Raw genomic sequence first — 46926 nt, 5'->3', positions numbered from 1 at the left:
TCGAAGGGGCACGCCAGCAGCTCCGCGACTGGCTGGCCGTGGAGGTCGTCCCGAGATACCGCCGTGCCGCCGAGGAGCAGCTCGCGCACCTGGACGAACTGCCCCCGAAGCCGTAACACCTTGGCAGGCTGTTCCTTACCAACGTCCAGCAGCAAGCTAAAACTTATTAACCTTGAAACTCGCCTTCACCTGGTAGTTGCATCCAGCGGCCAGATTCTACGACTTCATTTTCATCTCTCGGAATAGGCGTCTCGCGGTAGCGTGGCTGAGTTAGATCGAATTCACGGAGCTGGCCCGTCTCCGCATGACGCCATCCTTCAACACCGCGAGTGCATCCCTCAACGTCAATAGGTTTAACGTATTGCAATACAAAACCAACCGTCAGAAGATTTCTCATTCAAACCTCTTACACGGACAGCAACGTGCAGTCCTGCTCTCACCTTGTTTCGGGACGAGCCGCTGATGGCCTAGAAGTTCATCAGGACCTCAGAAAACCCAGCAACTTCAAGCACTTAGGCCGGAAACTTCACTTCAGCAAGTGCTCTTGCCGCTCTGCAACGCACTCGACTCTCCTGCTTGGAAAACATTCGCTCAGCCAAGTCAGGAGTTCTCAAGCATCCGGCTGACGCGACTCCTTCGCTCAGCACCGAATTTCATGAGCAAATCCGCACGCTTTGCCTAACATGAATACACCTCATTCTGAGGTGGCGGGACGGCGAAGTTCCAAGACAGGAACGTAACAACTGCCCTGCCAATCGAATGCGTTGTCGCCACACGGAGGCAGGGGCGCTTCACGAGGAAGCAACCAGCAGCCGCCATTAATCTCCTTCTCATACCGCTGCCCGCACGGGGGCCGACGCTGCCCTGGAAAGGGCTTCTTCGGCATCCCAAGCCCTACCCCACCCCGGGTAGAAGCCAGCAGTCCTCTATCGCCGATGGGAGGAAGCGCCGCCTCCGCGAGCCCCACTCTGTCCCCTTCGTCTGTCCGCACGTCTCCTGGCCCGCCCCTCATCGACAGCCGTCCTCCCCACCACCCCGCGCTCACGGCCAACCCCACTCCAGCCGCCCAGGCCAAGCCCCGTTTCCAGGGGAACTTCAGACGCGGTGACTTGGGCTGTGCCTTGGGTGGGAGAGGTGCCAGCCCCATCCCCGAGACAATGGGCTGATCCGCATGAGGCCCGGCACGCTTCTCCGCGTGCTCCAGCCCTTCCGCCACCTCGGCCGTGCGGCCCCGGGCATGCGGCTCGTCGCTCAACAGCTGGCGGATCCACTCCACCAACTCCGGAGCCAGTGAGCCCCACGTCTCTGGCGCCACCCAACCGGGCGAGACGAACTCGAAGCCTTCCTCCGTTGCATTCAGCTCCACCGGAGGCGGATACCGGCCCGCCACGAGGCGGTACGCCGTGATGCCCAGCGCGTACAAGTCATCCGTCGGCAGGGCCTCGTAGCGCGCCGTGGGTTGGTGGCGGTTCTCCCACTGGAAGCGCAGCGACTCGGGGCTGTAGTACTCGGGCGTCCCGGGCGGTGGAGGCTGACGGGTGAGCACCGGCGCCCTCCGGTAGTTGCACGAGCCGAAGTCCATCAACACCGCGTGGCCGTCCCCGGTCCGCACCCGGATGTTCTCGCCCTTCACGTCCCGGTGAACCCCCTCCTCCGCGTGCGTGGCCTCCAGCGCACGGGCCACCTGGGCCAGCACCCTCAACACCTGGCGCGAGGTGCGTGGCTGCTGCGCGGCCCACTCGTACAGGGACACACCTTCCACCCACTCCATCACCAGGTACGGGAACACACCCCCGCCCGGCATCTCCCATCCGCCCCGCTCGTGCAGCCGAGGCACGGACGGGTGACGGATGCGCGAGAGCAGCTCGGCCTCTCGCTCGAAACGGGGGTCCCGGTGGTGCAGCGCCAGCTTCAAGGCCATGGCCCCCGGCGGCCCCGCCACCGGCTCGACCTTGTAGACGGCGCCATAGGAGCCCTGGCCCTGAAGGCTCACCACGCGCCAGGAGCCGATCCGGGTGTCAGGAGGAAGATGGTCGTGGTTCACACCTCTTAATTAACCCACTGAAATCATTGATGAAAATGGTTATTAAAGGCTGCTTTCCTTGGGATGAGCGCTATTTAAGCCAAGGCTCTTTGACTTAAATAGCGCCCGCTCGAATGCTGCGGGGGATGACTGACACCTCATCCGCGCCCTCGAGGATGGGCCAGTTCGTGGAGACCACCGCCGCTGGGGAGCGTGTGCGGGCGTTCGTCCCGCCGCCCCTGCCTCCCGTCCCGCCCATCGACGTCTTGGGGCTGCTGAACCGGCTCAGCCTCGCCGAGCGGGCGCTGGGCCGCCTCGATGGAATCACCATGCTCCTGCCGCGCCAGGAGCTGTTCCTTTACATGTACGTGCGCAAGGAGGCGGTGCTCTCCTCACAGATTGAAGGAACGCAGTCGACGCTCTCCGACTTGCTCCGGTTCGAGACCGAGGCGCAGGAGGGTCAGCCCATCGACGACATCCGGGAGGTCTCCAACTACGTCGACGCCATGATGTACGGGCTCGAGCGGCTCAAGGAGTTGCCACTCTCGCTCCGGCTCATCCGCGAGATGCACGCGCGGCTGCTGCAAAGCGGACGCGGGGGCACGAAGGATCCGGGTGAATTCCGCCGTTCGCAGAACTGGATCGGCGGCACCCGGCCTGGAAATGCCCTGTACGTTCCGCCCCCCGTGACAGAGCTCGACGGATGCCTCAGCGCTCTGGAGAACTTCCTGCACGAAGAGCAGTCCCGGCTGCCCGCCCTCATCAAAGCGGGACTTCTGCACGTGCAGTTCGAGAGCATCCACCCGTTCCTCGACGGCAACGGGCGCATCGGCCGCCTCCTCGTGACGCTCTATCTGTGCGTCCAGGATGTGCTCCGCAAGCCGTTGCTCTACCTGAGTCTCTACCTCAAGACGCACCGGGCCGATTACTACCGGCTGCTTCAGGAGGTCCGCGAGCGAGGTGCCTGGGAGGCCTGGCTCGAATTCTTTCTCAAGGGCATTGAGGAGACGGCGAACCAGGCGTTCGAGGCAGCCACACGCATCGTCGAGCTCTTCAAGCGCGACCGGGAGCGCATCACAGCGGACAGCGAGCGAGCCAATTCCGCGCTCCGTGTGCACGAGCTGTTGCAGACGCACCCGTACCTCACGTCGAACCAGCTCGTCGATTGGACCGGACTGACGGCCCCCACGGTGAACGCGGCGCTTGCGGACCTGGAGCGTCTCGGCATCGTGGAGGAAGTGACCGGACGCAAGAGAGGCCGCGTCTTCGCTTACCGCAGCTTCCTCGCCATCCTGAACGAAGGGACAACGCCTTTGCAGGGGATGCCGTAGGGACTCGGAAGGGTGGAGCCCCTTCCGGAGGAGTAATCCCCTGCCCCACATGCAGGCAGGGGCGCGCGGCGCAGGGTTCACCCTGAAACGGGCAGATTATTTGCACCGGGCCCGGACTTAACGCAGGTTGATAAACTGGTACCCGAGCCCACACCTCCAGCATGGCGGTGCGGAGCGCACGCCTGAAGACCACGAGAAGACCATGAGCGAGCAGAAGTTCACCGCGAGCCCGGCGATCCCCGACCTGACCCTGATGGACTGGATCGCCATGCAGGCCCTCTCGGCCCGCATCAGCTCCGGCAAGGAGACGCCCGAGGAGGCCTCCAACGAGGCCGCCGTGACCTGGGCCTACAAGCTGGCCGAGGCCATCATCAAGAAGAAGGCCGAGCGCGAGGCCGCCGGCACCCGCGTACGCACCGAGGGCTTCTACCCCCTTGAGGAGTAAGAGCCTGTTCCGGGAGAGCGTTCCGGGAGGTCCTCGCTTGGCGAGCAGTCCGCCAGCGCCGGAACCTACTGAGGAAGAATCATCGCTAGGCCCCCGCCCCGTGCACAGGGGACGCCCTCTCAAGGACACAGGTGGTCAGAGACCGGAGGATGTGACCAAGCAAAAGGGAGGGAGTGACTAGTCCTCGTCCTCCTCCCAATTGTCGTCATCATCGAACTCGTCGTCGTCGTCGTCGTCGTCGTCTTCATCGAACTCGTCGTCGTCGTCCTCGTCCTCCTCCCAATCGTCATCCTCATCGAACTCCTCTTCGTCGGAGTCGATTTCATCCCCGTCCATGTCACGGGCGGCATAGCAGTCTTCGGCCCAGTGTCCGGAGCGGCCGCATCGAAAGCAGGCGTTCCGGTCCTCCTGGTGGATGCGGTCGTGAATGGTGTCCTTCAGTACGACCAAGTTCTGGGCACGGTTGTCCCTCTTATCGCCATTGATGTGATGGACATGTTCACCAGGATTTGGCTCGCGGCCGATTTTCTTCTCGGCAACCCGGCGATGGGTGAGAACCCAGCGGCCTTCCTCTTCGTCGAAGAACTGCGCGTAGCCACTGGAGTTGACTCGGGTCTTGAGTTTGCCAGCCATGGCTGTCCTCTCAGCGAAGCGCCTCTGTATGCTCCCTGAGTGAGGCTCGCTTCTGCAAGGACGTGGAACGCCTAATCCAAATTCACACCTTTAACTCCGCGCCCCGCCGCGCCCTCCCCTCACGGCGACCAGTGCGCGCGGCGGCTCACCCAGGACTCTCCTCCCCGCCCGTCCCTCACCACCGCCCAGAAGCGCACGTCCTGCGCGGTGTCCGCTTCCTCGGGCGGCTCCCACTCCGTGCGGTGCCGCCCCGGCGCGTCTCCCAGGCCCATGCCGCCCGTCTCCTCCGGCGTGAACTCGCCCAGCGTCGTATGCCACGACACCCGCCACGCCTCCCGGAGCGCCACAGACTCCTGCCGCAGCCCCGGCACCACATAGTCCTCCTGCAGCCCCGCCAGGTCCGCCACCTTCACCACGAAGGGCCCCGGCCCCTTCAGCTCCGGCACCGCGTCCGCCGCCCACGCCGCCTCCTCCATCAGGAGCCCCGGCAGCACCGGCAGCACGTTGGCCGCCATGCCCGGCACCCGCGGGCAGTTGAACACCATCAGCTTCTGCGCGTACACCTCCTCCTCCCCCGCCCTCGCGTGCAGCACCAGCGGCATCCGCAGCCCGCCAAACCCCTTGTACGGGTCCTTCTCCCGCACCCGATCCAGCAGCCGCGTGCCGTCCGCCACCGTCAGGTCCCCCAGCCGCACCCGCAGCGCCAGCTCCCGCTCGTTCGTGCTCCCTTCCGTCAGCGGCACCCGGTCCGCCGCCTCCTCGCACGTCTCGTCCTCCGGATCCGCGCACGCCCACAGCGTGTAGTGGATGGCGCGGCCCTCGCCCACCGGATCCACCAGCAGCGCCCGGAACGTCACCTCCTCGGCGAACGCCGCGCGCGCCTCGGCCGTGTCCTCGCACGTGGGCGCCATCAGCTCCGGCCGCTCCGTGGCCAGCCCCAGCACCCGGAAGTCATGCACCCGCGAGGGCTTGTCCTCCACGTCCACGCACCCCACCGCCCCCAGGCACAGCACGAGCGCCGCGTTTCGCATCAGGGCCTTCATCTCAGAAGCTTCCTTTCACACCCAGCACGGGGAGCAGCGGAATGCCTGGCACCTCGTACTCCTCGCGGTACCGGTAGTCGTTGAAGACGAACTCGGCGTTCTTCGAGTTGGCCAGGTTCTGCACGTCCAGGTACGCCGTGAGCGTCCACCGGTCCATCCGCCAGCTCTTGTCCACGCGGATGTCCAGCTGCTGGAACGAGGCCGCGCGCGAGGAGAAGTAGGGCCCGTAGGTGGGCTGGTAGAAGTTCCCATCCGAGCCGTAGCGGTCCGGCCCGCCCGCCAGCGGCGTCACCGGCCGGCCCCGCGTGAAGCGGAAGCGCCCGCCCAGCTCCCAGCCATTGCCCAGCGCATAGCCCGCCACCAGCGTCAGGATGTGCGTCTGGTCCCACTGGCTCAGCCCATACGCGGCGTCCTCCCGGCCCCCGTCGATGATGGGCAGCGGCTTCTCGCGGCCGTCCTCCGCGCGGCTCAGCGTGTACGAGAGCCAGCCGTGCCACTTGTCCGTCGCGGACGTGCGCTCCTTCTTCACCATCAGCTCCAGCCCGTACGCCCGGCCGAGCCCCTCGTTGCTGAAGCGCTCTTGGATGATGGTGCCATCCGGCAGGGTGCGGACCTGGCCCGGGGACACCACGTTCTCGTAGCGGCGGTTGAAGAAGCCCGTGAGGTCCACCTGGAGCCCGTCCCGCACGCGCTGCTCCACGCCGAGGCTCGTCTGGAACGCCCGCTGGTAGCCCAGCGACGGGTTGCCGTACGGCAAGAAGGCGAACCGGGGCGTCTCCGGCGCCTGGCTGTAGAGCCCCGCCGAGGCCTTGAGCGCCGTGCGCTCGCTGGCCGTGTACCGGGCCCACAGCCGCGGATCCAACGCCAGGTTGCGCTGGCCGCCCACGCGCTGGAGGTTGGCGCGCACCCCCGGCGTGAGCGTGAAGGCCCCCACCTTGTGGTCCGACTCCAGGAACAGCGCCCCGTCGAAGCCGTGCAGCGTGAGCACCTCCTTCAGCCGCTCCGCCTCCGGCGCCGCGCCGGGAAACGGCACGTACTCGAAGCCCGGCGGCGCCTCGGCCTCGATGTCGAAGTGGCCCCGCTCGAAGAGCACGTCCACGCCCGTGCGCACGGTGAGCGTGGAGGACAGCTCCAGCGCCACCGTCTCGCGCGCCCCCAGCGTGTAGACCGTGTCCCGCTCCTTGTAGGCCCGGCCGATCTCCGTGTCGTACTTGTCGATGCCCACGTAGGGCGTGAACACGGAGGTGAGGTTGCCGCGCCGGTACGTCCAGTCACCTTTGAGCCGGTGAAACAGGGTGTGCGAGCCCAGGGACAGGTCGTTCGCCTGGCTCTCGCCGGAGGACACCAGGGTGAGCTGATCATCCGAGCCGAACGCCATGATGGAGCCCGTGCTGCGGCCCCCCGCGGGCTCGGGGCCCTCCTGCTTCCGGGCGCCGAAGTCCACGCGCAGCTGGTAGTCCCAGTAGCGCGGCACGATGGAGAGCGTCTCGCCCTCCTCCTCCGGCAGCACGAGCGGCAGCAGCGCGTCGATGTAGGAGCGCCGCGCCGAGGCCGCCACGCTGATGCCGGGCGCCACCGGGGCCTCCACGAAGAAGCCCGCGTCCAGGAAGTCCACCTTCACCGAGCCGTGCAGCGTGTCGCTCGCCCCCTTGCGCGTGGTGACGTCCACCACGCCGCCCACCGCGCGCCCGTACTGGCTGCCGTAGCCGCCCGGGTAGAAGTCCAGCGTGTCCAGGAACTCGGCGTTCACCACCGAGGGCCCGCCCAGCAGGTGGAAGAGGATGGGGATGCCCACCCCGTCCATCAGCGTGGCCGTCTGCCCCGGGTTGGAGCCGCGCACCAGCAAGTCCCCGGCGATGAAGGGCGCCCGCGCCACGCCCGGCAGCGTCTGGAGCACGCGCACCGGATCCCCAAAAGTCCCCGGCGTCTTCTGCGCCTCCTCGCGGGACACGGTGCGGCGGACCACTTCCTTCTTGGGCCGCTCGGAGCGCACCACCGTCTCGAACGCGCCCCCCGCGGGCACCAGGTAGAAGACCACCTCCGCCGTCTCGTCCGGCTTCAGCGTCTCGGTGGTCTGGTAGCGCTGGAAGTTGGAGGCGATGACGCGCACGTCGCACGTCCCCGGTGCCACCTGGAGCGTGAAGCGGCCCTCCTCGTCCGAGGTGGCTTCCGGCGCCTCCGGGTCCTCCCCGCAGCGCACCGTGGCCCCCGCCACCCGCGAGCGGCTGCCGCGCGAGATGAGCTGGCCGGTGAGCGTGGCCGAGGCCGGGGGCGCCTCCTGCTGGGCCGTGCCTTCCCCGGCGGGTGCCTGGGGGGTGAGGGTGAAGTGGTAGACGTACTCGACCTGCACCGGGGCGGGCACCCCATCCACCTCGGCCGGCGTGAAGCGGAACTGCCGCACCGCCTCCAGCGCCGCCTCGCCGAAGCCGTGCGCCACCGGCTCGGCGAGCGTCACCTCGGCCACGGTGCCGTCCTCGGCGATGGTGAGCAGGAGCCGCACGTCCGCGGTGAGCCCCTGTGCCTGGGCCTCCGCCGGGTAGCGCGCCTCCACCGCGTGGACCAGCGTGGGGGACTTGGTGAGCTGCGGGGTGGCCGCGGGGGCCTCGGCCTGCTGAGAAGGCTGCGCTTCGGAGAGCACCGGAAGGCTCACGAGCAGCGAGGCGGCGGCAAGCACTCCCCGGGTTTTCATGTTCACGGACATGGGGTCAGGTTCATCTCGGCAACGAGAGGATTGTCCGTGCTCCGGCGCACCGGAGCCGCGGTGCTCAATCGAGCAGGACCGAGTCAGCGTACTCCATCCCGGCGGACCCGGCCCCACCCGCTTTCATCGCGGGCTGGACCGGAAGCGCGGAATGGCCTCTCGCACCGCCTCGAACTCGCCCCGGCAAGGCCCCCCGCCCGCGCGATGGACTCCCGCTACTGCATCTGCCGCGCGCGGAGCTGCTCCTCGATTTGCTTGCGCACCTCCGGGGGCAGCTGGTCCAGGCCCTGCATCGCGCCCGGCCCGCCCGGGGGCGGCGCCTGTTTCTGGAAGAGCTGGAGCCCCTGCCCCAGCCGCGCCTTCACGTGCTCGGGCACGGCATAGGCCAGCGTGTCCAGCGTGGTCCGGGCGAAGACTTCCTTCAGCCCGTCCGTGCCCGCAGGCGCCTCCTTGCCCAGCCGCAGTTCCTGCGGCCGCACGCCCTCCAGGGACACCTCGATGAGCGCCGTGGGCGCGCCCACGCCCAGCTGGGCATCGGTCCGCGTCCCCTCCAGCACCCGCGCCGCGCGCAGCGAGCTCACCCAGCCCAGGGTGGCCTCCACCTGGTTCGAGTCGAATGCGAAGCCCTCCGGCAGCTTCCTCGGCTCGATGACCTGCCACTGGTCGCCGTGCCGCGCCGCCTGCACCACCGTCGTGCCCGACTGCAGCTTGAGCTTCGTCACCTTCGTCGGGTCGAACCGGAACAGGTGCAAGTCCCTCAGGTCCACCAGGCGCTTGCGCAGCACTTCCGCGCTGTAGGCCGGGAGCTGGAACACCTGCGGGTTGCCCTCCACGCGCGCGGCCACCGCCGGGCCCGGCGGGCCCAGGTGCACCGTGACGCTCTTGCCGTCCTTGAGCTTCGCCTCCACCGCGTCGTGCGCGCCGCCCAGCCCCGTGGCCGTGTCCGCCGCCGCCTCGCCCTCCAGGAAGTCCTCGGCGCTCAGCGAGGCGAGCTGCCGCGCCACCTGATCCGCCTGCTCCGCGTCGAACCGGAAGCCCGGCGGGAGCGCCGTGCCCTCCGCCACGCTCCACGCGCCGGGCTTGTTCCCGGCCACCAGCGTCAGCACCTCGCCATCCTTCGAGCGCAGGGTGAGCTGGGTGATGTCCTCCGGCTTGAGCGAGAGCATCGTGCGCTCGCGCCAGTCCTTCACGTCCTTGCGCACCGCCGCGTCCAGCCCGCCGCGCGCCACGAACACCTCGTTCGTGCCCGCCTTGCGCACGTAGGTGCCGCCATTCTTCGCCGCCTTGCCGAGCACCAGCGCCACCGCCGGCGCGCCGCCCTGCGTCACCTGGAGCGTGAGCCCCTGGGCGTCATCCAGCGCGTACTCCGCATGCGTCTCGGCGCGGTCCGTCACGAAGTCCAGGTTGCGAAGCCCGCCCAGCGCCTCCAGCGCGCGGGAGACCTGGGAGCCATCCGCCGCGTACTTCTGCGCCGGCTGCCCGGGGTCCATCACCCGCCACGCCTCGCCCTCCTTCTCCAGCCGGACCTTGCGCGCCCCGCCCAGCTCCAGCGCGGACACCTGGTCCTTGTCCACCTTGGGCAGCTCGAGCTTGCGCACGCCCACGCTCACCCGGTCCTCGCGCGTGGCGAGCACCACGGCGAGCAGCACGGCGAAGATGCCTACAACGATGAGGGTTGCCTTCTTCATCGCGTCGTCTCCTCAGGCTCAGACGGTGACCCGGCCGCGGCGTGACTCCCGCAGACGCCAGCGCACCAGGCCAAAAGCGGTCAGCAGGAACGGAATGCCCAGCACGTTGCCGTACTTCACGGCGTTGCGCGTGGCCTCCGGCAGGTCCTTCTCCAGCGGCGCCTCGGCCATGCCCCGGGTGCGCATGTTGAGCAGCCCCGCGTCCAGCAGCAGCCAGTCCGCCACGTTGAGCAGGAACGCCTGGTTCGCCGGGCCCATGAAGTCATCCCACAGCGCCGCCGAGCCGCCCGCGACGATGACGCGGGGCTCGCCCTGGCTCTCGGCCCGCATCGGCGTGGCGGCGCTCATGCCCGCCTCCTCCGCGAAGTGGCTCTTGAGCTTGCCGGACACCTGGACGATGAGCGGATAGGGCCCGCCCACGGACGGCGTCTCCGTGCGCCAGTCGCGCCGCGGGTCGATGTTGAAGGGCTTGGACTCCAGCCAGCTCGTCTTCGAGGACTTCGCCAGCACCGTGCCCTGCACGCCCGCGGGCGTCTGGAGCGACACCTGCGTGGTGAAGGGCAGCATCACCCCGCCAATCCCCTTGGACACCGGGCTGTCGCCCTCCAGCTGCGCGAGCAGCGGGATGAACGGGTAGGGCACCGGCACGTCGATGACCATCATGCCGCGCTGCTCCTGCATGGCGAGCTGCCCCGAGCGCGCGTCCGCCACGAGCTGGTCCCCGAGCTTCACCCCGTAGGTGGCCAGGAGCGGCGCCAGGCCGTGCTCCGCGTCCGCCGGCTGGAAGGTGCGCGAGTCCACCTGCACGGCATCCAGGAAGAACGCCACGCTCTTGCCCTCCATCAGGAACTGGTCGATGGCCTTGAGCGCGTTGGGCGGCAGCGCCGTCTTCGGCCCGATGACGAACAGCGCATCCACCGCCGCGTCCACCCGGTCCGCCGAGCCCAGGTCCACCGGGCGGACTTCATAGAGCTGGCCGAGGAGCTGCTGCATGCGCCGCAGCTTCTCCTGGAGCGCGGGCTCGCCGTGCCCCTGGAGCACCCCGAGCACCGGCGTCTTGGGGCGCGTCAGCTTGCGCACCAGCGTGGTGAAGTCGTACTCCAGCGTCTGCGTGTCCGCGAGCACCGGGATGATCTCCTTCTTCTCCTGGTGCTGGAGGACGAGCCCCATGTAGGCCCGCCTGGTCTGCACCTGGTCCTCCTCCACCACGCGCACCTCCACCGGCTGGATGCCCTGCTCGGCGAGCTCGCGCTCCACCGAAGTCGGCTCGCGGTAGGCGCGGCCGAAGATGTCGCGCTTCGTCTCGCGCTTGGCCTCCTTGTCCGCGTCCGTCTCCTGGGACATGGGGTCCACGAACTCGAAGCTCAGCCGGCCCTTGGAGGCGGCGCGGTACTCCTCCAGCAAGTCCCGCACGTAGCGGGCGTTGCTCGCGTACGGCGGCGGCAGCTGCTCGGTGAAGTAGGCGGTGACGGTGACCGGATCCTTCAGCTCCGCCATCGCCTTCTTGGAGGCGTCCGAGAGCGTGTAGTGCTGGTCCCGGGTGAAATCCACGCGCGTGAAGAGGCGCAGCCCCAGGATGTTGAGCAGCACGAAGATGCCGGTGACGGTGATGAGCAGGATGGTGGTGTTGAGCGTGTACTTGTTCATCACGGGCCTCACTGCCGGGTGGTGTTCACGCTGCGCGCCGTCAGGCCCAGCGCGATCACCGTGATCGTCACGTAATAGAGGACATCGCGCGAGTCGAGCACGCCCTTGGCGATGTTCTCGAAGTGGTAGTCCACCGAGAGGTACTGCAGCACCGCCGCGAGCCCCTGCGGCAGCACCACCGCGAACTTGTCCACGAAGTAGAAGGCGAAGCACAGCACCAGCCCGACGATGAAGCCGACGATCTGGTTCTTGCTCAGGGCGCTGGCCCACATGCCGATGGCCAGGAAGCTGGAGGCCATCAGCATCAGCCCCACGTAGCCCATGGCCACCGGGCCCCAGTCGAACGAGGCGCCCTCCGCGGTGAGCGCCGCCACGCTCAGCGGGTACGGCAGCGTGAGCAACAGCCCCACGCCCACCATGCCCATGGCCGCGAAGAACTTGCCCACCACCACCTGCCAGTCATGCAGCGGCATGGTGAGCAGCAGCTCCAGCGTGCCCGTCTTCCGCTCCTCGGCGATGAGCCGCATGGTGATGGCCGGGATGAAGACGACGAAGAGCACCGGCGCCAGCCCGAAGAAGCCCCGCATCGAGGCCTGGCCCGCGACGAACAGCGTACTGAAGTAGAACCACCCGAGCGTGAGCAGGAAGCCGCCGAGCACGATGTAGGCGATCGGCGAGTTGAAGAACGCCCTGAACTCACGCCGGGCAATGGCAAGCATCATTCCCATGCGCACCCTCGAATGAATTGAACAACAACCGGAGCGGAGGGCCTCACGCCGCCCGCGGCGCGGTCTCGGGATTGGCGGCCTCGCCCCCGGTGAGCTTGCGGAACGTCTCTTCCAGGCTCACGTGCTGGCGCTTCACCTCCAGCAGGCACAAGTCATGGCGCACCGAGGCCTCGAACAGCGCCCGGCGGATGTCCTCCTGCCCGTAGCGCAGCCGGAAGCCCAGCGTGCCGCTGCCCTCCGCCTCGCCCGGCTCCACCCGGGTGACGCCCGGCACCGCCTCCAGCACCGTGCGCACCTGCCCGGGCTCCAGCGCCGCCCCGGAGCGCGAGGCCAGCACCACCGTCACCGTGCCGCCCTGCGCCGTGCTCAGCTGCTCGGGCGAGTCGTCCGCCACCACCCGCCCGTCGCTGATGATGAGCACCCGGCTGCACGTGCTCTGCACCTCGCTCAGGATGTGCGTGCTCAGGAGCACCGTCTTCTCCCGGCCCAGGTCCCGGATGAGGTTGCGGATCTCCACAATCTGGTTCGGGTCCAGGCCGCTCGTCGGCTCGTCGAGGATGAGCAGGTCCGGCTCGTGCAGGATGGCCTGGGCGATGCCCACGCGCTGGCGGTAGCCCTTGGAGAGCTGCTGGATGTCCTTGCCCAGCACGCCGCCCAGGCCACAGCGCTCCACCGCGGAGCGGATGCGCTCCTTGCGGCGGATGCGCGGCACCCCGCGCACGTCCGCGGCGAACTCCAGGTAGTCCAGGACCCTCATCTCTTCGTACAGCGGGTTGTTCTCCGGCAGGTAGCCGATGAGCCGCCGGGAGACGACGGAGTCCTCGACCACGTCGATGCCGTTGATGTGCGCCGTGCCGGACGTGGGGGTGACGAAGCCAGACAAAATCTTCATCGTGGTGGACTTGCCCGCGCCGTTGGGCCCCAGGAATCCCACCACCTGTCCCCGGGGCACCTGGAAGCTCACCCCGCGCAGCGCCAGGGCATTGCCGTAGGACTTCGTCAGTCCCTCAATGCGAATCATCGGTTGAGACACGATGCCGTACCCTCGTGAAGCGACCTCATGGCCGATGCAAGGCCCGCACCTATAAAGCCTCGCGGCGGCCTGTCAACGTGGCATCGGGGAGATTTCTTCCCAGGGCCGGGAATTTTCCGGTGGCCGCGGCAAAGGGCTCTCCAGCTCGCACCGCCGCAGCATCGCGTCCGGGCCCCGCGCCCAGAGCTCGATGCGGCCCGGGGCCGGGCTCACCGCCACGGGCCTGGCCTCCGCGGCCCCTTCGAGCGCCCGCCATGGCTGCCAGCCGCCGAGGCGCTCCTCGAACAGCAGGTGCCACAGGGTGTGGTCCGCCCCCTGCGTGAAGACGTCCAGCCGGCCTGGCCCCCAGCTGCTCACGGTGGGCCCCGCGGTGAGCACCCCCTCCCGCGCCTGCCACCGCCCCCACCCCCCCTGGTGCGCATCGAACGTGAGCTGCCAGAGCCCGTTCTCGATGCCCCGCCCGAAGACGTCGATGCGGCCCTCGCCCCAGCTCACCGCCGCGGGCTCCGAGGTGAGCAGCCCCCCCAGGGGCTTCCAGGGCAGCCACCGCCCCTCGGCCGGCGCGTACTGGAGGTGCCACAGCGCATTGCCCGCCCCCCGGACAAAGACATCCATCCGCCCCGAGGCGCTGGAGGTGACGGCCGGGCCCGAGGTGAGCAGCCCCCCCAGCCCCTTCCACGGCAGCCACCGGGCGCGCGCCGGCTCGAACTGGCGGTGCCACAGGGTGTTGTTCGTGTGGCGGGCGAAGACATCGATGCGGCCATCCGGCCAGCTCACCGCGGCGGCCTCCGAGCTGAACGCCCCGCCCAGCGGCTCCTGGGCCTGGAGCGTGCCCGTCTTCGCATCCAGCACCCGGTGGACGAGGCCGTTGCGCGCGTTGCGCAGGAACACATCCAACTGCCCGCCCGCCCGCACACTCACGGCCGGGGGCGCGGGGGAGCGCACGTGCAGCGGCTTCCAGCACGCGCCGGCCCCGGGCACGTCCGCCTCCGAGGCCTGCGCGAAGAGGGCTGGAACCAGCAGGCACAGCCACACCCCGGCCGCCCGTCTCAACGTCGATGTCCGCACCGGAGGCTCCTGGAGAGGGAATGGCGCCGGGCCCTGCTAGGCACGAAGCACGCCAACCGCCGCTCCAGGGGCCGGCAGGCGCCCCCGTCTGTCTTTGACTGGGTTTGGACGTGTCAGCCGGTGCGCTGACACGTCCGGCGGGGCCGCCTCAGCGCATCCCCACCGGCCCGCGCGGCAGGTACACCTGGAACAGCGTGCCCTCCTCCGCCGTGGAGCGCACCTCCATGTGGCCCCCGTGCGCGCGGGTGATTTCCCGGGTGATGAACAGCCCCAGCCCCAGGTGCTCGCGCGTCGCCTCCTCCCCCACGAGCTGAGCCTGCGGGTAGAAGAACGGGTTGAACATCTCCGTGAGCATCTCGGGCGGAATGGGCTCGCCCTCGCGCCGCACCTCCAGCACCACCTCCATGCCCTCGGCGAGCAGCCGCACGTCCACCGGCCGCTCCACCGGGCCCGTGCGCAGCGAGTAGCCCAGGAGCGTGCCCAGGAGCTCCACCAGCCGCTCCCGGTCCCAGATGCCGCGGGCGTCCCCGCGCTTCACGTAGCGCACCAGCCGGTCCGGGTGCTCCAGCTCCACCGCGGCCACCACGTCCTGCGTCACCATGTCCAGGTCCACCCGCGAGCGCAGGAGCACCAGCCCCGCCCCCAGGTACGTGCGCGTGAAGTCCAGCACCTGCCCCAGCGTGCGCCCCATCCGCTCCGCGCCCTGGGAGATGCGCGCCGCCGCCTTGGTGTCCGGCTCCGCCAGCGTCCCGCGCCGCAACAGCGTGGAGGCCGCCATGGTGATGGCCGACAGCGGCGCCCGCAGCTCGTTGCCGACGATGTCCATCAGCCGCTCGCGCACCGCCTCCGCGCGCTTCTGCTCGCGCAGGTCCCGCGTCACCGCGCCCAGCGCCACGGGACGGCCCGTCTCCCGGTGCGCCAGGGTGAAGAGGTGGTGGCGGACGGGAATCGCCTCGCCCGTGCGCCGGTGGCGCAGCCGCAGCTCGCCCTCCCAGCTGCCGCGCTCGCGCACCGCTTTGAACGCCGTGCGCGCCAGCTCCCGGTCCTCCGCCAGGTACGTGTCCATCACCGAGGCGCTCCGGAACGCCTCCGGGCTCTCGAAGCCCAGGAGCTCCCGTCCCGCCGGGTTCAGGTACATGGGCTGGCCGGAGAGCGAGGTGATGCCGATGCACTCCGAGGAGCGCTCCACCAGCGTGAGGAACTGCTCCTTGCGCTCGGCCCCCACGTCCGACTGCACCACCACCGCGCCCACCACCGCCCCGTCCACGCGCACCGGCACCGCCGCGATGCGCGCCAGCACGTCCCCTCCCGCCTTCGCGTGCCGCACCAGCAGCTCGCGCGTGGTGGCCGTGCCCGTGAGCGCCCGCGCCAGCGGCTCGTCGTCCGGGGACACCGGCTCCTGCGTCTCCGGCGCCCGGGGCTGCAACCGCTCGAGCAGCGCGCCCCTCCCCGCGGGCACCGCCGGCGAGCCCTCGCCGCCGAGGAGCTCCAGCGCCGCGCGGTTGGCCCGGAGCGGGCTGTCCTCGGAGAGCACGTAGGCGGAGCCCTCCACCGAGTGCAGCACCCCGTCCAGCTCCGCCTCGCGCCGCCGCAGCAGCGCCCGGAGCGTCTTCAGCTCGGCCTCGCGCTCGGCCGCGGCCTTGGCCGCCTCCGCGTGCGCCAGGAGCGTGCCGCCGCCGCGCGCCACGAGCCCGAGCCCCCGCTCCTCGGCCTCGCCGAAGGCCCCGGCCCGGGCGGACACCACCACGAGCACCGCGAGCAGCCGCTCGCCGCACGCCACGGAGGCCACCACCAGCGCCCGGGCGCCGAGCTTGCGGCAGGCCTCGCGCTCCACGCGCGCGTCGGCCTCGGTGTCGTCACAGCGCCACACGAGGCGCGCCTTCGAGGCCGCGCCGCCGGGGTTCAGCTCCAGCCCGAGCTTCTCGCCCACCGTGCGGGCGAGGCTCCCGGTGGCCACGCGGCCCACGAGCTCGCCCTGCTCCAGCGTGGCCAGCACCGCGCCGGTGGCGCCGGTGATTTCCTGGGCGCGCGCGGCGAGCAGTTGCTTGAGGGCCTCGCCCTCACCGCGGTCCGCGAGGGTGGCGGCCTCGCCCGGAAGTTCGCCCAAGCGCTGCGGCGTGTCCTCCGGGCGGACCGTGGCGGTCACCGCCGAGGACCGGACCGAGGGCAGGCCGGTCTGGGACTTGCGGGGGGAGTCATCGGAGCGAATGGTGGGGATCGACGTCTGAGACTTGCGCGAGGACATGGCCTGACTCGGATACCGCGTGAACCGGCGTCAATGGAAGCCTGCAGGACAAGGCTACCGCACCCCGTGGCCCCATGCGCGCCCCCCGCACATCGTCCCCCGATGTAGTGGCGCCGCAGGAGGGGAAGTGTGGGAACACTTGACGCGCGAGGACGAGCGCGGGCGCCGCGGGCCTCAGAAGACTACTCCGCGGATCCTTCCACGGCTCGCTTGCGTTCTTCCCAGTCTTCCAGGGTTGGCGCCACGGCATGAAGCGAGTGGCGCTTCAGCCTCCGGTGATGGACCGCGAAGCAGCGCTCCCCGGCGATGGACACGAAGGCATAGGGCTTGGCGGGGTGGTGCAGCAGCCAGGCTTCAGCCTCCGCCCGGGTGCCGAATGCAGGCATCCGCTCGGGGAATCCTTGGGCAACCATGGCCTCCATCACCGGCTCGATCGCCGGGTCCCGGTACAGGCCGCGCGCCCCGTCTTCGCGCGTGTACCAGACCTGATGGTACTCATCACCAATGAGGATGCGGGCGGGGCTCGGGGGTTCCGCGGCCCCTTTCAGCCAAGCCTCCGCCGCCTCGCGGCTCGGGAAGTGGGCGATGGCCACGGGCGCATGGTCCTCCTGATGGAGGAAGAAGTCCTCGGCCTCATCAAGCTGCCCCGTCTCCGCGATGAAGCCCAGGAGGGCAATGAGCACGGAGAGGTGCCTCCGCTCGGCGTCCGGGAAGCCGTTCATCGCCGCGTGGAGCAGTTCCAGGGCCTGATGCGCGAACATGCCTGGGTGCGCGCTCAACCGCGCGCGGACAGAAGGATATGAGGAGCGCGCCGTTTCCTGGAGGGCATCCTCCAACAGGTACACTTGGCCGGTGACATGGACGAAATCGCTGAGGGCTCGCAGATATCGCCAGAGCGTCTCCTCTTTCTCACGGCCCATTGAAGCCGCCGCTTGCCGCCGGGCCGCGATGAGCAGCGCAACACCTGCCAGCGCCTCATGGATCTTCACCTGCACGCCTCCGCGAGGGGAGGGCTCACGGGCCCTCCAGGGGAAGCTTCCGTCACGAGCAGCAGGGGCACCAGCGCCAGTGCCACCCCGCCCGTCCCCACCGCGGCCACGGCGAATGCGACGCCGGCAATCACCACCACGGCGCCCACGGCCAGCTCCGTGCGATGCTTTTTGATCCAGTCAACGGCCGGATCGACTGCATCGAACTCGGCGGCATACTCCTCCGCCCATTCCCCCCGTCCCTTCTTGCATTCCACCGCCGCTTCCATGCAGTTGCTCGGACACCACCATCCTCTGGCCCCGCTCCAGGGCTGTGCCTGAGAGGCCATGTACTTGCGGTGACCAATCACGAATGGCTTGCTGCTCTTGAGGCAGTCCCTCACGCACTGGTCATGCCGGCCATCGCAGTATGCGTTCAAGGCAGAAGAGGACACTCGCACGATGGTTTTCTGGGCACGGGCCGTGCTCCAGGTTCGCTGAAATCTCGAAAGCTCGAACTCCTTCAGCGGAACCCACGCGTGCGAGACTTTTCCGTTGGAGTGTTGCTCCACAACGAGCGCGTACCGGGCCAGGTCCTGGGTGCCCGCAGGTCTCAGCGCTGGAGCATGCGCGGCCTGACAGGAAGCGAGCAGGACGGCCGCAAGGCTCACTGTCATCGCTCGCTGCACCATCGAAGCCCTTCTCATGTCCGCGCCACCTCCTGAATTGCGTCAGCCCCCCCGGGCTCCCGAGGTTCGCAGCCTCGCCGAAGGCCCAGACCCGGGCGAACACCACCGCGAGCAACCGCTCGCCACACGCCAGCGAGACCACCACCAGCTCCGATACCGCGTGAACCGGCGTCAATGGAAGCCTGCACGACAAGGCTACCGCACCCCGTGGCCCCATGCGCGCCCCCCGCACATCGGCCCCCGATGTAGTGGCGCCGCAGGAGGGGAAGTGTGGGAATGCTTGACGCGCGAGGACGAGCGGCACTGGCGAGCCCTTTACCCTACACACCCGGGCCAGGATTCAAACCGCGTCAAACCGTCCTCCCACGATACCGGCATGCTCCAGCGCCTGCTTGATCTCTGCATCGACGATGAGCGGCGGAGACCACCCCCAGAGCCGGAACACGCGCGCATCGCCGGTTTTCGACGGGTCGATGCGCAAACCCGACACGGAGCGATACTCCCCTGCCCGGTGCGCTTGCACGCCGTGCCGAGGGTAGTGTTGGACCTCTTCACAGGCCGCGTCATCGATGCACCGGATCTGCCGCGCCACATTGAGGAGGTAGTAGGGCTCGGGATCGCCTTCGACTTCCACCGGAAAGAGCTGAACATCGAGCGAGGCCAGTTCCCGGAATACGGTGGCGGCCCTCGCACTGAGGATGGGTGTCCGCCCTGCCCCCGCAGTCGTGAAATCCAGGGACCGTCCCGGGCGGTAGAGGGGAATGCGCAGCGTCTCGCGAAGGTCTACAGGCTGGCCCAGGGAGAACCGCCAGATGTCGTCGATCTCCACTCCCGAGGGCTGGGCGGGCTCCGCGAGATACCAGCGCCCTGGCACATCGACGTCGATGTTCAAGTCGAAAAAGCATCTGTCCATGGCCACCTCATCCTGGCGCCTTGGTGAAGAGTCTGCGCAGCTTTGTTCCTTCCGTGAGGAGATCCCGCGCCATGCTGGCGAGTTCCTCCATCAACGCGGCCCGGCACTGGTCTGGGCCCCGGCATTGCAGGGTGGCCTGGTCGATGCGCCTGAGCACTTCGCGATGATACTCGGCAGGATGAGGCCCCTTGTGGCCTTTGATGCGAACCTTGTTCGCGGCGTCATTGAGACTCATCTTCGCCCGGTCGAACACCTGCTGGAAGAGCGGAGTCCAGGGGCCACCGGATGCCGCGGAGACCTCGTTCTTGTCGGTGCAGATGTGGTGAATGTCCCCTTCGGGGTCCCCTTGAATCGTGCCTCCGGTCCCCATCGCTACTGCGGCAACCGCAGTAGGGGCGAGCGAGACGTTCAGCACCTCTGCCGAGGGAAGGGCGATGGCGTGCACCTCGCCCGCCAACGCTCCTGAAAGCCGGAAGCCCCCTTCCGTCTGCGCCCTCAACGCCGCCTGGGCGAAGCCCGGCATGTTGGGCCCCTGCGCGGCCATGGCGCTCTTGCCACCGAGCGCCGTTAACACGGCAATGATCAGAACACGGGCACCGTTGTGCCCGAGCACTCTTCCGAAACGGTGTCCGGTGTCTTCCAGCTCCGAGAAGCTCCGGGCATCATCCGCTTCCGCCATGAGCCGCAGAAACCCTTGTCCAAGATTCCAAACAGGGACAGCGCCGAGGTAGGCGATCAGGGAGGCCGTCAACGCAATCGCGATGAGTTTCGTGATGGGCTCGGGTGCAACCAGCATGACGAGCGCGGTCCCAGCCATGGAGACAACCATTGCCCTCAGGGCGGCCGGGTTCGTCAGATCTTTCACCGCGTCTTCAACCCCGTCCCAGACTGTATCGAAGGCAAAGAAGAGCGCCATCATGCGCCGCTCCGCAGTTCCCAGCGTGAATCCTCCCGAGAGAAGGCTCAGACACTCGTCCGGCTCCCCTTGTTGCTGGCATATCCGCGCGTAAGACGGAGGCACGGCATGGTCCTGAGCCCCACCGGCGATGCCCCTTGTCCCGGAAGAAGCAAGCAACGTGAATGGGCCTTTTCGAGGAGGCTCCCCCAGCCCCACGCTCAGTCTCATGTTGAGCACGAGCTGTGCAACAGCAGCCTCGAACTCCAACTCATCCATCTGGATCGGAGCCGTATTGACAGGCCTGTACGTGATTGGCTTTCCTTCGCCCGTATTCAAATACACTACCCGCGTCGCGGCGCATCCTGACGCGAGGAGCATGAGCACGACGGCTCCGCACATTCTCATGACGTCTCCGAAGGCAGGGGAAGCAGGTGGCGGCTTATCGTACCGCGAGAATCCTCCCTCCTTTGACGTCAACCGCGTAGGTGGCACCTGCATCCAGGACAGGGATGCTCAAGGAACACGCCTCCGGATTGAACAGAAGTCCTCCATGGCCAACTGAATTGCTGCCACCAAGGCTCCTGGCAGGACGTGCCGTCCCCAGCTTGGCAGCTCGTCCGGAACCTGAATCATCCTGGCTTCCTCTGGGGAGGCATGAACAGGCCGAGAGGTCTCTCGAAAGAGGCCACAGGCAGGCAGCAGAAGGGAGGGCACCAGCCAGAAGCTCCGGCTCATCGCACGCGGAATCATTTCCCCTCCACACCACATCCCCAGGAGCCAAGCGAAGGAACGGCCATCGCTGTTCGCTTCCGGACGGGCCCCGTGCGTTTCTAGCACTCGGGCTGCCCGGTGGCCGCAGGCTCTTGCTCACCTTCAACCCGTGAGGCGCCATGCCGAGCCAGGTGGGCAGTGCGGATCCAAGCCGTGTCTCGCCGCAACCGTGGAAGGCCCGTGCGTGGCTCGAGCTGGAGGCCGCCCGGCGCCGCACCCTGCACATGCTCTCCGGTGTTCCCGAGGCCGAGCTCGTGCGCCAGCACTCGCCCCTCATGTCCCCGCTCGTCTGGGATGTGGCCCATGCCGCCAACTATGAGGAGCAGTGGCTCCTGCGTGCCCTCGGAGGCTCCGCGCTCACGGATCCGGCCTTCGATGCCGTCTATGACGCCTTCCGCCACCCCCGCCGCACCCGCTCCGCCCTCCCCCTGCTTTCCCCCGAGGCCGCCTTCGCCTATGCCGCCCGCGTCCGCGAGGCCGTGCGGGCGCTTTTCGACCGGCTCCCCGAGGACGCCTCCGAGCCGCTGCTCGCGGGCGGCTTCGTCTTCGGCATGGTCGCCCAGCACGAACAGCAGCATGCCGAGACGCTCGCCGCCACCCTTCAGTTGATGACCTCCTGGGAGTACCGCCCCGCCTCGCGCGCCCTCCCCCGCCCCGGCGCCGTTCCCCTCCATGAGGTGCTCATCCCCGGCGGCCCCTCCCTCCAGGGCAGTGACGCCGCCTGGGCCTATGACAACGAGCGGCCCACCCACCCCGTGGACCTCGCCCCCTTCTTCCTCGACGCCCACCCCACCACCAACGGCGACTACCTCGTCTTCGTCGAGTCCGGGGGCTACGAGGACCCGCGCTGGTGGCACCCCGAGGGCTGGGCCTTCCTCCAGGCCGAGGACATCCGCCACCCCCTCTTCTGGGCCCGGCTCGGGCCTCGCGACTGGGCCCGCCGCCGCTTCGGCTTCGTGGAGCCCCTGCCCCGCGATGAGCCCGTGCAGCACGTGTGCTGGTACGAGGCCGATGCCTACGCCCGATGGGCCGGCAAGCGTCTGCCCACCGAGGCCGAGTGGGAGCGCGCCGCCACCGGGGGTGCCCCTTCCCGCGCGTTTCCCTGGGGGGAAGCTCCCGTCACCGCCGTGCACGCCAACCTTGGCGGCGAGGCGTGGGCCCCCGCCCCCGTGGGCGCTTTCCCCGAAGGCCGGAGCAGCGAGGGAATCTGGGGATTGCTCGGGGACGTGTGGGAGTGGACAGCCAGTGACTTCGGTGGCTACCCCGGCTTTCGCGCCCACCCGTATCGTGAGTACTCCGAGGTGTTCTTCGGCCCCGGGCACAAGGTGCTCCGGGGGGGTTCCTGGGCCAGTGCCCCCGTCGCGGTGCGCAACAGCTTCCGCAACTGGGACTTGCCCATCCGCCGTCACATCTTCGCGGGCTTCCGCTGCGCGCGCGACGCCCGCTGACGCACCCCAGGGAGCAGACCATGTCCGAGCACCATCCCGCGGAAGCCGAGGGCCCCTGTCGCAGCCTCGTCTCGGTGGAAGTTCACCTGCACCCGGACGAGGCCCGGCGCGCGCTGCACCAGGAGGCGTTGACGGGGCTGTGCCTCCACCCCAAGGAGCTGTCCCCCAAGTGGCTCTATGACGAGCGCGGCAGCCAGCTCTTCGACGACATCACCCGCCTGCCCGAGTACTACCCCACCCGCCGCGAGCGGGAGATTCTCCACGCCCACGCCGACGAGGTGGCCCGCCTCAGCGGCGCCGACACCCTCATCGAGCTGGGCAGCGGCACCAGCGAGAAGACCCGCCTGCTGCTGGATGCGTTGCGCGCCACCGGCTCGCTCCAGCGCTTCGTCCCCTTCGATGTGAGTGAGCCCTTCCTCCGGCGCGCCGCCGCCACGCTCGCCCACGACTACCCCGGCCTGTCCGTGCACGCCGTGGTGGGCGACTTCGAGCGGCACCTCGCCCACCTGCCCCGGGGCGGGCGCCGGCTCGTGGCCTTCCTGGGCGGCACCATCGGCAACTTCAAGCCCGAGGCCCGCGCGCGCTTCTTCCAGGATGTCGCGGACCAGCTCGCCCCCGGCGATGGGCTGCTGCTCGGCACGGATCTGCTCAAGGACCGCGCCCGCCTCTTCGCCGCCTACAACGACAGCGCCGGGGTGACGGCCGAGTTCAACCGCAACGTGCTGCGCGTGCTCAACCGCGAGCTGGGCGCGGACTTCGACGTGGACGCCTTCTCCCACCTGGCGCCCTTCGACGAGGAGCAGGGCTGGATCGAAATGCGCCTCGTGTCCCGGCGCGCCCAGCAGGTGCGGCTGCCCGCGCTCCAGCGCTCGACGGTGTTCGAGGCGGGCGAGGTGCTGCGCACGGAGGTGAGTTGCAAGTTCCGCCCTCGGCAGGTGGAGGCGGAGCTCTCGGCGGCGGGCCTTCAGCTCGCCGCGCGGTGGACGGATCGCGCGGAGGACTTCGCCCTCTCGCTGGCCTTCAAGCACTGAGCGCCGCGGCGCGCGGCACGGGGTCCTTCAGCCGCTTAGCGGCGGCGGCGCGGATCCCGGCGGACCGGAACGGGGATCGGCTGCGGCCGAGCGCGCGTCCCCATCAGTCCCGCCGCCACCAACACGCCCACCACGATGGCGCCAGCGACATTCACAACGGAGGGGAGCAACTCGGGGAGAGTCATTGCTTTCACTCCTTCGGGTTCTTCGGGTTCGGGGCGAGGGCTCCGGGAAAAGCCGCCCAACGCGAAAAGTCCCAGGCTGTAAGGACGTAAGATATACGTTATGTACTCGTAATGAAAACGTGAAGCCCCCTCGTGTGCAAGGGCTCACATACTTTCAGCGTAACCGGGACGCTCCGCCCCCGCCGCCTTTAGCGCGGCGCGCTCTGAACCTGGATTTCCCGGCAAGCCTCATTGGCCAGGCGTACATCTTCCATCCCCGCGCCGGGCAGCGAGGCGCACAGGAACAAGTCCTCCCCCACGCGCTTGGCGCCCAGCAGCACCGGGGCGTGCATCCCCACGCCCCCGTCCGGCAACTTCGGGGCGATGGTCAGCCGCAGGAGCGCGAGGTTCTCCTCGTCCTCCTCCTGGTCCAACGAGATCTCGAACTGGGAGAACTGCTCCCGCGCGGACTCCGCGAGCGCCTCCGACGAGGGGCGCGCCGCGCCCTCGCCCCGCCGGATGTCCACCCGCAGCACCGGCGTGCCCGGGGGCCCCGCCTGGAAACTTCCGTCCGCGGCCATGACGGCCGACCAGCCGGGCGGCAGGGGTACCTTCACCCCCGCCTTCCCCGCGGCCGGCCGCTCCCCCCCCACTTCCACGGCGGGGAGAGGGCGGGCAGGCGCGGGCTCCTTCGGGCCACAGCGGCAGCCCGCCGCCGGCAGCGTCAGCACCAGCGCGGCGGCCCACCCCAGGCTGTGGCCCCGGGCGCGCACTACTTCTTGTCGCCGCCCGGCGGGGGAGGCGCCTTCGAGGCGTTGCCCAGGTTCTCCATCTTCAGCGTGCCCTCGAAGATGACGCCCCGGTCCATGGAGAGCGTCGGCGCCTCCAGGTTGCCCTTCACGCGCCCCGGCTGCTTGAGCTCGATGAGCTGCGTGGCCTTCACGTTGCCCTCCACCGTCCCGTGGATGATGACGGTACCGGCGTGGATCTCCGCCTGGACGCGCGCCCCATCCCCGATGACGAGGGAGTCCTTGGTGAAAATCTGCCCGTTGAACTTACCGTCGATCCGCACCTGCCCCTCGAAGGTGAGCTTGCCTTCGAACTCACTCCCCTTCCCGAGCAGCGTGTGAATGTCCCCTGGACGCATCGACACGGAATCCTCCTCCCGCTTGAACAATGGCTTGCTGATGGTGGTGCTGAGTGTCTCTTCTTTTTTCCCGCCAAGGAGCGCCACGCCCTACTCCTTCCTAAGAAGCTTCAACAACCGGTCGAGGTCATCGTACGAGAAGAAGTCCACCTCCAGGGTCCCTTTTCCTTGGCCTTTTTCGGACAGGCGGACCTTGGTGCCGAGCAGCCGCTGCAGCTCCTCCACCAGCGCCTTCACCTGAGGGCTCTGCTTGGAGGCCTTCGCGGGCTCCTTCTTCGCGGGCCGCTTCTGCTGCACGAGCTTCTCGGTGTCGCGCACCGAGAGCTTCTGCTCCACCACGCGGCTCGCCAGCGCCTGGAGCTCCGGGAGCCTGGGCACCCCGAGCAGCGCGCGCGCGTGGCCCATGCTCAGCGCCCCTTCGGCCACGAGCGCCTTCACATCGTCCGGCAGGCCCAGCAGGCGCAGGGCGTTGGCCACCGTGGAGCGCTCCTTGCCCACGCGCTGGCTCACCTGCTCCTGCGTCAGCTTGAACTCCTCCACCAGGCGCTGGTAGCCCTCCGCCTCTTCCATGGGGTTCAGGTCCGAGCGCTGGAGGTTCTCCACCAGCGCCAGCTCGAAGGCCTGCCCCTCGGTGACGTCGCGCACGATGGCGGGCACCTCGTGCAGCCCCGCAGCCTGCGCCGCGCGCCAGCGCCGCTCGCCCGCGATGAGCTTGTAGCCCTGCCCGTCCTTGCGCACGAGCACCGGCTGGAGCAGCCCCTGCGCCTTGATGGACTCGGTGAGCTCCGCGAGCTTCGTCTCGTCGAAGTAGCGGCGCGGCTGGGCCGTGTCGCGTTGGATGGCCTCAATGGGCAGCTTCAGCACCCCGGCCTTGGGCGCTTCCGCGGGGGCCGCGGCGGGCGCCGGGGCCGCCTGCGGAATCAGCGCCGAGAGCCCCCGGCCCAGCGCCCGCTTGTGTTTGTCGCCTGCATTCAGCACGTCGTGTCTCCCCTTCAGGCCACGTGGCGCTTGGAGGGCTTGTGGCCCTCGCGGTTCATGATTTCCCGGCCCAGGGCCAGGTAGCTCTCGCAGCCCTTGGACTTGATGTCATAGAGGATGATGGGCTTGCCGAAGGACGGGCATTCCGCGAGCCGCACGTTGCGCGGCACCACCGCGGTGAACACCTGGTCCTTGAAGTAGCCCCGGGCCTCCTCCACCACCTGGTTGGCGATGTTGGCGCGCGAGTCGAACATGGTGAGCAGGATGCCCTCCATCTTCAGCCCCGGGTTGAGCCCCTGCTGCACCAGGTCCACCGTGTGCGTGAGCTGCGAGAGCCCCTCCAGCGCGTAGTACTCGCACTGCAGCGGGATGAGCACCGAGTCGGCGGCCACCAGCGCGTTGAGCGTGAGCAGGCCCAGGGACGGCGGGCAGTCGATGAGGATGTAGTCGTAGTCGTCGGCCAGCGGGCGCAGCGCCTCGCGCAGGCGGAACTCGCGGCGCTCCAGGTTGACGAGCTCTACCTCCGCGCCGGTGAGGTCCGGCGTGGCGGGCACCACCTGGAGGAAGCGCAGCTCGGTGGGGTGGAGCAGCTCCCGCATGGGGCGCCCGCCGAGGAGGGCGTCATAGACGGTGCCCTGGAGCGCCTCGCGCTTCAGCCCCAACCCGCTGCCCGCGTTGCCCTGGGGGTCCATGTCCACCAGCAGGGTGCGGCGCTCGGCCGAGGCCAGGCTCGCCGCGAGGTTGATGGCGGTGGTCGTCTTGCCCACGCCGCCCTTCTGGTTCGAGATGCAGATGATTCGACCCACGTGTCCCATCCTCTTCAGTCCCGGAGGCTTCCGGGAACCAACGTTGCCCACGACACCTTCCCACCACCCCGGGGGGCAACACCCCGGCGGGCGGAAGCATGCACGGGCCCTATTGATCCACCAAATCAGCAGATGATCCAGTCCACGGCCCGCCCGCCCGGCGTGCGTCCCCTCGCGCCGGGGGACAGGGGGAATGTTCCACGTGGAACGTCCGGAAGCGGAGGCCGGGGAGCCTTCCGGGGGACCGGGCGAGGGCCGGTGTTCCACGTGGAACAACCGGAGGACGCTCCGCCGGATACCGTCCGGGCAGGGGAGGGCCCGTGTTCCACGTGGAACAAAAGGGGAGCCTGGGTGGATGCCGGGAGGTTTGGGGAGGCGCTGGTGTTCCACGTGGAACATCGCCCGCCCCGAGGGGGACCGGGCAGCCCGGAGTGTTCCACGTGGAACATGCCGGAGCGCGTTCCGCCCTGGCAGCGCACCGCCGGTTCGGGGAGAATCCGCCCCCATGGAGCGGACGCGCGGGGGGCCGGGTGAAGTGGAGCGGGAGGGGCTGGAGGTGGGGGTCCAGGAGCTGTCCTGCCCGGCCTGCACCCAGCCCGTGGAGGCCCCCTTCTGTGGCCAGTGCGGCGCCGTGGTCCGCGTGGGGCCCTACCGCGTCCTCCGCGTCCTGAGCCACGACGGCATGGGGCGCACGTACCTGGCCCAGGGCCCCGAGGGGCGGATGGTCCTCCGGGAGCGGTGCTTCTCCACCGAGCCGTCCCCCGCGGACCTTCGCGGCATGCAGCTCGAGCTTCAGCGGCTCCAGGCCCTCGCCCACCCTTGCGTTCCCCGCTACCTGGAGGTGCTCCTCAGCGGCAGCGGCGCGGACACCCGGGCCTACCGGGTTCAGGAGTACATCGAGGGCACCTCTCTGGAAGAGGACTTCGCCCGCGGGCGGCTCACCGAGACGGAGGCCCAGGGGCTCGCGGTCCAGGTGCTGGGGCTGCTGCGCTACCTCCAGGAGCGCACCCCGCCCCTTGTCCATGGGGACCTGAAGCCCTCGAACCTCATCCGCCGCGCCGATGGCGCCCTGTTCCTGGTGGACTTCGGCATGGGCTCCGGCCCCATGCTCCGCCCGGGCCGGGCCCCCTCTCCTTATCGTCCGCCCGAGCAGGGCTCCGGCAGGGCTGATGCCACCACGGACCTGTTCTCGCTGGGGGTCCTCCTGAAGCAGGGGCTCACGGGCGCGGCGCCTGGGAACCCCTCCCCTCCCCTCGCGGTGTCTCCCCCCTTCGCCCGGTTCCTGGAGCGGCTCTCCGCCCCGGACCGGCGCGCGCGGTTCTCCTCCGCCTACGAGGCGATGCGGGCCCTGGAGCCCTCTGTCCTTCCCCCCCGGCGGCGGACCCCGCTCCTGAAGGTGGCCCTGCTCGGCACCGGCGTGTGTCTCACCGCCCTGGGGGTGGGGCTGTTCCTGAAGAAGCTCTCCCCGCTGTCTGGGTTCCGGCCCCGCGTGGACGTCTCCGCGCTGGCGGCTCCGGGCCCCCAGTCCATGGCCCCGGGGCCTCCCGTGCGGCACGGCTCCCCGCCCTCGTCCCGCGCACGAAGGCAACCCACCCTTCCGACGCGGTCGATGGGCTTCGCGTATGACCAGGGACAAAAACCGGGCTCGATGAAGATCCCGCTCCAGGGGATGGAGGTTCTGGAGCCCCAGCACACCCCCAGACGGTGTGAGTGGGCCCAGCGCGGCACGGCCACCTCCTCCATTCATGTGCCCGGTCAGGAGCCCAAGGCCGTCCTGGATCACGATCCGGACACCGCCTGGCGCAGCACCGCTCAGCCCACGTGGCTCCGGGTGGACCTCCCGAAGGAGGTGGAGCTCAATGCCCTGGTGCTCACCTGGGCGGTGACGGGGCCCGGCCGCACGAGCGCCGAGGGCATCCTGGAGACCAGCCTGGATGGCAGGACCTGGGAGCCGATGTTCGCCGTGACGAACACCGCCGCCGAGAACGACGTGCCGCACCTCATTCAGTTCGCCCGCCGCCCCATCCAGTCCGTGCGCTTCAAGGTGCGCCTGTCCGGCTCGGACCTGCTCAGCGTCCGTTCGCTGGAGCTCTACGGCAGCGGCTGCTCCCTGCGCGGCCCGAACCTGGAGCGCTGAGACACCCCGGGCGCCCTCCCCTCCCGGGCCGCCGGCTCAGGCCTGGGAGAACACGGCCACCTGGCGCTCGGCGCCGGAGAACGGCAGCCGGTACTGGCGCGAGGACACCACGCGCAGCCCCCGCTCGGTGGCGCGCGCCGTCAGCTCGGACTCCGGCTGCGCCTTGCCGAGCATCGCCACCACGCGCCCTCCGGGCTGCACGTACGCGGGGGCCAGCGCGAGCCAGTCCGGCAAGTCCATGAAGGCCCGGGCGATGAGCAGTTCCGCGCGCGGAATCCCCTCGCGCTCCGGGCCGCCCTCGGCGCGCAGGTGCAGCCCCCGCGCCTCCTTCAGCCCCAGCACCGCGATGGCCGCCTTGAGAAAGCCCACCTTCTTGCCCACCGAGTCCACCAGCGTCACCGCCAGCGCCGGCCGCGCCAGCTTCAGCGGCAGCCCCGGAAAGCCCGCCCCCGCGCCCAGGTCTAATAAGGAGGTGGCGCCCTCCACCTCGGGCAGCACCGCCAGCGAGTCGAGGAAGTGCTTCTCCAGCACCTCCTCCGGCGCGGTGATGGCGGTCAGGTTCACCTTCGCGTTCCACTTGAGCAGCTCGCCCATGAGCCGCTGGAGCCGCGGCCCCACGTCCTCACCCACGCTCACCCCCAGGGCCTCGCAGCCCCGCTGAAGCTGATCCATGAACCGCACGTTATCCACAGCGCCTCCTCCGCCACGGGCCCTGCAACCGCCCGGAATTGCTGCATGCTACAGGTTGCTCCGAGTTGTCCACACGTTGTCCACACCCCCTCGGGAGATCCACCGCCCCGGCCCCCCGGGGGCGGCTCCTCCCGCCCCGCGAGGACATGGTAGAAGGGGGCTTCGCCATGCCCAGCGTCGCGCAGCAGGTAGAGGCCAAGCTGTCGTGTCACCGGCCCGAGGCGCTCGTGCCCCCGCTGGAGCAGCGCGAGGTGGTGCAGCTCCTGCGCCGCGATTCGCACCTCTCCGCCACCCTGGGCGAGCTGTCCCAGCGCGGCACCCTGGAGGTGCTCGTGCGCCGGGTGGAGGCCCCGGAGCAGCGCCGCACCTTATTAGAGGTGCTCGCCGTGCACGCGGATGCCGCCCAGGCCCGCACCGTCCAGGCCGTCCTCGCGCGAATCGATCTTCCTATTAAGGAGGGGGACGGCCCCACCGTGGCCGAGGAGCTGTGGCAGGTGCGCTTCAACCTGCTGCGGCTGGGGGTGCCCGCCCACGGCCAGCGGTTCGATGACACGCCCTACCAGCGGGTGATTCCGCGGGATGGCCGCGAGCCCTTCACCGGCCAGGGCGCCACCGGCATCCGCCCCGACGCGCGCACCGTGCCCCGGAGCGACAAGTGGTCCCGCTGGCGGCAGGTGCCCCCGCCGCCCACGCTCGCCCCCGCCTCCGCCGGGGACTGGTCCACGTACCTGGCCAAGCTCGGCGCGAAGGACCGGCTGCTCCAGGCCAAGCTCGTGCTGCGGCGGCCCCTCACCACGCTCATGCCCACCATCTGGGGCCCCCTGCCCCCGGCCCGCGCGGAGCTCATCGCCGTGGCCGCGCGCCAGTATGGCCAGGAGCCCGCGCTGCTCGCCGCGCTCCTGCTGGCCGAGCAGAGAGACCAGTCCGCGCAGGAGGAGGCCAAGCACTATGCCCGGGCCGCCGAGGGCGCTCCCTCCTCCTTCCTCGGCCTCGGGCAGGTGGCCCTCCCGGCCCTCACCCACCACGCGCTGCTCTCGGAGGTGCTCGCCCCCGAGGTGCTGCGCCATGCCTCCCCGCTGCACCTGGCGCGCCTGCTGGCCGATGACGCCCTCAACATCATGGCGTCCGCGAAGTACCTGCGCATCGTCACGCAGGCCCACCCTCCCCCGCCGCCCCCGCCGGAGGAGGCGGACGCGGACCGGGACGGCACGCCTCCGGAGAACCCCCTGCACGCGCTCGCCGCCCGGTACACGGGCCGCGCCCGCGAGCCCTCCCGGGCCGCCACCTGGGGCCACTTCGTGCACGAGGCCTACTGCGACGTGAAGGCCGCGCGCGTGTTTCCCTGAATCCACCCGGCCGCGGGGCTGGGGGCGCCCGGCTCCGGACGGTCTCCCAGCTGGCCCAAGTCGTTGAGGCCCCAGGCCTGGAGGGCCCCGCCCCGGTGCACCGCCAGCGAGTGATAGAAGCCGCCGGCCACCGCTCCGTCGCTTTGGAGCCCGGGCACCTGCACCGGCCGTGAGCGCTCCTGGGTGAGCCCGTTGCCGAGCTGGCCCTCCTCGTTGCGGCCCCAGGTCCACACGGTGCCGTCGGCCAGCACCGCCAGCGAGTGCATGCCGCCGCCCGCCGCGCTCACCACCGGCCCCAGCCCCTCCACGGGGGCGGGCCGCGCGCGGGAGGAGAAGGAGCCGTTGCCGAGCTGGCCGCTGTAGTTGTTGCCCCAGGCCCAGAGCGTGCCCCCCGCCCGCACCGCCAGCGAGTGGTAGAAGCCGCCGGCCACCGCCACCACCTCGCCCAGCCCCTCCACCCGGCCAGGCCGCGTGCGCTGGGTGGAGCGCCCCTCGCCGAGCTGGCCGAAGCCGTTGTTGCCCCAGGCCCACACGGTGCCGTCCGCGCACAGGGCCAGCGAGTGGAAGCCCCCGGCCGCCACGCCCACCACGCCGGAGAGCCCGGGCACCCGCACCGGCGTGGCCTGGTGGAGCGTGGAGCCCTCGCCGAGCTGGCCATAGTCGTTGAAGCCCCAGGCCCACACGGTGCCGTCCGCGCCCAGGGCCAGCGAGTGCATGTAGCCCCCCGCCACCGCCACCACGCCGGAGAGCCCGGGCACCTGCACCGGCGTGGCGCGGTGGGTGGTGCTCCCGTCACCAAGCTGGCCATAGCCGTTGTTGCCCCAGGCCCACACGGTGCCGTCCGCGCGCACCGCCAGCGCGTGCGAGCCCCCGGCCGCCACGCCCACCACGCCGGTGAGCCCCGGAATCCGCCCCGGCTGGGCGTGGGCGGACGTGGTGCCGTGGCCGAGCTGCCCCGCGCTGTTGGAGCCGCACGCCCAGACGGTGCCGTCCGTGTGCACCGCCAGCGAGTACTGGTAGCCGCCCGCCACCGCCCTCACCCCGCGTTGATCCGCCGCCTGCCTGGGCGTGGCGCGGTGCTCGGACGTTCCCTCCTGGCGCGCGCCCAACCCTCCGCCGGTGCGCGCGCCCCGGAGCGCCATCGCGTGGAAGCCACAGGCGGCCATGGCGGCCATCCCCCCCAGCCCCAGCGCCTGCATCGGCGTGGCGCGGCGGGTGGAGCGGAACGGCAGGCGCTTCGGGGCCTGCACCCCAGGCGCGGGGGCGAAGGCATCCGGCCCCGGCGGCGAGTCCGCCCACCCACAACCGGCGAGCAGGCAGAGCCCCATCCACGGCAGGAGCCTCCGGGGCCCCCGCGTCTTCGTCTCAGGAGCTCCACCACGCTGACGGGACAGGCTTTGCATCGCGCGGGAGACCTGAGCAAGCGCTGTGCCCCCGGCGCCCGCGAGCCTTCTTGCGCACTTGGCGCAAGGCGGTGTCCACCCGGGTGGACAGCCCCCCGCGCGAGCGTCCAGCCGGCTCGACACGCCGCCGCTCCGGCCACCTTCACCCATCCTGGATGCTTGGCTTACACTCTGGCGTGTGCCCACCGCCCCTCATGACGTGACGCAGGACGGCGAGCGCGACAGGCTTCAGCAGGAACGGGACTTCTACCGGAACCTCCTCGAGTTGGGGGCCCGGGACTCCCTCGAACCTTTCCTCGAAGAAGCCCTCGCGCTCAGCGCGAGCATGTCCGGTGCGAAGCGCGGCTACATCGAGCTGCTGGAGGACCAGCAGCACGAGGGGCCCCCCCGCTTCTGGATGGCGCACGGCTGTTACGACGAGGAGGTGGAGGAGATTCGCGCCACGTTCTCGCGCGGCGTCATCGCCGAGGCGCTCGCCACCGGGCAGACCATCGTCACCGAGTCGGCGATGAGGGACCCGCGCTTCGGCTCGCGCCACAGCGTGCGGCGCAACCGCAGCGAGGCGGTGCTGTGCGCCCCCATTGGCGCGAGCCCCACCCTGGGCGTGGTGTACCTCCAGGACCGGCACCAGCCCGGCCCCTTCTCCGAGGAGGACCGCAAGCGGCTCGAAATCTTCGCCCGCTACCTGGCCACCTTCGCCGAGCGGCTGCTCACCCTGCACCGCCAGCGCGAGGCGGCCGATGCCACGCAGCCCTTCCGCGGCCGGCTGCGCGCCGAGGGCGTCATCGGCCGGAGCCCCACGCTCGCCCGGGTGCTGGAGCAGGTGTCGCTCGTGGCGCCGCTGGACGTGAACGTGCTGCTCACGGGCCCCTCGGGCACGGGCAAGACGCAGCTGGCGCGCGTCATCCACGACAACAGCCCGCGCGCCGCGCGCCCCTTCCTGGAGCTCAACTGCGCGGCGCTGCCCGAGACGCTCGTGGAGAGCGAGCTGTTCGGCGTGCTGCCCGGCGCGCACTCCACCGCCTCGCGCAAGGTGGAGGGCAAGGTGGCCGCCGCCGAGGGGGGCACGCTCTTCCTGGACGAGGTGGGGGACTTGCCGCTCACCTCCCAGGCCAAGCTGCTGCAGCTGCTCCAGTCCCGGGAGTACTACCCGCTCGGGGGCACCCGGCCCCAGCGCGCCGACGTGCGGATTCTGGCCGCCACCAACGTGGATCTTCGCGCCGCGGTGGCCCGGAAAACCTTCCGCGAGGACCTGCTGTACCGGCTGGAGGTGCTGCCCATCCGGCTGCCCGCGCTGGCCGAGCGGCCCGAGGACTTGCCGGATCTGGCCGAGCACTTCTGCGCCCTGGCGTGCGAGCAGCACCACCTGCCCAGGCTTCGGCTGTCGCCCGGGGCGCTGCGCGCGGTGGAGGCCGCGGAGTGGCCGGGCAACGTGCGCGAGCTGGGGCACAAGGTGCAGGCGGCCGTCATCCGCGCGGCGGGGGAGGGGGTGGCGCGCATCGAGCGGCGGCACCTGTTCCCCGAGGCCCGGGGCGCCGCGGCGCAGGAGCCCGGGCCGCTCACCTTCCAGGAGGCCACGCAGCGCTTCCAGGCGCAGCTGCTCCTCAAGACGCTGGAAGACACGGCGTGGAACATCACCGAGGCGGCGGGCAAGCTGGAGCTGTCGCGCTCGCACATCTACAACCTCATCGCCGCCTTTGGCCTCGAACGGAGGAAGCCCTGAGCCCGGGCGCCGTGCGCGCTGCGCCCCCCAAGGCCTAGAGGAGCATGCCGAGGCCCCTGCCAAAACCGGGGTGGAGCCCACCGGAGACGATGGGCGAGTACCGCCTGTTGCGGCTGCTCGGCCGGGGCGGCATGGGCCAGGTGTACCTCGCGGAGGACACGCTGCTGGAGCGCACCGTGGCGCTCAAGCTCATCGCCTCGGTGCGGCCGGACGAGGCCGCTCGCAAGCGCTTCCACGCCGAGGCGCGCGCCATCGCCCGGCTGTCCCACCCCAACGTCGTCACCGTGCACCGCGTGGGCGAGGTGGAGGGCAGGCCCTACCTCGTCACCGAGTTCATCCGCGGCCAGACGCTCGGGGAGCTGACGCGGCCGCTCGCCCCCGAGCGCGTGCTGAGCATCGCCCTGGGGCTCTCGCGGGGGCTGGCCGCCGCGCACCGGCAGGGGGTGCTCCACCGGGACATCAAGCCCGCCAACGCCATGCTCACCGAGGAAGGGGAGGTGAAGCTGCTGGACTTCGGGCTCGCCAAGCTCCTGGAGGGCCCGCGCATGGCGCCCCTGGAGGCGCCGGGGCGCGCGGGGCCCGTGGCGCCCGCGCTGCGCGAGCTGAGCGACGCGGAGGACCTGATGGGCACGCCGCTCTACATGGCCCCCGAGGCCCTGCGCGGCGAGCCCTCCACGCGGCGCAGTGATTTGTACTCGCTGGGCGCGGTGCTCTACGAGCTGTGCGCGGGCATGGCCCCCCGGCAGTGGCTCGACGAGCAGCTGCCCTTCGAGGCGTGGGCCTCGGCCGCCGCCCCGCCGCTCACGGAGCGGGCGAAGGACGTGGACCCGCGGTTCGCGGCGCTGGTGGACCGGTGCCTGCACATCGAGCCGGAGCGGCGCTTCGCCTCCGCGGACGAGCTGTGTACGGCGCTCGCGGGGCTGCAGCGGGAGCTGGAGAGCCCGCCGGGCGGGGAGCTGCCCGAGGGCAACCCGTACCGGGGCCTGAGGCCCTTCGAGGCGGAGCACCGGGCGTGCTTCTTCGGCCGGAGCCAGGAGGTGGAGGCGGTGCTGGAGCGGCTGCGCGCCGAGCCGCTCGTGCTGGTGACGGGGGACTCCGGGGTGGGGAAGTCCTCGCTGTGCCGGGCCGGGGTGCTGCCGCGCGTGGCGGAAGGGGCGCTGGGGCAGGGGAGGCACTACCGGGTGCTGGGCCTCATTCCGGGCGCGCACCCGCTCGCGGCGCTGGCCTCAGCGGCCGAGCCCCTGTGGGAGAAGGGCGGGGCGCAGCCGGGCGCGCTCCTGGGCACCGAGCCCCGGGCCTTCGTGCGCGAGCTGTCGCGCACGCTGGGGCGCTCGGACGGGCTGCTCGTCTTCGTGGATCAACTCGAGGAGCTGTTCACCATCGGGGCCCCGGAGGAGGCGGCACCGTTCGCCGAGGCGGTGGTGCGGCTCTCGGAGCTGCCCGGCGTGCGGGTGCTGCTCACCGTGCGCGGGGACTTCTTCACGCGGCTTGCCTCGCTGCCGGGGCTGGGGGAGCAGGTGGCCCGGGCGCTGTACCTGCTGCGGCCGCTGTCGGCGGAAGCGGCGCGCGCGGCCATCACCGGCCCCGCGCAGGGCCAGGGCATCCACTTCGAGAGCGAGGCGCTGGTGAGCACGCTGGCCGCCTCGGCGGTGAGCTCCGCCGGGGGGCTGCCGCTGCTCCAGTTCACCATGGCGGAGCTGTGGGAGGCGCGGGACGAGGCGCGCCGGTGCATTCCGGCCTCGGCGCTGGAGGCGCTGGGCGGGGTGGACGGGGCGCTCTCGCGGCACGCGGACCGGGTGCTCGCGGGCCTGCCGCCCCTGCAACGCCGGGCGGCGCGCGCGCTGCTGCCCCGGCTGGTGAGCCCCGAGGGCACGGGGGCGCGGCGCACGGGCACGGAGCTGGACGCGGGGGAGCCGGCCACCCAGGGCGCGCTGGATGCGCTGGTGAAGGGGCGGCTCGTGGTGGCGCGCGAGACGGACGGGGAGACGACGTACGAGGTGGCCCACGAGGCGCTGCTGCGCGGGTGGGGCACGCTGCGCCGCTGGCTGGTGACGGAAGGGGAGAAGCGCCCGGTGCGCGAGCGGCTGGAGGCGGCGGCGGCCGAGTGGACGCGGCTGGAGCGCGCGCGCGAGGCGCTGTGGAGCGAGCGGCTCTTGCAGGAGACGCAAGGGGTGGACCGGGACGCGCTGTCTCCCCGGGGCACGGAGTTCCTGGACGCCTCGCACTCGGCGACGCGGCGGCGGCGCTGGCGCCAGCGGGCGCTGCTCATGGCGGTGCCGCTGGTGCTGGTGGCGGTGCTGGGCGGGGTGCGGCTGCACGGGCAGTGGACGCGGGCCCAGAAGGTGGCCGGCTACGAGGCCCAGGCCACGGGGCTCGCGGAGCGGGGCCTGGCGCGCAAGCGGGCCGCGGAGGCGCTGCGGCAGCGGGCGCACGGCCTGTTCGAGGCGGTGGGCGGGGGCACGGTGGAGGAGACGGCGGCGCGGCGCGAGGCGGCTGAGCGCGCCTGGGAGGAGGCGCTGGCGGCGCGGCAGGAGGCGGACGACGCGCTGGATGAGGCGGGCCAGTCGCTGGAGGCGGCGCTGGTGGTGGACCTGTTGAACGAGCACATCCGGGGGCGGCTCGTGGACCTGCTGGTGGAGCGGCTGGAATTGGCGGAGGCCTTCCACCAGCCGGAGCGGCAGCGGGAGATGGCGCGGCGAATCAAGGCCTACGACAGCGGCGGGGAGCGCCAGCAGCAGCTCCAGGCTCCGCCCACGCTCTCCCTCACCACCTCGCCGCCCGGGGCCGAGGTGGTGCTGGAGCGGTACCTGGAGGACGCGAAGGGCACGCGGGCGCTCACGGCGCCCCGGCGCCTGGGGCGCACGCCTCTGGAGGGGCTGAGCCTGCCGGAAGGGCCGGGCTCCTACCGGCTGACGCTGCACGCGCCCGGGCGGGTGGAGGTGCGGGCGCCGGTGCTGCTCGCGCGCGGCGAGCCCCTGGTGCTGCACCTGGCGCTGCCGGCCCAGGGCACGGTGCCGGAGGGCTTCGTGTACGTGCCGCCGGGCCGGTTCCTGGTGGGCAGCGCGGACCCCGAGGACATGCGCCGGGGACTGCTCAACGCGCAGCCCCTGCACGAGAGCAGGACGGGGGCGTTCCTGGTGGCGCGCACGGAGGTGACGTTCGGCCAGTGGCTGGCGTTCCTCCGGGACGGGCCCGCCGAGGGGACGGCGCAGGGGCACCGGCCGTACTCGGACTTGCGGCAGTGGGGCGTGGAGCTGACGCCCTCGGCCGCGGGGCGCTGGCGCCTGAGGCTTCAGCTCAACAAGCACGCGCTGGAGGCGAACGAGGGCGAGCCGCTGCGCTTTGCCGGCCGCGCGGTGCGGCGGGAGCAGGACTGGTCGCGCCTGCCGGTGTCGGGCATCTCCTACGAGGACGCGCGCGCGTACCTCGCGTGGCTGGACCGGACGGGGCGGGTGCCCGGGGCGCGCTTCTGCCACGAGCGGGAGTGGGAGCGGGCGGCGCGGGGGGCGGACGGGCGCGCGTTCCCGCACGGCAACCGGCTGGAGGCGGAGGATGCGAACTTCGACCAGACGTACGGGCGGAAGACGGATGCGTTCGGCCCGGACGAGGTGGGCTCGCACCCGGCGTCGGCGAGCCCCTTCGGGCTCCTGGACATGACGGGCAACGTGTACGAGTTCACCCAGTCGATGGGGGCCCGGGAGGAGATCGCCATCCGGGGAGGCTCCTGGTACTTCGACCGGGTATCGGTGCTGGTGGCGAACCGGACGTTCGTGGAGCCGCGCACGCGGGACATCGGCACGGGGATGCGCGTGTGCGCGGACGCCCCCAGGCCCTGAGGCTCACTCCGGCTGGGCCTGGCAGCCCACGTCGGCGGCGCCCTCCACGGGGCAGAGGAAGGGCATGGAGGCCGAGGACACCGCGTCGTAGTTCTGGAGCCCGCGCTCCGCGGAGCTGCGGATGCCGATGAGGTCTCTTCCCCAGCTCCAGGGGGCCGAGGGCTCCGCACAGGCGCCGAGCACCCCGGCGAGATCCGTCTCGCAGCCCTTCCAGCGGGGGCGGCTCACGCAGGTGAGGCCGTGCGCGTTCCACCGGGACTCGAAGGTGAAGGCGGGGTCCTTGTTGGGGCGCAAGAGGCCCAGGTTGTCGAAGATGTCGATGGCGGTGTTGGCGCAGGTGTAGGCCTTGGCGTGGTCATACTCGGCGCGGGCGGCGGGGACGCAGGCCTGGTGGTAGGGCTGGAGGCTCTTGCCGGCGAAGCGGGCCCAGGGCACGTAGCCCCAGTGGGCGCACTTGGCGACGGTGCCATCGAAGCAGGCGGCGGTGAACACGTCCTCGCCCTTGTACTGGGCGCGCCAGACGCCATCCAGCTCATCCCAGTAGCCGGGCACGAGCAGGGCGGTGCCGCTGGGGGGCTCGGGGGCCAGCTCCCCCTCGCGGCCGGGCTGATACGTGGAGGCGCCGCAGAGGTTGGTGCCGCCGTAATACACCTCATAGGGCGTGAGGGCGGCGTGGACGCGGCTGAGCGCGTAGGGCTGCTTGCGCACCAGGCGCACGGGGGCTGAGGGGCGGGTGCCGGAGCCCTCGGCGCGGCGGAAGAAGGCCTGGGCCTGGGAGCCCGCGAACATGCCCTCGCGCAGCGAGCCCTTGAGGAACACGACGTGCTCCAGACACCCGCCGCGGTAGCGGGGGGACTGGGGGCGCGAGTCGAGCATCGCGCGGGCCTGCAGCTTGCCAGGGGCCACGCCGAAGGGGCAGCGCGGATCCTCGGCGAGGGGCTCCGCGGCGAGGGAGCGCGCCGGGGGGGTCCGGGAGGGGGCCGCGTGGGCGGTGCAGACCACGAGGAGGGCGAGGACCCCCATGGACACGACGGTGCTCGATGCGGGCAGGCTCATGGCGTTGGCTCGGGAAGCGGGGTGGCAAACGGAGGAGGGCTGCGCGGGGCGGTCCGCGGATCCTCTCACACCCTCCAGCAATGAGAGTGGGGCAGAGGATTAGCAAAGGCCGCGCCGACGCCCGGCGGGTGCCTCTCCGAGCGAAAGCCCTGGGCGAAAACCCCCGGCGCGCACACTCGGCTGGACAGCGCTGTCCAATCAGGTGGACACGGATCCGTTTTCTCAGCGGCTGAGAGAGCCGGTGGGGCTAATGCTTTTCCCGGAGGACCCGCGCGGCATTCCGGAAGACCTGGGCGAACGTGGCGTCCGCGGGACAGTGCGCGTCGAGGAGGGCTGCGTCCTCCGGCGTGCCAGCGAATTTGAGAACAGCCGCCGCGCGCAGGGCGCACCCCATGGAGGGGCCCTGGACCAGGCTCCGGGCCAGGGCTCGCAGCGCGGAACGGAACCCCTCCGGGGCACTGGCGAGCAGCCGCTCCTGGTGGGTGAGGACGAGGCTCAGGAGGCGCTCACAGAAATAGGCGGGCTCGCCCCCCTGCGGGGCCACGGGTTCCGCCCACGCCTGCGCGGCGGAGAGAAAGGCGGGAAGCACGGCCTCCCAGGGCTCTGGCAGCTCTTCCTCCAGCAGGGCGAGAACCCGGGACTTGTCCGCCGCCGGCACGGCGGGGTCGAGCCCCCACCCCCGGAGGGCTTCCGGTGACTTCTCCAGCAGCACCAGCAGGCCATGCAAACCATGCGGCGCGGGCAGGGAGAGCCGGGCCAGGCTGCGCTGCACGGCGGGAATCAGCTCCGGGTGGCGCTTCCGCCAGAGCATGCGCGCGAGCGCGTTCACGTCCGAGAGCTCAGGCTCACGCTGGACCAGCCGCTCTAGCCGTTTCACGAGGCTCGCGCGGGTACCGGCCGCTTCGATGCGTCCCAGCGCCCGGATGATGTCCTCGGCGACGGAGGCACCATCGAGATCCTCCCGGGCCTCCTCGGCCTCCAGTTGCTGCTCCAGCAGGCGGGCGCTGGCCGCGCCTCCCAGCGTCTCCAGACCGAACACGGCTGCTTGTCTCGCCAGGGCGAGGGGACTTCTCAGCAGGGCCTCCAGCTCCGTTCTTCGTTGACGCTCGGTCTTCCCAAGCTGGAAGACCACGGCACGGGCCCCCGCCTCATCACCCTGCTTGAAGGCCCGCGTCAACGCCTCATGGAGCGGCTCCCCCTCTGCGCTCGGCGCTGTCTTCTCACGGGTCATGGGGCGGGCCTCCCTGCGGGCATATATCGCCTGACCAGCGTGCCATCGAGCAGGTACAGCTCGTGGATCGCCTCGGGATCCGCGCGCCGCATGGCCTCCAGCGCCTCCAGCTCGCGCTTCAAATCCCGGGGATTGGAGACATAGTTGGTGTTGTGCCGCACCCCTTCCGGCCGGAGGGAGGAGGCATCCGGCCTCCGGAAACGGACGCCCCGGACAGGCTCCGGATCCAAGCTGGGTTCACTGCGGGCATCCAGTTGCGCCTTGTTCTTCCGTAAGTCGCGATGCCCCGCAGCCTCCCGCCTGGCCAGCTCTTGTTCAATCGCCTCGTTGTGAGGCGGGTTCTGCCGGGTGTGGGCAGGGCCATACCGGGTAGACAGCTTCACGCCACCGGCCGCTGACTGCACCGAGCACAGGGCCGTGCCACCGCACAGCCCGGCGGCCACTTCCCCGGTGGCCACGCCACTGACCACCAACGCCCCGGCGGCCACCACCTGCACCGAGGCCGCCGCCCCCAGCGCCACGCCGCCCTCCACCGCGTACCTCGGCGCGCCCATCAGCCCCCCTGCGCCGGGCACCGAGGGCATTGCCTTGCCCACACCGAAGCTCGCCACCAGCACCAGGGCCCTCAGCCCTGCGCCGCCCACCGCCTTGCCAAAACGCTCCGCCGCGGCCTCCAGGTCGCCTGGGGAGCGGGCCGCCTCCGACTCCCGGTACAACCGCACACACGCCCACGCCAGGTGCGTCAGCTCCACCACGCCCACCACCAGCGCGAGCGCCACCGTGGCCGCCGACGCGAAGGCCTTGGAGAACACCGGCTCGGGGGCCAGCCACGCCGCGAAGTACACCAGCACCGACAGCGTCACGCTGGCCAGGAACACCGGCGAGCGGAACAGCTCGTGCGCCGCCTCTCGCACCCCTTCGCCCATGTAGTGGGGCGACAGCCGCAAGGCCTGAAGCAGCCGGCTGTGAGCCAGTGTGTCCGGCAAGGGTAACAACGCGGGGCCCCACCGCGAGAGCCACTCCTGACGCAATCGCCGCTCCCACGCCTCCGCGTGCGTGCTCCGGGCGGCCCCTCCGGGCGGCGCGAGGATCCGGATGTGCGGGCTCTCCTGAAGAAAGGCCCCGTGGAGCGCCGAGATCATCGCCTGGGCCTCCTGCACGCTCAGCCGATCCCATCCCGGAAGCGCCGCCGACGGAAAGGACAGCTTCGCGCGTCCCCCGGACAGCGATTGCACCTGAACCGTCCGGGCCGGCCGCCCCGGTGCACCTGCCTCGCGAGATGCAGCGCACGAGGAGAGCAGGGCCAGACACCCCACCACCCCGATCCAATGCCTGACGGCGGCGATTCCCATGCCCCGAGCATGCCCGAGACACGGCCTCCACGCGCCGGGAGCGCCTCTCAGCGCTGGGCGCGCTCGCGCTTGAGCGCCACCAGCACCAGGGAGAGCGCCGCGGGAGTGAGCCCCGGAATGCGCCGCACCTGCCCCACCGTGCCGGGCCGGTGCGCGCTGAGCTTCTCCACCGCCTCGGCGGACAGCCCGCGCACGCCCTCGAACTGGAACCCCGCGGGAATCACCCACCCATCCCACGCGTCCGCCTCACGCGCGGCGGCCCGCTCGGCCTGGGCGATGTAGCCCTCGTACTTCACCTCCACCTCCACCTCCTCGGCCACCTCCGGGGGCACGGAGGGCCACTCGCGGGCCTCGGCCGCCAGCGAGGCGTAGCTCACCTCGGGCCGCTTGAGCCGGGCCCCCAGCCCCGAGCGCTTCAGCCGCGCCACCTCGTCCCGCACCGCCCGCGCGCGCGCCTCCACCCGCTCCAAGGCCTCGCGGGGCACGAGCCCCACGCGGTGCCCGTGGCGGGCCAGGCGCGCCTCGGCGTTGCCCTCGCGCAGCTTGAGCCGGTGCTCGGAGCGGCTGGTGAACATGCGGAACGGCTCGTCCACGCCCTTGGTGACCAGCTCATCCACGAGCACCGCGCCGTGGGCCTCCTCGCGGCCAAGCAGCAGGGGCGGCTCGCCCTTCACCTGGAGCGCGGCGTTGAGGCCGGCATAGAGCCCCTGGAAGGCGGCCTCCTCGTAGCCCGAGGTGCCGTTGAGCTGGCCAGCGAAGAACAGGCCGCGCACGGCCTTGGTCTCCAGCGTGGAGGACAGCTGCGTGGGCGGGGCGAAGTCGTACTCCACGGCATAGCCGAAGCGCACCACCTCCACGTGGGCAAGGCCCGGAATGGAGCGCAGGAACTCGAGCTGCACATCCGCGGGCATGCTGGTGGACAGGCCGGCCGGGTACACGAGCGGCGAGTCCGGGCCTTCCGGTTCAAGGAACACCTGGTGGCGCTCGCGGGCGGCGAAGCGCACCACCTTGTCCTCCAGCGAGGGGCAGTAGCGGGGCCCCCGGCCAACAATGTCCCCCTGGAACAGGGGCGAGCGGTGGAGGTTGTCGCGCAGGAGGCGGTGGGTGGCCTCGGTGGTGAAGGTGATGCCGCAGGTGACGGAGGGCTGGAGCGGGAAGGGGCGCCCCGCGGCGATGTCTTGACGGGTGCGCCACGAGAAGGGGCGGGCGGGGGCGTCGCTGGGCTGGGGCTCGACGGCATCCCAATCGATGCTGTCGCGGCGCAGGCGGGCGGGGGTGCCCGTCTTGAAGCGCCCCAAGGTAAAGCCCAGCGAGCGCAGCGAGGTGGACAGCCCGCGCGCGGCCTCATCGCCGAGCCGGCCGCCCACCTCCTTCTTCTCGCCCACATGCATGAGGGCCTGAAGGAAGGTGCCGGTGGTGAGGAGCACCGCGCGGGCCTGCACCTGGGAGCCATCGCCGAGCACCACGCCCACCACCTGGCCGTCCTCCACCACCAGCGAGGAGACCTCGGCCTCCTGAACGGTGAGGCCCGGCTGGGAGAAAAGAACGGACTGCACGGTGCGGGCGTAGGCGTCGCGGTCACAGAGGATGCGGGTGGCCTGGACGGCGGGGCCCTTGGAGGCATTGAGCGTCTTGAAGTGGGTGCCGGAGAGGTCGGCGGCGCGGCCCATCTCGCCGCCGAGCGCATCGAGCTCGCGCACGAGGTGGCCCTTGGCGGTGCCGCCGACGGCGGGGTTGCAGCTCATGACGGCGGCGCGGTCGCGCTTGAGGGTGAGGCCGAGGGTGGACAGGCCCAGGCGGGAGCAGGCGAGGGCGGCCTCGCAGCCCGCATGCCCGAGCCCCACCACGATGACGTCATACCGGTGCTTCATGGGGGCGGAGGTATACCGCGTCCCGGAGTGTCCGGGACACCCGCGCGGCGCCTGCCGGGCCCTCAAGCCCTCCATGCCTTGCTCAGATGTCACCGATGGGCGTGAGCACCTGAAAACAGCCCACGCCGGGGGGCAGCTTGATTTCATCTATTGCTCCATGGATCCATCCTCAGACAGGGATTGACGTCCAGCGGCAAACCCTCTCCGGTGTGGCCTGGTCGACGCGCGCGGCCGGCATGCCAAAGCTTTACATCGCACGAGCGGGTCCCCGTTCGTATCCCAGCCGCACCAAGGGGGGGGGCCCGGGTGTGATGTCGCAACCCTATCCAGGAGGACACATGCGCAAGCGGATGATGACAGCAGTGGCCGTGATGGGAGTGTCGCTGGGCTATCCGGCGGCCGAAGCGAAAGCGCCGCAGCAGGAGATGCAGGCCCAGCCACAGCAGGGCCCGACGGACGCGGAGATCGACGAAGCGCACCGGATGAACAAGGAATACGACGCCCGCAAGGCGGCGGAGAAAACCCAGGCCCAGGGACCCACGGACGCGGAGATCGACGAAGCGCACCGGATGAACAAGGAGTACGACGCCCGCAAGGCGGCGGAGAAGGCCCGGGCCCAGGCCCCGGGCCCGACGGACGCGGAGATCGACGAAGCGCACCGGATGAACAAGGAGTACGACGCCCGCAAGGCCCGCGCGGGCCTCAAGACGCATGAGGTGGAGGGGAAGGTCCAGTCGGTGTCGGGCTCGGCCCTCACCATCCGGATGCCCAGCAAGCTCAACCGCAAGATGGACTTCAAGACGGATGAGCAATCGAAGGTGGAGAAGGACTCGCAAGCGGCCGCCCTGACGGAGCTGAAGGAGGGCGACGAAGTGCGCGTCTCCTACCAGATCGTCGGCAAGGAGCGGATCGTGGTCAGCGTCGATGCGCAGAAGGAGGGCAGCGGCACCGAGCCCGCGAAGAAGCCCTGAGCCTGGCGGGTGAACCCGGCGGGCTCCCCTCGGACAGGGGAGCCCGCCCCCAGGTGGCTCCTGGCGGTGCCCCCAACGGAACGCCGGGGACAACCGCGTGAATTGACAGCGGATCCCCTCCTGCGCAACCCTCGGCCACAAAGCGAGGGAGCCAGCAACCGTGATTGTTTTCCCAGGCAAAGTTTCCAAGGCATGGGCTCGCACAGCGCCAGCACTCACACTCAACGCATTCGCAGCATGGGCCCTTACGGGGTGTGTTCATGGCGGTACCCCCATGAGTTCTGTCTGCCGCGAACTGCCCACGGTTGAAGAGTGCAAAGCCTCCGCACGAGCGATTACCCATCCCTGTCTTCGGAAATGTGTTGAACTGCAGTGCGCGGGAGTCAAGGTCAACTGCCGCAGCGAAGAGATTCAACGGAGGTGCAGGGACCAGGGCAGCGGCGTTCCGGGCGCAGCACTGGGCTACGTCGTGCGGTTCTCCGATGCCCCTACTTCCTGTGATCACCCTTCGCAGGAGATCAACTGGTGCGAAGCGCCCGCATCACGCGATTGCCGAGCCAAGGCCATGGTTCACGAGCTAGCCCATTCCTGTGGATGGCATCACGGACAAGGGCTGGGCGTTCCCGCTGACAATGGGTTGCTCCCATGCGAGTAAACGTCTTTCCATTCGCGCTTGGCGCGCCTCTCCTGCTCCTCGCATGCTCGATGGGCCGCACGGGCAAGCCTGATTCGACGCCTGAGCGGCGCCCGCCCGCCGCAGCCCTCCTTCAGGACATCCAATGCGACGGCGAAACGCTCTCCGGGCGCTTTCTGCTGACCGCCGCGGAGCAGGGCCTGCTCTTGGACAAGCGCCTCATCGAGACCGCCTATCTGACGGCAGAATCTGTCTCGTCTTGTGAAACAGGCCAGCCGCTCCCATTCGTGGTCATGGACGTCTATGCCAAACCTCCGGGCCCGGAGGATCTCTTGCTCCTGAAACCTGGCTACTGGTACGGCAAGGACGTCCACATCCCTCTTTTCACGAAGGGCTCCATGGGGGCCTCCAGCCCTGCATGTATCGACGTGGAATTGGCCTTCCGTGATCTGGATGGGGCTCCCCTGGCCCCGCTCCGCATCCGGGCCCAATGCAGCTCACCGGATGTGGGCTCAAGTACGGATGCAGGAGGGTCCTCCTGGGAGAACGGGTACATAGCCCCCCCTCCAGTCCCATCGGAGGCGCCTCTGCAGGGCGTCCATCCCTGACTATGGCGGGTGGGAGGTATGAGGCCGCGGAGGAGGGAACATGGGCACGTAGCACCCCTCCTTCCACTCGTAGGAATTGGCACCGCATGGAGGCACCACGTCGCCCGTTCGGACCCAACAGCCACCGTTGACCGCGACCAACGGCTTCTCGCAGGGCGGTTGGCGCTGGCCAGGAAAAGGCTGCTTGGGCATATCCAAACTCAACCGAGGGCTTGCCTCTCCACGCAGTGCTTCTTGCGAGGGCGCGTCCATCACGGCATCTGCCAAACCCACGGTTCCTGCGTCCCGCTCCGTCCCTTCCCTGGCTTGCCCTTGCTTGGCCGCCGTCCCATCCTCTGATGCAGGCTCCAGCATCCACGCCAGCGAGACCACCAGCGCTGCGCTCACGGCGGCTGTGGCCCAGGGGATCCACCGCATGGAGCTCCACGCGATGGAAAACCGGGCGCTGCCTTCCGGGAAAGCCTCCTCCAAGGGCCCAGGAACTGGAGTTCCATCCTGTTGCTGGGCCTTCGTCAGATCCTCCAGAGCCCGGGCAACCTCCGCCGCGCTGCCTCGCGCCGAGGGTTCCTCTGAGAGCATCTGCCGGATGAGCGCCGCCAGCTCCGGGCTCACGGGTGCCCCCGGCTCGAACGCCACCGGCGCACGCGGCAGCACCTGGTAGCCTTCCTCCGTCTTCTCCACCTCCACCTCGGGCGGATACCTCCCGGTGACCAGCCGGTACCCCGTCACACCCAACGCATACACATCCTCCTCGGGCCCCGCCTCGAACCGGCCCTCTCTCTGGCGCAAGCTCTGCCATTGAAAGCGCACCGACTCGGGACTCTGGTACTCATATGTCCCAGGTGGCGGCGGCTGGTGTGTCAGCGGACGCGCGCCCCGGTAGTTCCCCGAGCCGAAGTCCATCAGCACCGCGCGTCCGTCTCTGCGCACCAACACGTTGCCGCCCTTCACGTCCCGGTGCACCCCTCCCACCGCGTGCACCGCCTCCAGCGTCCTCGCCACCCCGGCCAACACCCCCGCCGCCTCTTCTGAAGACACCCGGCGCTGCTCCGCCCACTCGTACAACGGCACCCCCTCCACCCACTCCATCACCAGGTACGGGTACACCCCTCCGCCCCTCACCTTCCACTCCCCCCAGTCCCGCAGCTTGGGCACCCCCGCGTGCTTCACCCGGCGCAGCAGTTCCGCCTCCCGCTCGAAGCGCGGATCCCACGGCTGCAGCGCCATCTTCAACGCGAAGGACTCGCCCTCTGGATCCACCACGCGGTACACGGCGCCGTAGGAGCCCCGGCCACACAGGCTCTCCACGCGCCATGGGCCCACTTCCAGCCCTACCGGGAGCGCCTCGGGGCCCATCGACGGTGACGTATCCATCGCCCCAGCCTACCGGCTTCCCCTCGGGGGAGCGCACAGAGATCCGGGGCGCCAGCGTGCGGACAAAGAACTTCCCCATCGCCCAGCGCCCAGCGCTTCCAGGCAGAGGGGGGAGGCGGGGTATCGGCCCCCAGGGAAATCGCCAGCGGGCATCGGGGGGCCCAAGCGAGCATCCAGCCTCTACGGTGCCGGTGACAGCGAGTCCAGGTACGCCAGGTTCTCCTCGGCGGCACGGCGGTATCTCGGGACGACCTCCACGGCCAGCCAGTCGCGGAGCTGCTGGCGTGCCCCTTCGA

The 46926-nt window shown here is 70.4% G+C and carries 37 protein-coding genes; 10 read left to right on the top strand and 27 right to left on the bottom strand.

What is annotated here, in order from left to right; genetic code table 11:
- A partial coding sequence (locus KY661_RS35475) for a DUSAM domain-containing protein (protein WP_263437628.1) occupies window positions 1-116 on the top strand: 116 nt, incomplete at its 5' end.
- Between the two features lie 50 nt (window positions 117-166).
- On the opposite strand, the gene KY661_RS35470 is transcribed toward KY661_RS35475, so the two are convergent.
- Together KY661_RS35470 and KY661_RS35465 are read right to left on the bottom strand one after the other, a co-directional pair.
- A complete protein-coding gene (locus KY661_RS35470; protein WP_225414408.1) occupies window positions 167-397 on the bottom strand; it encodes a hypothetical protein in 231 nt (76 codons plus the stop codon).
- A 297-nt stretch (window positions 398-694) separates the two neighbouring features.
- Entirely contained in the window at window positions 695-2044 is a 1350-nt protein-coding gene (locus tag KY661_RS35465; RefSeq protein WP_225414407.1) for a serine/threonine-protein kinase, read from the bottom strand.
- Between the two features lie 125 nt (window positions 2045-2169).
- Here KY661_RS35465 and KY661_RS35460 point away from each other — a divergent pair, with 125 nt between their 5' ends.
- Window positions 2170-3354, top strand: coding sequence for a Fic family protein (locus tag KY661_RS35460; protein ID WP_225414406.1), 1185 nt, complete (start codon window positions 2170-2172; stop codon window positions 3352-3354).
- 202 nt (window positions 3355-3556) lie between these two features.
- Window positions 3557-3799 (top strand): hypothetical protein, encoded by a 243-nt coding sequence (locus tag KY661_RS35455; protein WP_075006007.1) that lies wholly within the window; start codon window positions 3557-3559, stop codon window positions 3797-3799.
- A 177-nt stretch (window positions 3800-3976) separates the two neighbouring features.
- On the opposite strand, the gene KY661_RS35450 is transcribed toward KY661_RS35455, so the two are convergent.
- The 13 genes from KY661_RS35450 to KY661_RS35390 form a co-directional block, all read right to left on the bottom strand.
- Window positions 3977-4432 (bottom strand): HNH endonuclease signature motif containing protein, encoded by a 456-nt coding sequence (locus KY661_RS35450; RefSeq protein ID WP_225414405.1) that lies wholly within the window; start codon window positions 4430-4432, stop codon window positions 3977-3979.
- A 119-nt stretch (window positions 4433-4551) separates the two neighbouring features.
- Window positions 4552-5475 (bottom strand): hypothetical protein, encoded by a 924-nt coding sequence (locus KY661_RS35445; RefSeq protein WP_225414404.1) that lies wholly within the window; start codon window positions 5473-5475, stop codon window positions 4552-4554.
- 1 nt (window position 5476) lies between these two features.
- Window positions 5477-8176 carry a TonB-dependent receptor gene (locus tag KY661_RS35440; protein ID WP_225414403.1) on the bottom strand — a complete coding sequence of 900 codons (2700 nt, stop codon included), beginning with the start codon at window positions 8174-8176 and terminating at the stop codon, window positions 5477-5479.
- A 215-nt stretch (window positions 8177-8391) separates the two neighbouring features.
- Window positions 8392-9864: a DUF4340 domain-containing protein gene (locus KY661_RS35435; protein WP_225414402.1), complete on the bottom strand. Its 1473-nt coding sequence runs from the start codon at window positions 9862-9864 to the stop codon at window positions 8392-8394.
- Window positions 9865-9882: 18 nt separating this feature from the next.
- On the bottom strand, window positions 9883-11511 hold the full coding sequence (locus KY661_RS35430; RefSeq protein WP_225414401.1) for a GldG family protein: 1629 nt from the start codon (window positions 11509-11511) through the stop codon (window positions 9883-9885).
- A gap of 8 nt (window positions 11512-11519) precedes the next feature.
- Entirely contained in the window at window positions 11520-12239 is a 720-nt protein-coding gene (locus tag KY661_RS35425; protein WP_225414400.1) for an ABC transporter permease subunit, read from the bottom strand.
- Window positions 12240-12282: 43 nt separating this feature from the next.
- A complete protein-coding gene (locus KY661_RS35420; RefSeq protein ID WP_225414399.1) occupies window positions 12283-13260 on the bottom strand; it encodes an ABC transporter ATP-binding protein in 978 nt (325 codons plus the stop codon).
- An 84-nt stretch (window positions 13261-13344) separates the two neighbouring features.
- Entirely contained in the window at window positions 13345-14340 is a 996-nt protein-coding gene (locus tag KY661_RS35415; protein ID WP_225414398.1) for a hypothetical protein, read from the bottom strand.
- Window positions 14341-14488: 148 nt separating this feature from the next.
- On the bottom strand, window positions 14489-16585 hold the full coding sequence (locus KY661_RS35410; protein WP_225414397.1) for a sensor histidine kinase: 2097 nt from the start codon (window positions 16583-16585) through the stop codon (window positions 14489-14491).
- A gap of 182 nt (window positions 16586-16767) precedes the next feature.
- Complete coding sequence (locus tag KY661_RS35405) at window positions 16768-17574, bottom strand: hypothetical protein (RefSeq protein WP_225414396.1); 807 nt, start codon at window positions 17572-17574, stop codon at window positions 16768-16770.
- Window positions 17571-17831 (bottom strand): hypothetical protein, encoded by a 261-nt coding sequence (locus tag KY661_RS35400; RefSeq protein WP_225414395.1) that lies wholly within the window; start codon window positions 17829-17831, stop codon window positions 17571-17573. The genes KY661_RS35405 and KY661_RS35400 overlap by 4 nt, the downstream gene beginning before the upstream one ends.
- A 751-nt stretch (window positions 17832-18582) precedes the next feature.
- Window positions 18583-19155 carry an imm11 family protein gene (locus KY661_RS35395; RefSeq protein ID WP_225414394.1) on the bottom strand — a complete coding sequence of 191 codons (573 nt, stop codon included), beginning with the start codon at window positions 19153-19155 and terminating at the stop codon, window positions 18583-18585.
- Window positions 19156-19162: 7 nt separating this feature from the next.
- Window positions 19163-20458: an AHH domain-containing protein gene (locus KY661_RS35390; RefSeq protein ID WP_225414393.1), complete on the bottom strand. Its 1296-nt coding sequence runs from the start codon at window positions 20456-20458 to the stop codon at window positions 19163-19165.
- A 485-nt stretch (window positions 20459-20943) separates the two neighbouring features.
- On the opposite strand from KY661_RS35390, the gene egtB reads away from it, so the two are divergent.
- Complete coding sequence (egtB, locus tag KY661_RS35385) at window positions 20944-22272, top strand: ergothioneine biosynthesis protein EgtB (RefSeq protein WP_225414392.1); 1329 nt, start codon at window positions 20944-20946, stop codon at window positions 22270-22272.
- Between the two features lie 20 nt (window positions 22273-22292).
- Window positions 22293-23303: an L-histidine N(alpha)-methyltransferase gene (gene egtD / locus KY661_RS35380; RefSeq protein WP_225414391.1), complete on the top strand. Its 1011-nt coding sequence runs from the start codon at window positions 22293-22295 to the stop codon at window positions 23301-23303.
- 373 nt (window positions 23304-23676) lie between these two features.
- Here the strand turns inward: egtD and KY661_RS35375 are convergent, their stop codons facing one another.
- The 4 genes from KY661_RS35375 to KY661_RS35360 are packed head-to-tail and all read right to left on the bottom strand — an operon-like array spanning window position 23677 to window position 26398.
- Complete coding sequence (locus KY661_RS35375) at window positions 23677-24240, bottom strand: hypothetical protein (RefSeq protein ID WP_225414390.1); 564 nt, start codon at window positions 24238-24240, stop codon at window positions 23677-23679.
- Complete coding sequence (gene bacM / locus KY661_RS35370; RefSeq protein ID WP_075005993.1) at window positions 24240-24701, bottom strand: bactofilin BacM; 462 nt, start codon at window positions 24699-24701, stop codon at window positions 24240-24242. Before bacM ends, KY661_RS35375 begins: the two co-directional genes overlap by 1 nt.
- A 3-nt stretch (window positions 24702-24704) precedes the next feature.
- Window positions 24705-25592, bottom strand: coding sequence for a ParB/RepB/Spo0J family partition protein (locus tag KY661_RS35365; RefSeq protein WP_225414389.1), 888 nt, complete (start codon window positions 25590-25592; stop codon window positions 24705-24707).
- A 14-nt stretch (window positions 25593-25606) separates the two neighbouring features.
- Window positions 25607-26398 carry a ParA family protein gene (locus tag KY661_RS35360; RefSeq protein WP_225414388.1) on the bottom strand — a complete coding sequence of 264 codons (792 nt, stop codon included), beginning with the start codon at window positions 26396-26398 and terminating at the stop codon, window positions 25607-25609.
- A gap of 505 nt (window positions 26399-26903) precedes the next feature.
- Between KY661_RS35360 and KY661_RS35355 the strand changes: the two genes are divergently transcribed.
- On the top strand, window positions 26904-28535 hold the full coding sequence (locus KY661_RS35355) for a protein kinase domain-containing protein (RefSeq protein WP_225414387.1): 1632 nt from the start codon (window positions 26904-26906) through the stop codon (window positions 28533-28535).
- A gap of 36 nt (window positions 28536-28571) precedes the next feature.
- On the opposite strand, the gene rsmG is transcribed toward KY661_RS35355, so the two are convergent.
- A complete protein-coding gene (rsmG, locus tag KY661_RS35350) occupies window positions 28572-29225 on the bottom strand; it encodes a 16S rRNA (guanine(527)-N(7))-methyltransferase RsmG (RefSeq protein ID WP_225414386.1) in 654 nt (217 codons plus the stop codon).
- Window positions 29226-29392: 167 nt separating this feature from the next.
- Here rsmG and KY661_RS35345 point away from each other — a divergent pair, with 167 nt between their 5' ends.
- Entirely contained in the window at window positions 29393-30571 is a 1179-nt protein-coding gene (locus KY661_RS35345) for a hypothetical protein (RefSeq protein WP_225414385.1), read from the top strand.
- Here the strand turns inward: KY661_RS35345 and KY661_RS35340 are convergent.
- Entirely contained in the window at window positions 30535-31899 is a 1365-nt protein-coding gene (locus KY661_RS35340; RefSeq protein ID WP_225414384.1) for an RCC1 domain-containing protein, read from the bottom strand. The two genes, KY661_RS35345 and KY661_RS35340, sit on opposite strands and share 37 nt — an antisense overlap.
- A gap of 253 nt (window positions 31900-32152) precedes the next feature.
- Here KY661_RS35340 and KY661_RS35335 point away from each other — a divergent pair, with 253 nt between their 5' ends.
- Together KY661_RS35335 and KY661_RS35330 are read left to right on the top strand one after the other, a co-directional pair.
- Entirely contained in the window at window positions 32153-33697 is a 1545-nt protein-coding gene (locus tag KY661_RS35335) for a sigma-54-dependent Fis family transcriptional regulator (RefSeq protein WP_225414383.1), read from the top strand.
- An 89-nt stretch (window positions 33698-33786) separates the two neighbouring features.
- Window positions 33787-37533 carry an nSTAND1 domain-containing NTPase gene (locus tag KY661_RS35330; RefSeq protein ID WP_225414382.1) on the top strand — a complete coding sequence of 1249 codons (3747 nt, stop codon included), beginning with the start codon at window positions 33787-33789 and terminating at the stop codon, window positions 37531-37533.
- Window positions 37534-37536: 3 nt separating this feature from the next.
- On the opposite strand, the gene KY661_RS35325 is transcribed toward KY661_RS35330, so the two are convergent.
- From KY661_RS35325 to mnmG, 4 genes are all read right to left on the bottom strand, one after another.
- Entirely contained in the window at window positions 37537-38589 is a 1053-nt protein-coding gene (locus KY661_RS35325; protein WP_225414381.1) for an ADYC domain-containing protein, read from the bottom strand.
- A 247-nt stretch (window positions 38590-38836) separates the two neighbouring features.
- The gene (locus tag KY661_RS35320) at window positions 38837-39820 is read right to left on the bottom strand and encodes a hypothetical protein (protein ID WP_225414380.1); all 984 of its coding nucleotides are present in this window, start codon (window positions 39818-39820) and stop codon (window positions 38837-38839) included.
- The gene (locus KY661_RS35315; RefSeq protein WP_225414379.1) at window positions 39817-41055 is read right to left on the bottom strand and encodes a hypothetical protein; all 1239 of its coding nucleotides are present in this window, start codon (window positions 41053-41055) and stop codon (window positions 39817-39819) included. Before KY661_RS35315 ends, KY661_RS35320 begins: the two co-directional genes overlap by 4 nt.
- Before the next feature lie 164 nt (window positions 41056-41219).
- Window positions 41220-43043 (bottom strand): tRNA uridine-5-carboxymethylaminomethyl(34) synthesis enzyme MnmG, encoded by a 1824-nt coding sequence (gene mnmG / locus KY661_RS35310; RefSeq protein ID WP_225414410.1) that lies wholly within the window; start codon window positions 43041-43043, stop codon window positions 41220-41222.
- Between the two features lie 338 nt (window positions 43044-43381).
- Between mnmG and KY661_RS35305 the strand changes: the two genes are divergently transcribed.
- Window positions 43382-44014 (top strand): hypothetical protein, encoded by a 633-nt coding sequence (locus tag KY661_RS35305; RefSeq protein WP_225414378.1) that lies wholly within the window; start codon window positions 43382-43384, stop codon window positions 44012-44014.
- A 1242-nt stretch (window positions 44015-45256) separates the two neighbouring features.
- Here the strand turns inward: KY661_RS35305 and KY661_RS35300 are convergent.
- Together KY661_RS35300 and KY661_RS35295 are read right to left on the bottom strand one after the other, a co-directional pair.
- The gene (locus KY661_RS35300; RefSeq protein ID WP_225414377.1) at window positions 45257-46630 is read right to left on the bottom strand and encodes a serine/threonine protein kinase; all 1374 of its coding nucleotides are present in this window, start codon (window positions 46628-46630) and stop codon (window positions 45257-45259) included.
- Between the two features lie 180 nt (window positions 46631-46810).
- The coding region (locus tag KY661_RS35295) for a DUF2379 family protein (RefSeq protein ID WP_225414409.1) at window positions 46811-46926 on the bottom strand (116 nt) is incomplete at its 5' end.

It is taken from the genome of Allostigmatella hybrida (assembly GCF_020103775.1).
In the GTDB taxonomy this organism is placed as follows: Bacteria; Myxococcota; Myxococcia; order Myxococcales; family Myxococcaceae; genus Hyalangium; species Hyalangium aurantiaca.
Note: the sequence above shows the minus strand (reverse complement) of the source record. Positions and strands in the feature narration are given on the sequence as shown.

What these genes read in the sequence shown, in the direction of transcription:
- KY661_RS35470 (WP_225414408.1), bottom strand. Translation starts at nt 397, where the DNA reads ATGAGAAATCTTCTGACGGTTGGTTTTGTATTGCAATACGTTAAACCT.
- KY661_RS35460 (WP_225414406.1), top strand. Translation starts at nt 2,170, where the DNA reads ATGACTGACACCTCATCCGCGCCCTCGAGGATGGGCCAGTTCGTGGAG.
- KY661_RS35455 (WP_075006007.1), top strand. Translation starts at nt 3,557, where the DNA reads ATGAGCGAGCAGAAGTTCACCGCGAGCCCGGCGATCCCCGACCTGACC.
- KY661_RS35450 (WP_225414405.1), bottom strand. Translation starts at nt 4,432, where the DNA reads ATGGCTGGCAAACTCAAGACCCGAGTCAACTCCAGTGGCTACGCGCAG.
- KY661_RS35445 (WP_225414404.1), bottom strand. Translation starts at nt 5,475, where the DNA reads ATGAAGGCCCTGATGCGAAACGCGGCGCTCGTGCTGTGCCTGGGGGCG.
- KY661_RS35440 (WP_225414403.1), bottom strand. Translation starts at nt 8,176, where the DNA reads ATGTCCGTGAACATGAAAACCCGGGGAGTGCTTGCCGCCGCCTCGCTG.
- KY661_RS35435 (WP_225414402.1), bottom strand. Translation starts at nt 9,864, where the DNA reads ATGAAGAAGGCAACCCTCATCGTTGTAGGCATCTTCGCCGTGCTGCTC.
- KY661_RS35430 (WP_225414401.1), bottom strand. Translation starts at nt 11,511, where the DNA reads ATGAACAAGTACACGCTCAACACCACCATCCTGCTCATCACCGTCACC.
- KY661_RS35425 (WP_225414400.1), bottom strand. Translation starts at nt 12,239, where the DNA reads ATGGGAATGATGCTTGCCATTGCCCGGCGTGAGTTCAGGGCGTTCTTC.
- KY661_RS35420 (WP_225414399.1), bottom strand. Translation starts at nt 13,260, where the DNA reads ATGATTCGCATTGAGGGACTGACGAAGTCCTACGGCAATGCCCTGGCG.
- KY661_RS35410 (WP_225414397.1), bottom strand. Translation starts at nt 16,585, where the DNA reads ATGTCCTCGCGCAAGTCTCAGACGTCGATCCCCACCATTCGCTCCGAT.
- KY661_RS35395 (WP_225414394.1), bottom strand. Translation starts at nt 19,155, where the DNA reads ATGGACAGATGCTTTTTCGACTTGAACATCGACGTCGATGTGCCAGGG.
- KY661_RS35390 (WP_225414393.1), bottom strand. Translation starts at nt 20,458, where the DNA reads ATGAGAATGTGCGGAGCCGTCGTGCTCATGCTCCTCGCGTCAGGATGC.
- egtB (WP_225414392.1), top strand. Translation starts at nt 20,944, where the DNA reads ATGCCGAGCCAGGTGGGCAGTGCGGATCCAAGCCGTGTCTCGCCGCAA.
- egtD (WP_225414391.1), top strand. Translation starts at nt 22,293, where the DNA reads ATGTCCGAGCACCATCCCGCGGAAGCCGAGGGCCCCTGTCGCAGCCTC.
- KY661_RS35355 (WP_225414387.1), top strand. Translation starts at nt 26,904, where the DNA reads ATGGAGCGGACGCGCGGGGGGCCGGGTGAAGTGGAGCGGGAGGGGCTG.
- KY661_RS35345 (WP_225414385.1), top strand. Translation starts at nt 29,393, where the DNA reads ATGCCCAGCGTCGCGCAGCAGGTAGAGGCCAAGCTGTCGTGTCACCGG.
- KY661_RS35340 (WP_225414384.1), bottom strand. Translation starts at nt 31,899, where the DNA reads ATGGGGCTCTGCCTGCTCGCCGGTTGTGGGTGGGCGGACTCGCCGCCG.
- KY661_RS35330 (WP_225414382.1), top strand. Translation starts at nt 33,787, where the DNA reads ATGGGCGAGTACCGCCTGTTGCGGCTGCTCGGCCGGGGCGGCATGGGC.
- KY661_RS35325 (WP_225414381.1), bottom strand. Translation starts at nt 38,589, where the DNA reads ATGAGCCTGCCCGCATCGAGCACCGTCGTGTCCATGGGGGTCCTCGCC.
- KY661_RS35320 (WP_225414380.1), bottom strand. Translation starts at nt 39,820, where the DNA reads ATGACCCGTGAGAAGACAGCGCCGAGCGCAGAGGGGGAGCCGCTCCAT.
- mnmG (WP_225414410.1), bottom strand. Translation starts at nt 43,043, where the DNA reads ATGAAGCACCGGTATGACGTCATCGTGGTGGGGCTCGGGCATGCGGGC.
- KY661_RS35305 (WP_225414378.1), top strand. Translation starts at nt 43,382, where the DNA reads ATGCGCAAGCGGATGATGACAGCAGTGGCCGTGATGGGAGTGTCGCTG.
- KY661_RS35300 (WP_225414377.1), bottom strand. Translation starts at nt 46,630, where the DNA reads ATGGATACGTCACCGTCGATGGGCCCCGAGGCGCTCCCGGTAGGGCTG.